A 56,525-nucleotide genomic window follows, 5' to 3' on the forward strand; every position below is an offset into this window, starting at 1 on the left:
CCCGCAGGGCATGACCAGGAGCACGTCCGGGCGGGCGGCCCGGACCGCCTCCCATTCCGTCGGCCGGGTGTGCTCCCCGGGGGCGGCGATCAGTGCCTCACCGCCCGCGCACGCGATCTGCTCCGGCACCCAGTGCCCGGCCGGCCAGAGCGGATCGAGCCATTCGATCGCCACCACCCGGGGGCGCCGCCGTCCGGCGGTCCGCGCCCGTACGGCCTCCAGCCGCGCGGCGAGGGCCGCCCGCCGCTCCCGCGCGTGCTCCGCCACGCCGAGCAGCTCACCGACCGTGACCAGGCAGTCCAGTACGTCGCCCAGCGTGCGCGGCTCCAGACTCAGCACGCGGGGCCCGCCGTCTAGGACGCGCACCGCCCGGCTCACGCCGGCGTAGGACACCGCGCAGACGTCGCACAGGTCCTGGGTCAGGACCACATCGGGAGCGAGCGCGCCGAGGGCCTCGGTGTCGAGGGTGTAGAGCGAGGAGCCGCGGTGCGCGGCGCCGCCCACCGCGTCGGAGATCTCCCGGCTGGTCAGGGTGTCCGCCGAGAACTCGGCCGAGGTCACCACGGGCACGCCGGCCACCGCCCGCGGCGGCCAGTCGCACTCGTGGGTACGGCCCGCCAGATCGGCGGCCAGGCCGAGCTCCGCCACGATGTCGGTCGCCGCGGGCAGCAGGGAGACGATGCGCATCCTCCGACCCTAGGCCGTCTCTTCCGGATCTTGCCGGGCCCGCGACGCCCGGCACCGCACCTGGCCGCGTTGTCGGGGCACCCGAGTACGTCCAGTACACGGGCGCCCCTCCGCCTTGCCAGGCTTCCCCTCGGCGCTGGCGGGCCTGGGGAGGCCCCATGGCACCGGACGCCGCGGGCTCGGCCGACAAGATCCGAAAGAGACGGCCCAAGCCGTCGGGGGCCGGGCGGTTGGGTGGCCGTGTCCTCGGGGGAGGCCGCAGCGCCCCGGCTGACGGCTGTCCCCGGGAGCCGCCCGCGCGACGTGTCAGGAACCGCGGCGCCAGGGGATTTCGGCCCACACCTGCTTGCCGCCGCTGAGCGGCACCGAGCCCCAGGCCGTCGCCGTCGCCTCGACGATGAGCAGCCCGCGACCGCCCGTCGACTCCCAGCTCACCCAGACCGGTTTGACGGGGCTGCGCGGCGACCCGTCGTTCACGGCGATCCGCAGCCGGTCCGCCGAGAGGGTCAGATCCATCCCCACCTCGCCCTGGGTGTGCGCGATGGCGTTGGTGACCAGCTCGGACACGATCAACAGGGCTTCGTCGAGTTCCTCCACCACTCCCCAGGAGCGCAGGGTGCGGGCGGTGAAGCGGCGCGCGTGCAGGACCGCGTTGGGTACCCGCCACACCGTCCAGTGGCTCCGCATCGGCCGGTCCCCCTGGCCGTCGTAGCGCAGCAACAGCAACGCCACATCGTCGTCGCGACGGCCCACGCCGACGACCAGCTCGTCGGCGACCCCTCCGACATCGTCCGGGTCGGCCGCCGCGAGCACGTCGCACACCCGCCGTACGCCCTCCTCCAGGCGCAGTCGGGAGGACTCGACCAGGCCGTCCGTCAGCAGCACCAGCAGGGTGCCGGGGATCAGCCCCGCCTCTGTCATGGGGAACTCCGCTTCCGCGAGCACGCCCAGCGGGGGGCCGCCCTCGACCACCATCTCCTCGGCGACGCCGTCGGGATGACGCAGGATCGGCGGCAGATGGCCGGCCCGGACGACCCTGGCGATGCCCTCCTCCATGTCCAGGTCCACGTACCCGCAGGTGGCGAACAGATCCGTCTCCATACCGGCCAGCAGACGGTTGGCCCGCGCGACCACCACATCGGGCGGGTGGCCCTCCACCGCGTAGGCCCTGACCGCCGTACGCATCTGGCCCATGATGGTGGCGGCGCCCGCGCTGTGCCCCTGGACGTCCCCGATGACGAAGGCCACATGACCGTCACGGAGCGGAATGACGTCGTACCAGTCCCCGCCGACCTCGAGTCCGGCGGTCGCGGGGAGGTAGCGGGCGACGGCGACCCCGCCCGGCAGCTCGGGGAGCTTGCGCGGCAGCAGACTGCGCTGGAGCATGGTGGCGAGTTCGTGGCCCGCGTCCAGGGCGTGGGCGCGCACCAGCGCCTGTCCCACCAGTCCCGCGGTCGCGGTCAGCAGCGACCGCTCCTCCGGTCCGAACCGGTGCTCCGCGTCCCAGCCCACCAGACACACCCCGACCATCCGGCCGTCGGCGGGCAGCGGCAGCACCGCGAGACCACCGGGCCCGACGCCCAGCAGGCCGGGCTCCAGGGCCGCCCCCGGCGGCCACAGACTCAAGTGCCCCCCGCGCAGCGCGCTCTGCAGGGTGGGCAGGTCGCTGAGCGCCACGTCGGGCCACTCGGACCGCCACTCCGAGCGCCAGACCTCGGGCCAGGCGTCGGGCTCCGGAGGATCGAGGGCGGTGACGATGAGCCGTTCGGGCTCCAGTTCGCCGACCGCGACCCGGGAGGCGCCGAGCGGTTCGCGCAGGGCGGCGACCACCAGCCGGCTGACCTCCCGGATGGTCGCCGCTCCCGCCAGGGTGGCCGACAGCCGCTGTACGAGGGAGACCTCGTCGGCGCTGGGGCGCAGATAGGTGGCATCGGCGACCACGCCCAGGACGCGCCCCGGCGTACCGTCCGCGTCCACCTCCACGCGGCAGCGCAGTCCCAGCCAGCGCAGCTCGCCGTTCGGGCGGCGGATACGGAACGCCAGCTGCTGTCCGGCGGCGGCAAGCCGGTTCGGCTCCACGATCGCCATCAGTGCGGGCATGTCGTCGGGGACGGCGCAGGCGAGCACGGTCTCCACCTGCCCGTCGAACTGCCCGGGAGACAGACCCAGCAGTTCCAGCACGTGCGCGTCGGCCTCCATACGGCCGGTGCTCAGCTCCAGGATGAAGGCGCCGCCCTGGTCGGGCACCAGCGACTGACCCAGATGGGCCTGCGGGGACTTGCGTCCGGCGAAGCGTCCGGCGACCGATTCGAGTCCCGTGGCCACCTGGTCGGCGTAGAGCTCCAGGAGGCTGCGGTCGTCGGCGCTGAAGCCGTCCCCGGCCTGCCCGGCGACGATCAGACAGCCGAGCTCCTGGTCGTCGTACCCCAGCGGAAGCGCGCCCAGCGAGATCCTGGCGGGCGAGTTGGGTGCGCCGTCCCGCACCCGGGTGGGGAAGTGGTGGGGGTCCTCCTCGATGAACGTGGCGAGTTCCTTGGGAGCCAGCCACAGCGGGCGGCCCGAGCGGAAGGCATTGGCGGCGGGCGAGTGGCCGGCCACGGCGAGGATCGCCGGCAGCCCGTAGAGGACGCCGCGGTTTCCGGTCAGCTCGGCGAGGTGGAGTTCCCTGCCCTGGTCGGCGACCACGTAGACAGCGGCGAGCTCGGCCCCGCAGAACGAGAAGCGATGACTGTTCACTGTCCGTATCGCCTCCTCCCGGGGGCATCGCGCCGACCGCCCTCCCCCCATGCTGTCGCCTCCCGGACCGTCCGGGCGACTCCAGGGGTGCTACGCCGGACCTCCGGCCGACCGTTGCCCCTCGTCCAGGCTCCGGTCCACGACGACGACCGCCACATCGTCGGCCAGGCGGTCATCGGTGTGGCGGAGCAGTGCCTGGTGCAGGCCCTCCAGGAACTCCTTCCGGCTGTGGTCGCGCATGGTCACCATTGCCTCGGCCAGGTCGAAGAAGGCCTTGTCCGGGGCGCGGGCCTCGATGACGCCGTCGGTGTACAGCAGCAGCCGGTCCCCCGGTGCGAACGGATAGCGGTCCGCCCGCCGGGGAGGACCGCTGACGAACTCCACCAGACCGAGCGGCGGCAGGGGGGCGGTGGGTGTCAGTGGCCGGACCACGCCGTCGCACAGCAGCAGCGGGGGAGGGTGGCCCCGGTTGATCACGTCGATGTGCGGGCCGTCCGGGATCTGGGCCACGAGCGCGGTGACGAACCCCTCCAGGACGGCCTCCGCACCACCGGCGCCCGAGACGGCGGCGTCCCGCAGCAGGGCCGCCTCGCAGCGGTCGACGACCTCCATCAGGTCGTCCTCGTAGTGCACGGCCTCCCTGAAGGCGCCCAGCACGATCGCGGCGGCCCGTACGGCCGGGAGTCCCTTGCCCCGGACATCCCCGACGATCATCCGGACCCCGTACCGGGTCTGCACCACGTCGTACAGATCGCCGCCGATCTGGGCGCCCGTCTCGGCCGCCAGGTACATGCTGGCCGCCCGTACGGGACCCAGCAGGGTCGGCACCGGCCGCAGCAGGACGTCCTGGGCGGCGGTGGCGATCCGCTGGACCTGGTTCAGCTCGTTCTCCGTGCGCGTGCGCGCGGAGCGGCTCGTCATGAAACTCGCCACCGAGACCAGGAACAGGGCGAGGAAGTTGGTGTAGACCTGCTGGCTCCCCCAGGCGCCGTTGTAGCTCGCGGTGGCCACGCTGACACCGACGGCCACCCCCGCCGCCGCGAGCGTCCCCTTGGGGCCCATCGTCACGGCCGCCAGAGCGGGCGTCGCGACCAACAGGGGGCCGGTGTAGAGGACGTGCAGGGGCGTGAACTCGACGAGCAGCACCAGCAGGGCGATCGCGAAGGGCACACACTCCGCCAAGACGAACAGGACCTGGTGGTGGCCGTCGGCTCGCGGTCCAGAAGGCGAGCGCAAGGGCGCTCTCATGAGTACAGACTGCCTCGCCCGCACCCGTGGCCGCCACTCCGGTCGACCGCGAGCAGCGCGGTGGGCGAGGCTGCGCCCGTACACCCGCGCCGGTCGAGTTCGCGCGCTCGTCGTTCACGGTCCGTCACTCCATGGCCCTGGATGTCGGGTCCTGGGTACGCCGCGTCGTGTCCGCCGCCGAACGGACCGAACGGACCGAACGGACCGAACGGACCGAACAGGCCGAGCGGGTCACGGCAGGTCCCGGCGGCGCCGCAGGACACCTGCCCCGGTCAGGACCGCCACGGCGGCGAGGAACGCGGCCGACAAGCCGTAGACCATCGGCGTACCCACGTCGAGCCGCTCCGGCGTGACGGCGCGGGCGGCCCGGGCGGCGACGGTGCGCGGCGTCGCGGGCGGCGCCGGGGGGTCGAGCGACCCGACCGGATCCACCCGTCCCGCAGCGGCGAATCCCCAGTCCAGCAGGGAGCGCGCTTCCTCGTACACGGCGTTCGCGCCGCCCCACTGGGGGTTCATCACCGTCGCCAGCAGGGTGCGGCCGTCCCGACGGGCGGCCGCGATCAGCGTGAAGCCCGCCTGGGAGGTGTAGCCGTTCTTGACCCCGATGATCCCCGGGTACCGGCCCAGCCCGTCCTGACCGGTCACCAGCCGGTTGGTGTTCTCGATCCCGTACGTCCAGGTGGGACTGCCGTCGGTGGTGGTGCCGCCGGGGAAGCGGGCGTCGGCGGTCGCCGCGTACTCGGCGAAGGCCGGGTCGGCAAGGCCCGTACGGCCGAAGACGGCGAGGTCGTAGGCCGAGGAGGCCTGGCCGTCCGCGTCGAATCCGTCCGGGGAGACGACGGTGGTGTCCCGTGCGCCCAGGGCGCGCGCCTTGGCCTGCATCTGCGCCGAGGTGACGTCCCAGCCGCCGTTCATCTCGGCCAGCACGTGCACGGCGTCGTTGCCCGAGCTGAGGAAGACGCCCCGCCACAGGTCGGCCACCCGGTAGGTGTGGTCCGCGGACAGACCCACCGTGCTGCTCCCCTCCGGCACCTCGTCCAGCTCGGCCTCGGTGACCGTGTGCCGGCCCGAGCCGGGCAGGTGGGGCAGTGCGGTGAGGGCGAACAGGGTCTTGAGGGTGCTGGCCGGTGGCAGCCGGCGGTGTGCGTCGTGGGCCGCGAGCACCGCACCCGTACCGGCGTCCGCCACCAGCCACGACAGGGCGGACACGTCGTCCGGCAGCGCGGGCGCCCCCTGCCGCGCCCGTACGTGGGTTCCGGCCCGGTGCAGCAGCGAGGCGTCGACGGCCGGGGCGGGCCGCGGCGGCAGCGGCTCGGCCCGCGCGGCGCCGGCCGCCGCCGGTACGAGGAGGACCGATGCGCCGATGGCGAGAGCCGCGGCGCCCGCGCCGGTTCTGCGCCCAGAGGATCTGATGCTCATTCATCCAGCGTAGAAATGCATCGGGCCGCGCGCACCGAGGCGTACGCCGACCGGCGGTAGGCCGGAGCCCGGACGCGGATCCGCCCTACGCGCGGAAGGCCTTCCGCAGGAGCTCGCCGAACCCGGCGGGGTGCGTCGTCAGGCCGGTGTGCCCGCCGGGGAAGTGCAGGAGTTCCGTGCCGAGGCGCTCGGCCAGGAAGGCGGCCGGACGGTAGGGCAGTTCGCCGCGGGAATCCTGGCCGCAGGCCAGCGTGAGCCGGTCCGCCAGCGTCTCCAGCCGGCCGATGTCCGGGACGTAGGACATGAAGCCGGGCACGATGCGGCCGACGAAGTACGGCAGGTCGGCCATCGTCCGCTCGGCCCGCGCCGCAGCCTGGGACGGAAGCCCGACCTCGGCCCCCGGCCCGGCGGTGTCCCCGTCCTTGCGCAGCCCGGCGGCGAACACGGCCATCGCCGGCATGAGCCCCTCGGTGCGCAACGTCTCCTGCACCCGTGCGACGAGCAGCCGGTGGTCGGGGGCGTCCGGCAGGACCTCCACCACCGGTGGTTCGTGCGCCACGACGCGTACGAGGCGTTCGGCACGGGCGGTGAGCAGATGCAGGGCGACGATCGCGCCCGAGCTGGTGCCGAACACCCGGGCGGGCGCACCGGGCGACAGCAGGTCCAGGATCCGTGCCGCGTCATCGGCGTGCTCGGCCACGTGCTGCTCGGCGTCGGGGTCGTCCAGTGTGCTGCGGGACATGCCGCGCGGGTCGTAGGTCGCGACGGTGTACTCGGCGGCCAGGTCGTCGGCGATGCCGTCGAAGGAGGCGGCGCCGCCCGTCCCGCCGGGTACCAGCAGCAGGAGCGGGCCCCGGCCGCGCACCTCGTAGTGCAGGGTCGCGCCGTTCACGCGCAGGCTGCCGATGTCCGGGCCGGTCATGAGGGGTCTCCTTCTCGGGTCTGGGGCCAGTGCTCCAGGAGGGTGTGGAGGGCGTCGAGGGTGCGGATCCAGGAGAGCTGCGGTGAACGCTCGTGCGCGAACCCGCCCGCCGCCTCCAGGGCGACGAACCCGTGGAACGTGCTGCGCAGCAACCGGACCGCGTCGGTCAGGTCGGGCTCCGTCAGCGCGTAGCCGCGCAGCATGCCGTAGGTCAGCTCGACCGCCCGGCGCGGCCCGGGCGCCCGTGCGGCCAGCTCGGGGTCGATGCGGATCGGGGTCTGGGTCGCCGTGTAGCGGCCCGGATGCTCGAGGGCGTACTCCCGCCAGGCGTCGGCGAACGCGACCAGCGCGTCCTTGCCCGCCCGCCCGGCCGTGGCCTGCGCGATGCGGAGGGTCTTCTCGTCCGCCGCCAGCAGCGCGATCCGGCCGCGCAGATCCTCCAGGTTGCGCACGTGCGCGTAGAGGCTCGCGTCCTTCACCCCGAGCCGCCGCGCCACCTGCGACATGGTGACCCGGTCGAGCCCGACCTCGTCCGCCAGCTCGGCGCCCGCGACCGTCACCCGCTCGGCCGTCAGCCCGGCCCGTGCCATGCGCCCTCCATTCCTAGGGGTCTTAGTTTTAACCTAGGACTCCTAGGCTGCAAAAGCGAGGCGTTTTCCCATGCGGCCGAGAGTAGGTCCCACCACCGACAGGCTCAGGACACGAGGGTCTGCTCCGCCAGCTCGGTCAGCCGCACCGTGCAGAGGCCACCGCGCTCGGTCTTCACGTCCGTCACCTCGAGCTGCGTACCCGGCGCGAGGATGAACTCCTCCTCGCCGGTGAAGGCGGAGAAGCTGCGGATCCCGACCGCCCGGACCGGGGTCACCTCGAAGAGCGTCCGCTTGCCCCGCCCGCCGAGGAACGCCCGTGCCACGCCCGCCTCCGAGGTGCACGAGGACACGCCCCACCAGGTCACGGTCCGCCCCAGCGGGTACTGCGCGCGCAGGTCCAGTGCGACGCCGCGCCACAACGGCGCCGTGCGGGCGGGCAGTTCCGCCACGGCGGAGAACAGCAGCCGCAGGTACGGGAGGTACGGCACGAGCCGGGCGCGGTCCGGGGAGCGCAGGACGGCGTTGATCTCCCGGTAGAACGCGGACTCGCAGGTGTAGAGGTGGAGGGCGGCGATCGCGTCGGCGGACAGGCCGCCGGCCGCTCCGTCCGCCCGCCCCATGCCGAACGCGTGGGACAGCTTGACGTGCCGGTCCAGGCCGGACAGCACCTCGACGACCGGACCGACGGCGTCCTGGAAGTCCATCAGGGGGGTGTCGAACACGCCGCTGATCGCGGGGAGGACGAGCCCCTCGTCCTTCACGCTCGCGAGGCGGTCGAGGTACAGCTGGTGCAGTTCCATGGTGGACGCGATGAAGGCGCCCATGCGTTCGGCGACGTCGCCGCCCGCGCCGCCGGCCTTCGGCCCCGCCGTGTTCCACCCCTTGCTCGGCAGCCAGTCGATCTGATCGGCGCCCAGCGACGCGAGTGCGTCGTTCACCATGGCGAAGTGGTCGCCGTCGCAGAAGATGTCGCCCTGTGCGGCGGGGTTGGGGTGGTCGATGTGCCGCACCTCGACCTCGGGGTACTTCTCCTGGAGCCGCAGGACGACCTTCTTCAGGGAGCGGGCGTGCGCCCCCCACCACGAAGACGACGCCGCGGTCCTCCTCGTCGGCGTTCTGCTTGGCCTTGAGGATCTCCTCGACGATCCGCTCGGCGACCGGACGCCAGAACGCGGTGTGCCGGTCGACGGCCGCCGATCCGGCGCTGCCCGCGGTGAGTGCCGCGTTCAGCAGCAGCACCCCCTGCGTGAGCATCGCCTGGAACCATTCCGGCGGCTGGACGGTGTCCCGCTCCTTCAACAGGGCCCGGACGTCGGCGATGGGGGTCTTCTTGGGAATCCCGTACTTCCACATCGCCGCCGCCTTGATGATGCAGCGGATGCTGACCACCCTGCCGAACTGGCTGTCCGTCCAGTCGTGGAAGGTGTTGTCGAACATGGCTATGCCGGTGGCGCTCTCCGGCCGCGGGTAGGGGTTCTGACCGAAGACGACCACCTTCCACTTGTGCGGCGGGTTGGGCTTGAGCGCCTGGAAGGTCAGTTCGCGGACGGGGACGGTCTCCGGGCTGCGGCCCGCGCCGATGAACGCAGCGGCGTCCGGCTGCGCTTCGATGACGGGCTTCAGCAGCGGAAGCCACGGCTCACCGCCGCCCTCGAACAGTTCGGCGAGGCCCAGCGGGTCGTCCGCGTGGGGCTGGGCCGGGGATGCTGCGTCGCTCATGGGAGGCACTCCGAGTGGTCGGACCGTGCCGACGGGCACGATGAGGACACGGGTGAGAGGCCCGTGCGGGTGTCAGGAACCAGGTGTCGGACGTCGGCTCCGGGCCGGCGGAAGCGGCCGGAACGGCCCGCACGCGTACCGGAGTACGCGCGGGCGGGCGGTCGGCGCTCGTCCGAGACGTCGGCCCTGGAAGCGTGGCCGACGGAAATCTGGCGGCAGGCTAACACCGGCCCAGGGGGCGCGCAATCGTGACGGCCCGTCATCGCCCGCGTCCGTCGGCGGCGTTGTCAGTGGTCCCCGGTAGCGTCCCTGAGCAGTGCAGGAACCCTTTCCCGATCGGAGTAGATCATGAGTGTGGACCGAGTGCCGTCGCCGCTCCGGGTGGTGCTGACCGACGTCAACGCGGAGGTGGTCCAGGCGTGGCGGGCCGCGTTCGCCGACACTCCCGGAGTCGAGATCCGCCGGGGTTCGATCCTCGACGAGGCGGTCGACGCCTGGGTCACGCCGACCAACTCCAGGGGCCGGATGGACGGCGGGGTCGACGCGGTCATCAAGCGGCACCTGGGAGCGGGCATCCAGCTGCGCGTGCAGCGCGCGATCCGCGCGCAGTTCGCGGGCAGCCTCCCGGTGGGGAGCGCGGTGTGCGTCGCGTCGGGGGCGGTCGTGCCGAAGTTCCTGATATCGACGCCGACGATGGAGCAGTCCTCGCAGAACGTGCGCGAGACCCTGAACGTCGCCCTGGCGTCCGCGGCCGCGTTCCAGGCGGTCCACCTGCAGAACGCCGAAGCGCCGGGCAGCATCCGGTCGGTGGCGCTGGTCGGCATGGGCGCCCGGACCGGCCGGGTGCCCGCCCGGGTGTGTGCCAACCTGATGTGGACGGGCTACACGCTGTTCCACGACTTCCGCTTCGACGACTACGACGACCTGCGCAGCACGGTCGTCGCGCAACTCGACGACATCGACGGCGGGCCCGCCGGGGAGCGGGTGCGCATCACGCCCCCGCAGCGGCGCACGGCCGGCCGCCGCTGACCGGCCGTGCGCCGCCCGCGGGCCGGTCGGGCCGGCCGGGGCGGGTCAGACGATGTCCTCGGCGATCTCCGCCTGCTCGCGCGCGTTGCCGTAGGCCGACGGGGTGCCGTACGAGCGGCGGGCGACGTACCACCAGACGCTGGCCAGGACCAGGACCACGGCCAGGGCGATCACGGCGTAGTTCATCGAGTCGATGGTCACGGGGGACTTCTGGGGCAGGCAGAAGAGGACGGTGACGAGCGCCACCCACAGGACGGCGATCCAGCCGATCGGCTTGCTCCAGCGGCCCAGGTTCCAGGGGCCCGGCTCGAAGCGGTTGCCGGCGCGCAGGCGCAGGTAGATCGGGATGGCATAGGCCGGGGTGATGCCGATGACGTTGATGGCGGTCACGGCCCCGTAGGCGGTGGCGGAGTACAGGGAGGGGAGGGCCAGTACGCCCGCGACCACGACGGACAGCCAGACGGCCGGCACCGGCGTCTGGGTCCGGCCGCTGACCTTGCGCCACAGGGCGGAGCCGGGGAGCGCGTTGTCCCGGCTGAACGCGAAGACCATCCGGCTCGCGGCCGCGACCTCGGCGTTGCCGCAGAAGAGCTGCGCGACGATGACGACGAGGAGCAGGGCGGTGGCGCCGCCGGAGCCCAGCGCGTCGATGAAGATCTGGGCGGGCGGGACGCCGGTGGCGCTGTTCTGGACGGCCGCGTAGTCCTGGATGGCGAAGGTGAGGCCGGCGAGCAGGGCGAAACCGGCGATCCAGGAGACCCAGATGGCCCGGACGATGCCCTTGGCTGCGGATACGGAGGCGTTGCTGGTCTCTTCCGAGAGGTGCGCGGAGGCGTCGTAGCCGGAGAAGGTGTACTGGGCGAGCAGCAGGCCGACAGCCGCCACGTAGAACGGGTTGGCCCAGCCGGTGTCGTTGACGAACTCGGTGAAGACGAACGAAGCCGACCGGTGGTTGTCGGGGACGAAGGCCAGGGCGCCGACGATCACGGCGACGCCGCCCAGGTGCCACCAGACGCTGATGGAGTTGAGCACGCTGACGAGGCGGACCCCGAAGAGGTTGAGCGCGGCGTGCAGCAGCAGGATGCACAGGAAGATCAGGAAGGTCGAGCCGGGAGTGGGCACGAACCCGAAGCGGAGGTTGAGGAAGGCGCCGGTGAACAGGGCCGCGCCGTAGTCGATGCCGGCGATGGCGCCCAGCAGGCCGAGCAGGTTCAGCCAGCCCGTGTACCAGCCCCAGCGGCGTCCGCCGAGCCGGTCGGCCATGTAGTAGAGCGCACCGGAGGTGGGGTAGGCGCTGGTGACCTCGGCCAGGGCGAGACCCACGCAGAGCACGAAGAGGCCTACACCGACCCAGCCCCACAGCATCACGGCCGGGCCGCCGGAGCCCATGCCGAAGCCGTACAGCGTCATGCAGCCGGAGAGGACGGATATGACGGAGAAGCTGATGGCGAAATTGCCGAAGCCGCCCATCCGGCGCGCGAGGACGGGCTGGTAGCCGAGTTCCCTGAGACGCTGTTCCTCGTCCTGCTGGGGCGGAGCCTTGTGGGCCTGGCGGGCGGCCCAATCGGTTCTGGACACGGCGGTACCTCCGGGGGTCTGTGAAGCACGGGGACGGTGTTGCCTGGGGGTGCGGGTGCGGCCTGGGTGGTGCGGGTGGTGCGAGGGGTCGGCGCCGTGGGGGAGGGCGGCGGGGGTCAGCTCCGGCCGGCCAGGCTGCGGGACCTGGCCTGCAGGAACACCTCCTCGGCCAGGGCGCGGTCGGCCGGGTCGCGGGTCCGGTGGGCCCACGGCAGGGTGGTCCAGTACGGGCCGATCGTGTCGAAGACCCGGGCGGCCTCGTCGAACTGGAGGGCTCCCCACAGGGCATGGGCGAGCTGGTTCAGATCGAGCGGGGAGGCGCGCGGCAGGTCGGCGTGGTGGAACCAGGTGTCCAGGGCGTGCAGGGCGTCGCGGACGGCGTCCTCGGCGACCCAGTGCAGGTCGAGAGCCCGCTCCTGACCGCGTTCGCGCCGGTAGCGCTCGACCCGTACGTAGAGCGGCAGGACGTGCACGGGGGATCCAGGCGGGGCGGAACCGGCCGCCCAGTGGACGAAGTTGGCGGCCTCGGAGAGCGGTCCGGGCGCGCCCGCGTACACGAACTGGAGCATGCGGTGGTAGGCCTCGCGGTTGTGCGGGTCGCGCTTGTCGACCTCCGCGAGGATGCCCCAGGGGCCGGGAGGCAGCATGGGGACCGGTGGCGCGATCCGGTGCTCGGCCATCTGGCGCTGCTCGTCGAGGAGGGCGAGGGCGAGCAGGCAGACCCAGGGCACGGGGTCCGCGGGGCTGATGCGGGCGGCCTCCCGGCAGGTCGACCAGGCTTCCTGCCACAGCTCGCCGGTGCGGGGGTGCCCGGCCCGGTGGGCGCGAACGGCCCGTTCGACGCAGACGCGCGTGTGCATCACGAGCGCGGCGACGCTGTGCGGTTGCTCGGCCCGCCAGGCCTGGACCACGTCGGAGCCGGCGGAGACGGCGGCGAGCACCTGGGTGCGCTGGGTCCACAGACCCCAGTTGTCCGTGCGTTCGAGTAAGCGCGCCATGGAGACCCAGCGGCCGGTGCGCAGGTCCTGGGCCGCGGCACGCAGCTCCTTGTCGTGGCCGGCCGGGTGGTAGACGGGCCGGAAATCGTTGCCCGCCATCACCTCGTCCCGGTCGACGGGCGGCGGCCCGGGCGGGCGCGTTCTGCGGTGGTCGTGATCATCAGTCCTCGGATCGCATGGAAGGTGGGTCCATCCGGCCGCGACTGCCGTGGTGCAGCCGTGCCCGGTGCCAGGGATGCGTGAACCATGCGAGAACTGTTCGTCGAACCCCCGCCGTTGACCCACGGTCGATGTCGCTGCCCGTTGATCGGCGATCACTATATGGCGATCAGGAGCATACGCATCCAGATCCTTGTTCGAACGTAAGTATCAAGCCACGATCACCATATGAGGATGCGTCAGTGGCGCGCCCGCGGCCTCTGACCGATCTTGACGGGCGACGTCGGCCGGGGCAGGCTTCCGACGGACGTTCGATCAAGGCGACACCAGGGACGGAGTGGTGATGACGGGCCCGGTGCTCGCTGTCGATCAAGGCACCTCGGGGACCAAGGCGCTGGTCGTCTGTCCGGTACGCGGGGTCATCGGATCCGGGTCCGCCCCCGTACGCCCCCGCTACCTGCCGGGCGGCCGGGTCGAGGTCGACCCCGGCGAACTGCTGGACTCGGTCGTCGACGCCGGACGCGCCGCGCTGGCGGCGGCGGGCGAGCCCGTGGTGGCGGTGGGCCTCGCCAACCAGGGCGAGACCGTGCTCGCCTGGGATCCGGCGACCGGCGAACCGCTGACCGACGCGATCGTCTGGCAGGACCGGCGCGCCGAACAGCTCTGCACCGAACTGGCCGCGCACGCCCCCGCCTTGCGGGAGACGACCGGTCTGCCGCTCGACCCGTACTTCGCCGCCCCCAAGATGGCCTGGATACGCCGCCACCTGACCCGGCGCGGTGTCGTGACGACCAGCGACGTCTGGCTCGTGCACCGCCTCACCGGCGCGTTCGTCACCGACGCGGCGACCGCCGGCCGCACCCAGCTGCTCGACCTCGACACCACCCGCTGGTCGGAGGCGGCACTCGACACCTTCGGCCTCACGGGTGAGCGGCTGCCGGAGGTCGTCGACGCGGACACCCTCGTCGGCACCACCACCGCGTTCGGTCCCGAGCTGCCGCTGACAGGACTGCTCGTGGACCAGCAAGCCGCGCTGCTCGCCCAGAGCGTCACCGAGCCCGGCACCGCCAAGTGCACCTACGGCACCGGCGCGTTCCTCCTCGCGCAGACCGGCCGGCGCCCCCTGCGCAGCACCTCCGGACTGGTCGGCTGCGTGGCGTGGCGGCTCGCCGGCCGGACCAGCTACTGCCTGGACGGGCAGGTGTACACGGCCGCCTCCGCCGTGCGCTGGCTCACCGATCTCGGCGTGATCTCCGGCGCCGCCGACCTCGACACCGTGGGCGGGCGCGTCCCCGACGCCGGCGGCGTCACCTTCGTCCCCGCGCTCGCCGGGCTCGCCGCCCCGTGGTGGCGGGGCGACCTGCGGGGCTCGGTCACCGGTCTGGGCCTCGACACCACCGCAGGACATCTGGTGCGCGCCCTGTGCGACGGCGTCGCCGCCCAGGTGGCGGAGCTCGCGGACGCGGCCGCCGCCGACCTGGGCGCCCCGCTCGCCGCCCTGCGCGTCGACGGCGGGCTGACCCGGTCCGCGCTGCTCATGCAGGCCCAGGCCGACCTCCTCGGGATCCCCGTGGAAGTGTCGGCGCTGCCGGACGTCACCGCGCTCGGCGTCGGCGCCGTCGCCCGGCTCGGGTTCGATCCCTCGCTCACCGTCGCCGAGGCCGTCCCGGAGTGGAAGCCGTCCGCCGTCTACGAGCCGCGGGCCGACGCCGCCGAGGCGGCGGAGCGGCGCGCACGCTTCCGCGCGGCCGTCTCGGCCCTGCTCGGCGACGCACCGGCATGACCACCACCACCGGCGGCGCCGTCACCACCGGCGGCGCCCTGCCCGGCGGGGAGTACGACGTGACGGTCGTCGGCGCCGGCGTCGTGGGCACGGCGATCGCGCGCGAACTGGCCCGGCTCCCGCTGCGGATCGCCCTGGTCGACGCGTCCGACGACGTCGGCGACGGCACCTCGAAGGCCAACACCGCCATCCTGCACACCGGCTTCGACGCGGTGCCCGGCTCCCTGGAGTCCCGGCTCGTCCGGGAGGGCCACCGGCTGCTCTCCGCGTACGCCGCCGAGAGCGGCATCCCGGTGGAGCCGCTCGGGGCGCTCCTCGTCGCCTGGGACGAGGAGCAGCTGGCCGCCCTGCCGGGGCTCGCGGAGAAGGCCGTACGCAACGGCTACCGCGCGGCCCGGATCATCGCGGCCGAGGAGGTGCGGGCCCGCGAGCCGGAGCTCGGACCCGGGGTGCTGGGTGCGCTCGACGTGCCGGGGGAGTCCCTCGTCTGCCCCTGGACGACCACGCTCGCGTACGCCACGCAGGCCGTGCGTGCGGGCGTCGACCTCCACCTCAACTGCCGCGTGCGGAAAGTCGTTTCGGGCGAGACGCATACCCTGGCCACGACCCGGGGCCCGCTGCGCACCCGGCACCTGGTCAACGCGGCCGGTCTGTACGCCGACGAGATCGACCGGCTCCTCGGCCACGCGGACTTCGCCGTGACGCCCCGGCGCGGCCAGCTGATCGTCTTCGACGAGCTCGCCCGCACCCTGGTACGGCACATCCTGCTGCCGGTACCGGGCGCCCTCGGCAAGGGGGTGCTGGTGTCGCCGACGGTGTACGGGAACGTGATGCTCGGGCCGACCGCCGAAGACCTCGACGACAAGACGGACACCGGATCGACCGCCGAGGGGCTCGCGCTGCTGCGGGAGAAGGGCCGACGGATCCTGCCGGCCCTCCTGGAGGAGGAGGTCACCGCCGTGTACGCCGGCCTGCGGGCCGCCACCGGCGACGACGACTACGCGATCCGGGCCCACCCCGCTCAGCGCTACGTCACCGTGGGCGGGATCCGTTCGACGGGACTGACGGCCTCGATGGCGATCGCCGCCCACGTCGTGGAACTGCTCGCCGACGGCGGCCTGCCGGTGACCGGGGCCCGGGAACCGGCACCGGTACGGATGCCGAACCTGGGCGAGGCGTTCCTCCGGCCTTACCGCGACGCGGAGTTGATCGCGAAGGACCCGGAGTACGGCCGGATCGTCTGCCACTGCGAGCGCGTGACGCGCGGGGAGATCCGCGACGCGCTGGCCTCGACCGTCCCGCCCGGTTCGCCGGACGGCCTGCGGCGCCGTACCCGCGCACGGGCCGGCCGCTGCCAGGGCTTCCACTGCGGGGCCGCCGTCCGTGCGCTGTTCGAGGAGGCCCGCGGGTGAGCCGCGACCGCACGGTCGACGTCCTGGTCGTCGGCGCCGGTCCCGCCGGGCTGGCCCTGGCCGCCCGCCTCGCGCGCGCGGGCGCCGGCCACGTCGAGGTCCTGGAGCGCGAGCAGGACGCGGGCGGAGTGCCGCGCCACTGCCACCACGGCGGATTCGGGGGGCCCGTACATCCCTGGCTCACCGGACCGGCGTACGCGCTGCGGGCCGTGCGGGCGGCGACGGCGGCCGGGGCGAAGCTCCGTACCGGTGTCAGCGCCACCGGCTGGGCCGGCCCGTTGACCCTGGAGACCACGAGCTCGGCGGGCCTGGAGCGGATCACCGCCCGGGCGGTCGTCCTCGCCACGGGCGCGCGCGAGCGCCCGCGCAGCGCCCGGCTGGTGCCGGGCTCCCGGCCGGCGGGCGTGCTGACCACCGGGGAACTGCAGCAGTCGGTCCACCTGTACGGCCAGCACATCGGCCGACGGGCCGTCGTGGTGGGCGCCGAGCCGGTGGCCCGCCACGCCGTACGCACCCTGCGCCGGGCGGGAGCGGAGGTGGTGGCCGTCGTCACGGAGCGCGCCCGCGCCGCCGCCGTACCGGGAGTCCCGCTGCTCACGGCCACGACGGTGGCCGAACTGCGCGGCCGGGGCCGCCTGTCGGGCGTGGCCGTGCGCCACGAGGACGGCCGCTGCGGGGTCCTCGCGTGCGACACGGTGGTCTTCACCGGCGACTGGATCCCCGACCACGAGCTGGCGCGCCGCGGCGGCATCGCCCTGGACCCGGGCACGCGCGGGCCTTGCGTGGACGCGTCCTTCCGTACGTCGGTGCCGGGGGTCTTCGCGGTCGGCAACGCCCTGCACGGCGTCGAACGCGCCGCCACCGCGGCCGCGGAGGGGGACGCCGCCGCGGCCGCGGTCCTGGCCCGCCTCTCGGGTGCGCCGTGGCCGGAGCCCGGTCCGCCGCTGCTCGTCCGGGCCCCGCTGCTGTGGGTGGCGCCGAACCGGCTCACGGACGTCGGGGGACGGCCGCTGCTGCTGCGGTCGGGGGAGCCGCTGACCGCCCCGGTGTTGACGGCCGCCCAGGACGGCCTGCTGCTGTGGCGACGGCGGTTCCCGGTCCGGATGTCGCCGTCACGATCGCTGAGGCTGCCGCCGGGATGGACGGACCGGGTCGACCCGTCGGGCGGTCCGGTCGTGCTGGGCATCGGCTGACGGCCACGCTCCCCGAGCCCGGAGAGCAGCGCCGGGCGCGCCACTGACTACTTTCCGTGAATGAGCGGATACTCTGTGTCACGATCTGCGTCGCTCACAACGTCACCTACGGGGTCACGCCCCGTCAGGAGGTACCGACGTGCCGTTTTCCGTGCCCGGACTGGCCGACGACCTGACCCCCGATCTCCTGGACCGCTGGAACAAGGAGATCGACCGCCAGTTCAGGACCCTGGAGCCCGATCTGGGGAGCAAGTTCTTCACCCTGGAACCCGACGATCCGGCCGCCGAGCGGGTGGCCGTCACCTGGTTCGGCAATCCGGCCGAGCCGGAGTTCTGCTTCGACGCCGCCACGGCCCGCGCGCTGTCCGACTGGGGCGTACGCGGCCGCCGCGCCCTGCACAACGAATACTGCGAGTACGCGGTCATCAGCGCGGCCGACACCGAGGGACGGATGCGCCCCAAGCGGGTGCAGGTCACCACCGAGCTCCCCGAGTACTACCTGATGCTCGCCGAGCACGCCCCGGCCCGCCTGCGGGAGATCCTCACCGGGACGCTCGGCACCGAACCGCGCTGGCAGGAACTCTACGGACCGGCCGTCGCGGACCCGCAGGCGCTCTCCCCGGCCCAGCGCCGCGTGGCCTTCGCCCGCCACCTGACCGGCCACGGACAGCACCGCGACCTGATCGACGCCGGTGTCCCGGCCGACCCGGCGGGCTCGCTCAACGCGGTCAACGCCCTGTTCATGGCCCACCCCATCAACGGGCTGGACGACCTGATCTACATCGTGATGTTCGGCGCCCAGCCCTATGCCCGCCGGAACTCCGCGGGCGGCTTCGAACCCGCCGGCCGGGACCAGATCTTCCGACAGCAGCCCGGGCTCGAAGCCCTGTCCTGCCGCCATGCCGACCCGGCCGCCGCCCTGGCCGCGGCGGACGCCGCCTTCCACGGCCGGACCGTGTCCTTCGCCGATCCGCTGGGCATGTACATCCAGCAGTTCACCTCCGAGGTCTTCCTCTTCGAGGGCGGCCCCGTCCCGGAACCGTGGATCCGGCTGGGGCGCGGCCGGCAGGGGCTGGTCCAGCGGCTGGAGTTCGGCCCGCCGGACGACGCCCCGCACTTCCTCGACGAGATCACCGTGGTGGAGGGCGACGCGGAGGAGCCCCTGACCGGTGGCTACCAGGTCGTCCGCCAGGTACAGGTGGGCCCGGTGGTCGCGCTCGGCGCACCGGCACCCGTACCGCCCGGTGACTTCGTGGTCCTCGCCGACTCCACCGGGGCCATCCGCTGCCGGGACGCGAGCGTGTGCACCGACACCGTCGGGCCGCTGAAGGAAGCCTTCGACGCCGAGACCCTGCGGCCCGCACCCGTGGGCAGCCGCCCCCGGGGCGGGAGATGAGCGTCCTCCAGGACGGGATCTACCACGGGCCCGGCCGGCGCCCGCCCGGCCATCTGGCGCTCGTGTTCCTGAGGGCCGACCCGGAGGCCGGCGCCGCCGCCGTCGACGGCGCGCTGCGCGAGGTCACCGCGATGCTGCGCGGCCTCGCCGACGGCGTCGTGCCGGAGCTGCCGGGCCACCCGGTGCCGAGCGCCGGCCTGGAATTCCTGCTCGGCCTCGGCCCGAAGGCGTTCGACATCGCCGGCGCGAAACTCCCGTGCCCGGCCGTACTCGGCCCGCGCCTGCGGTTCCGCTCGCCCCGCCCCACCGGAGGCGGGCCGCTGCTGGTCGGCGGGGGCCTGTCCTACGCGCCGGACGTCGTCCGCAACGACGCCACGGAGGAGTTCTGCCTGCAGCTCACCGCGGACACCCAGCTCGCGGTCTCGCGTGCCGTGGTGGAACTGTGGAAGCTGCTGCGCGGCGCGCGCACCGGCGACACGCGGACGGCCACGCTGGAGATCGCGGGCATCCACACCGGATTCCAGCGCGACGACCGGCGCAGCTGGATCGGCTTCCACGACGGCGTGTCCAACCTGGGCAGCGCCGACCGGGAACGGGTCATCAGCATCGGGGCGGAAGACGCCGGCTCGGACCCCTGGACGATCGGCGGTACGTGCCTGGTCTTCGCCCGCCTCACCGTCGACCTCGACCAGTGGCACGTCCTGCCGCGCGCGCAGCAGGAGTTCCTCGTCGGCCGGGACAAGCTCACCGGAGCCCCGCTCACCGGCCGCGACACCGAAGGGCGGCCCGTACCGGCCGAGGGCTGCCCGGTGGCCGGGACCACCGAGGTGACGCAGCCGGGCAACGAGGAGTTCCTGGAGCCACGGCCCACCGCCGATCCGGTGCTGCTCACCGCCCATGTGCGGCGGGCCAATCTGACCGCCACCGCCGACCCCGACCAGAGCGGCTCGCTGCGGGTGTTCCGGCAGGGGTACGAGTTCTTCGAACCGGTCGCGGCCGCCCCGGGCTTCCGGGCCGGACTGAACTTCATCGGCTTCCAGGACAGCCCCGAACGGGTGCTGCGCATCCTCACCCAGCGCGGCTGGCTGGGCGGCGTCAACTTCGGCGGGCAGCCCGGTCCGGACGGACCGGCCGGGCGGCTGCTGGCGGTACGGGCGGCCGGTACGTACCTGGTTCCGCCCGTACGGGACGGGGCCCCCTATCCGGGGGCCGAGGCATTCGGCTGAACGGCCGCCCCCGCTGCCCGGATTCCCCGGACCCCTCGGATCCCGGGCCCCTGGAAGGAAACGGAGACTCACAGTGATCGAACGGATCTGGCTCCATCCACCGCTCGCCTTCGCCCGGCTGGGCCCGTCCCCCGTGCCCTGTGACAACTACCGCTGGGGCATGAGCGACCTGACGCCGCGCGGCACCGGAAAGACCGTCGTCGAGCCCAGGCCCTCCCTCGACGTCGCCGAGGACGGGACCCTGACGGAGCGGGAGCCGGAGGGGGACCGCGTCCTGTTCAAGGACGCCGACGGCTTCCGTCCGCTCTGCCCCTTCTTCGAGGTGCACGGTGCGTGGACGGTCGACGGCGAGCGGCACACCGGCCCGCTCACCGCCGAGGTGCTGGCGGCCGCCGGAACGGAACTCGCCGACGTGCGCTGGCAGGTGGAGGTCGCCAACCTGAAGGCGCACCACTGCACCCTCTCACCGGGTGACCGGATCGAGGCCGCCGTGGAGCTGGCCGGTGACGACCACCTGCGCAGGCCGCTGCAGGGGCGCTCGCCGCAGGGAGCCGACCGGCCGCTGGTCCCGGAGGGGCGGCACGTACCGCTCGGGTCCGTCCAGGTGACCAGACCCGACGACCGGTTCCCCGAACTCCGGCTGCGATTCACCCCCGCCACCGGAGCGGTGTACGGCCCCACGGACCTTCCGGAGCGCTCCCGGCGGTTCGTCCTGCCCGACGCGCGCCTGTTCCTCTCCCCGGACGCGCGCTGGTGCGAGTTCACCGGCGAGGGAGATCCGCGGACGGTTCCCGGGGGGCTGTTCGCGGGTTCGCGGGAGGAGGACGGGGAGAAGAGCCTCGGCCTGGTCGACGACGTGTGCGACGGGCTGGTCACCGTCACCCTGCCGGGCGGCCTGTCGGCCCGCGCGCGCATCGTCGTCACCCCGCCCGATTTCGCGCCCGACCGCAGACCCTTCACTTCGCTGGCCGACGGCCTGGCGGACCGCGTCAAGCGCGGCGAGGTCCGCGACCCCGCCTACGTCGCCGAGCACCCGCAACTGACCGCGCTGGAAGTGCGCGACCTGTTCGAACGGGTGCTGGAGGCCATGGACGCCGTCAACGTCGACGCGCAGAACGATCGGGCGACGCTGGAGAACGAGAGCACGGCCGAGGACCTCGGCCTGCCCACCGGCCCGGCCCGGGCCCGGACCTTCAGCCCGCCGGAACCCCTGCTGGGGGTGATCCTCGCGCTCACCGAGCGCGGCCGCCGCCGGCACCGCCGCTTCGTCGCGCTGGAGGCCCTGGAGGACATGTTCCGCGAACAGCCCGGCCTCATCGAACGGGTCATCAGGGAGCCGGGGTCCGAGGACGTCTGGTACGACCGCCGGATGCCGGTCGCGGTACGGGGATCCGACGCCTTCCCCATGCACCTGACCCGCCGCCAGTACGACCTCCTGGTGGCCTGGGTCGGTTCGCTGCGCGAACGGGTCGAGGAGGGGACATGAGCGTCCTGCTGCAGATCGGCAGGAGGCCGCCGGAACGCGAACCGCGGCCCGCCTCCGGAGCCGCCCCGGGCCCGCTCGGCCTCGACGCCGAGACCAGGGTGTTCCGCAGCGCCCACGGAGCCCACCTGTTCGTCGCCGACGGCAGCCGGATCTACGACCTCCCGGAAGAGGCCGCGGACCGCCTGGAGCGGTGGACGGCCGCCGCCCACGACCCGGCCCAGGACGCCGACCTCGCCGCCGGACTGGGTCTGCCGCTCTGGGGCGGGGCGGGCATGCCGGCCCCGCGGATCGACGGCACCCCGGCCGCCGTACCGCCGCTGTCCTCCCTCTCGCTCAACGTGATGCAGGCCTGCAACCTCAGCTGCGGCCACTGCTACGCCGACGAGGGCCGGTTCGGCGGCTCCGCCCGGGCCATGCCCCGCGAGACCGCGTTCGCCGCAGTGGACCGGCTCCTCGCCGAGGCCGCCCCGGACGCGGCGGTGGTGGTCGGGTTCATGGGCGGCGAGCCACTGCTCGCCCGCGACCTGGTGCACGAGGTCGTCGCGTACGCGACCCGGGCCGGAGCCGCCACCGGGCACGCCGTCCGCTTCGCGCTCACCACCAACCTCACCACGGTCCGGCCCGCGGACGCGGAACTGTTCGCCGCCCACCCCTTCACCGTGGCCGTCAGCCTCGACGGCGACCGGGCCGGCCACGACGCACTGCGCCGGGCCCCGGGCGGGGGCAGCGCGTACGAACGGCTGCGGGCCGGGCTGGAGGTGCTGGAGCGGCACGGAAGGCCGCGCCACCTCTCGGCCCGGGTGAGCGTGACCCCGTACACCGGACGGCTGCTCGACATCCTGGAGCACGGCATCGGCCTCGGCTTCGACGAGGTCGGCTTCGCCGCGGTGGTGAGCGCCCCGGACCCCGCCTACGAGATCGGCACCGACACCTTCACCGGATTCCTCCAACAGATGGTCGAGTGCGGGGAAGCGGCGCTGCGCGAGCTGGCGGCGGGCCGCCCGTACCCCTTCGGCAACTTCCAGACGGCGATGTACGAACTGCACACCGGCGGCCATCGCCCGTACCCCTGCGGCGCCGGCGCCGGATACCTCAGCGCCTCCGCCGAGGGCGGCCTCTACGCCTGCCACCGGCTGGTCGACGATCCGGCCTTCGCCATGGGCTCGCTGGCCCAGGGACCCGACCAAGGCGCCAGAGCGGCCCATCTGGCGGCCCGCCACGTGGACCGGGCCGAGCCCTGCCGGTCCTGCTGGGCCCGCTACCTGTGCGGCGGCGGCTGCTACCACGAGGTCACCCGGCGCGGCCGGCCCGGCTGCGACTACATCCGCGGCTGGCTGGCCTTCTGCCTGCGCGCCTACGTCGAACTCTCCCAGGCCGCACCGGAGTTCTTCCGGAATCCGACCGCATCCGACCTCCCGGGCGATCCGGCCGCCCTGGCCCGCTGACCCGCGCCCCGCCCCATCCGGCCGAAGGAGCCGCCATGAACGCCCCCACTCCCGGAAGCGTCGACCTCCCCGTACCCGAGGGGAAGATCTTCCCCCGCAATCTCACGGCACGGGCCGACCACGTGGTCCGCGGCAACCCGTCCGGCTCCCGCCCGGAGAGCGGCGTCGACAACTGCTTCCCCGGCCTGGAATTCGACCAGCGCAACCTGGAGAAGGCGTTCTTCCCCGGCCTGACGGTCGACTTCCACCACGCGAGCGGATCGCGGGTGCTGGCCGTCACCGGCGGTGCCGCCGCCGCCCAGGGCATCACCGACGCCGACCTGGACACGGGAACGCCGCAGGACCCGCAGCCGCTCTACCTGTGGGCCGTCTGCGGGCGCACCACGGTGGACCAGGAGGAGGCGGACGCGCCGGTGTTCCACGCGACCGAGCGCACCGGGCTGGAACTGTGGCGCCGGGTGCACGACCTGCTCCCGGGCCGGGTGGCCGTCGTCCTCGGCCGCACCCCGGGCAGCACCTCCCCGGGTGCGTTCTGGGTACCGGACGGCGGCCTCAACGCCTGGCGGACGCAGGGCCGGACCGAGGTGTCGCGCGACGCGGACGGTGTACTGGAATGGGCCGTCCTGTTCGCCGACCGGGCCCGCTACCTCGATTCGGACGGGGTCATCGACCCCGACGTGTACCAGGCCGGCGACCTCACCCGAAGCCTCTGCGCGCCCTGGCAGTACGACTTCCGCGAATGCGGCTGCTACTACTGGGCCGCCTCCAAGCCGGACATCTCCACCAGCTCCGACGGCGTGCACCGCAACCTCAACTTCCAGCGCCGCGACCGCACCACCAACCCGCCCGAGCCCGACATCCCCACCATCCGGGGCCGCGCCGCCAAGGAGTTCGACCACCCCGCCCTGATCGCGAACTGGAACGTGCTGCCCGTCGTCCTCAACGGCCGCGAGGACGACGGCATGGAACTGCCGGACTGGTCCGGACTCCGGCCGATGACGCGCGCCCAGGTGATCCAGGAGCTGGAACGGCTCGCCGGCGTCGAGCACGCGCTGTGCCTCGAGTACCTCTACGCGCACTACTCCCTCGACGCCCCGCCCGTCTTCGACCCGGCCGTGCACGACCCGGCCACGCCCGAGGGAGCGCGGGCCCGGAAGATCTACGCGGCCGCCGCGGAGGTGTTCTCCGTCGCGGTGGACGAGATGCGCCACCTGAGATGGGTCAACGAAATCCTCGGCACACTCGGCCGGCCACCGCGGCTCGAACCGCCCCGGCACGACACCGTCATCCAGCCCCGGACGGGCCGGTGCTTCGATCCGCAGCCCCTCACACCCGGACAACTGGACCTGTTCATCGCCGTGGAGCGCCCCAGCGCGGTGAGCGCCGACCCGCAGGGCATCGACGGGATGTACGTCAAGCTGCACGAGACCATCGTCCACCGCCCGGAGCTCTTCCCGGAGGCGGACCGGCTGGCGCACCTCATCAAGCTCATCATCGACGAGGGCGACGACCACTACCACCGCTTCACCGCGGTCAAGAACCATCTCGCGGAGCTTTCCCCCGACGAGTACCTCCGGCCGCTGCGCACCGATCCGGGTACTGCGCTGGACGTCCAGCTGGTCGAACTGTCGGCGCTGAACTACACCATGCTGCTGGGCGCCCTGGAGTCCACGCTGGAACGGGGCGACACCTCGGGCGGGGTGCTGATCGAGCAGGCCCGCCGGACGATGTCCAACCTCCACGAACTCAACCACCTCCTCGCGTCACGCGGTGTCGCTCCCCGCTTCACCAAGCTCCCCGCGGCGCCCGCCCCCGCCGGCGAGCAGCCGATCGCGTCCGCAGCCGCTTCCACGTCCGCTCCGGCTCCCGCGCCCGGCCCGGAACCCGGCGACGGCCGGGCCGCCCTGGCCGCCGCGCGGGCTTCCGGCGCGGTGCGGCAGAGCATCAACGCCCTCGCCGTCGACGGGGTACGCGAGATGATGACCCGCCATCAGGCCGACACCGACGCGCTGATCGCCGCCTTCGGCTCGCGATGAGCCGAGCCGACGTCACGATCGCCGGCTCCGGGCTGGCCGAGGTCACCTGCGCCTGGCTCCTCGCCGCGCGGGGCCACCGGGTCCGGCTCCGGCCGCGCCCGGACCAGGGCCGGCGCCCGCTCCTGCTGGGCGAATCCACCCTGGCCCTGCTCCGGTCCCTGTGGGGCATCGGCGGGCCGGCCGAACTGGGCCTCGTCACCCATCGACTGACCCACCGGCGGGCCCGCTGGGGCGCCGGTCCGGCCGCCCCGCCCGTCGGCGCGCCGGCCGTGGTGGTGGACGGGGCCCGGCTCGCCGCCCGGCTGCTCGACCGCCTCGCCGCACACCATCCGGACACCGTTGCCGAAGAGTCCGGGAGGGGCGGCGTACCCCAGTGGACGGTCACGGCCGCCTCCCACCCCGACGACCGGTGGACAGCCGGCCGCCGCCGGCTGCTGGCCGGCGAAGCGGCCCTCGCACCCGGCCAGGACGACACCACTGCCCGCCTCGCCTGCACCGAACTCGCCTGGCTCCACCTCACTCCGCTGGGTGACGGCAACGCCCTGCTGCAGGCCATGATCCCGGGTCCCGCATCCCACCCCGAGAACCTGCTGGGCCGCCTGCTCGCCGCCTCCGCCCTGGCCCCCCGACTCCTGCGGGCACCCGCCGCCGCCGTCTCGCTGCCGGCCGCCCCCCGCCTCCACCGCACCCCGGCGACCGCCCCGACCACGCACACCCCCGGGCGGCTCCTCGTCGGCGCGGGCGCCATCCGCTACGACCCGCTCAGCGGCACCGGCACGGCCCAGGCGCTCCGTACGGCCGTCCTGGCCACGGCGGTCGTCCACGCAGCGGCCACCGGAACGCCCCCGGAGGCCCTGTGCGCCCACTACGCGCGCCGCCTGCGCACGGCCTTCCGCGCCCACCTGGACACGTGCGCCCGGCTCTATCCCCAGGCCTTCCCGTCCCGCGCGTGGCAGCACGAGATCGACGCCTGCCGCTGAGCGGGAGGGGAGCGTGCGGCGCCGGGTTCCGCCCAATGCCCGGCGCGCCCGGCGATCCACCCCTTACCCTGCACTGGTCCGGCACGGTCGGTGAAAGGTGGGGCGGGGGCCTTGCGGATTCTCTGCGTACACGGAATGGCGCAGCAACTGCGTGGTGAGCAGGACCTGCTCGCCGAGTGGCTGCCCGCCCTCAGGGACGGCCTGACCCGCGCCGGGGCCGCGGGGGCGGCCGCGGACGGCGATGTCGGCATGGCCTTCTACGGCGACCTCTTCCGCCCGCCGGGCGAGCTGCTCGCGGTCGGGGAGCCCGCCTACCGCGCCGGTGACGTGGCAGAGGGGTTCGAGAGCGAGCTGCTCGCGGCCTGGTGGGAGGCCGCCGCCTCGGCCGACCCCGCCGTGGTCCCTCCCGGCGCCGACACCCTCGCCCGCACCCCCCGCACGGCCCAGGCTGCGCTCCGCGCCCTGAGCGCCTCGCCCTTCATGACCGGGATCGCCCTGCGGTCGATGGTGGGCGACCTGAAGCAGGTCCGCGCCTATCTGCTGGATCCCGCCACGCGTCTGAAGGCCCGTCGGCGCGTCTCGGACCTGCTGACCGAGGAGGTCCAGGTGGTGGTGGCGCATTCGCTCGGCTCGGTGGTCGCCTACGAGGCCCTGTGCGCCTCCCGACACCGCCATCGGGTGCGCGCGTTCGTGACCGTGGGCTCGCCGCTGGGGATCCGCAGCCTCATCTTCGACCGCCTGCGTCCACCGCCCGGGACGGACGGTACGGGCGTCTGGCCGGGCGACGACAGCCTCACCTGGACGAACGTGGCCGACGCCGCCGATGTCGTCGCGCTGGAGAAGGACCTGCGGCCGGCGTTCGGGCCGCGGGTCCGCAACATCCGTACGCACAACGGTGCACGCGCACACGACATCCGCCCCTATCTGACCGAGAGGTGTACGGGCGAGGCCGTGGCGGCCGGCCTCGAGTGACCGCCTGACGGGTGTTCGGACCCCCGCCGACAGCTTCCGGTTGCGCCCCGGGGAGGTCGCGCGAAGCAGGGTCCGAGGCCTCACGGCGCCCCGTGGCCTGGATGCGCGCGGTCACCGGCGCGGGCCGCGTGGCGTTCCGCTTCGCCCCCGCCGATCGGTCCGGCCGGGCCTGCGTCGTCAACTGCCGTGCTCACCTGGAAGGTTCTCTCCGCGGGCGTCCGCTGGATCATCGACCAGAGGCCATGTCATGCCCGGGGAACGGGTCTTGTAGTTCTGCACGAAGAGTAGGTTTCAGCCAGGGGGCGTTTTCATGTCTTCCGTCCCTGCCTGACTCCCCCCGGTTGCCTGTGTACTCCTTCACACACGATGCAGCGAAGCGGGGGAGAGGGAGCCTTGAGCGAGACGTCGTCCGTCCGGCCGCTCGCCATGGCCCGACTCGATCCGGGCGTCACCGTCACCGCGGAACTCGCCATCCGCACCGTGCCCCTGCTGTCCCCGATGGGCGGGACACCAGGGAAATCCCCCACCGTCTCCCAAGGAGTGACCGTGACCGCGCACACCCAAGAAGTGAACATCCAGGACCTCGAGCGCACCTGGCTGGACGAGGCGATCAGACTGGCCACGAACAGCGTGGCGAACGGCGGCGGGCCGTTCGGCGCCCTGGTCGCCAAGGGCGGCGAGATCGTCGCGATCGGGAACAACCGGGTCACCTCCACCCTGGACCCGACCGCCCACGCCGAGGTGAGCGCGATGCGGGCCGCCTGCCAGGAGCTGGACACCTTCTCACTCGAAGGCTGTGTCCTGGTGACCTCGTGCGAACCGTGTCCGATGTGCCTCTCCTCGGCGCTGTGGGCGCGCGTCGACCGGATCGTCTTCGCCGCCGACCGGGACGACGCCGCGGTGGCCGGTTTCGACGACCGCAAGTTCTACGACCTGTTCGAGAAGCAGCCCGCGTCGAAGTGGCCGCTGGCGATCGAGCGCCTGGACCTGCCCAACCGGACGGCGCCGTTCGACGCGTGGGTGGCCAAGACCGACCGCATCGACTACTGACGCGGACACCCCGCGAACCGGGCGCCGGATCGACAGCGTCGTCCGCCGCTCGGTCCACCGTGCGTCGGCGAGCCGGGGTTGCGGCCGTCGAGTTCCGCGGTGACGGTGCAAGATGAGGCCGACCGACCTGTCGTCATGACCGGGACCGAGGTGGGTTCTCATGCCCCGCAGCACCGCCGATGACGCCGGGCGGCGATACGGCCGACGCCCGCGACGCATCGGCACCTGGCCGGCCGTGGCGGCCGCGGTGGCCGTCCTCGGCGCCGCCAACGTGGCCCTGAACCGCTGGACGGGCCTGTGGGGCCTGGTGACGGCCGTCGTGGTCAGCGGCCTGCTGCTCGGTGTGCTGAGCTGGGCCGGCGGCACCCTCGCGGACGCGGGTCTGGCCCGGGACACGCTGGCCCGCGGCGCCCGCTGGGCGGCGGTCCTGATCGGCCTGGTCGGCGTCGTCTACCTGGCCGGGGCGCTGATCCCGGCCACCAGGGGGCTGTTCGAGGACCGGCGGTACGAGGCGATGGACGGCGGCGAGGTACTGCTCCGCGTGTTCGTACTGGTCCCCGTCGGCACGGTCCTGGTGGAGGAGGTCGCCTTCCGCGGCGTGCTCTACGGCCTCGTGTACCGCGTCCGCGGGGCGCTCTGGGCGACCGCCGTGTCGAGTCTGCTGTTCGGCCTGTGGCACGTGCTGCCGTCGCTGCACCTGGCCACCGCGAAACCGGCCGTGAACTCGGTCGTCGGCGACTCCGGGCTCGGGGCGGTGCTGGCGGTGCTGGGCGCCGTGCTGTTCACGACGGCGGCCGGTGTCCTGTTCTGCGAACTGCGCCGCCGCAGCGGCAGCCTGCTGGCTCCCATGGGCCTGCACTGGGCGGTCAACGCGTTCGGCTACGCCGTCGGGTACCTGCTGCGCTGACCGGGGCGGGGTGGGCTCAGTGCTGCGGCGAGACGATGCCCTTCAGCTCGTTCAGGTCCTGCGCGGTGAATCCTTCGGGCCGCATGATGTCCTTCCAGGCGTCGACGTACGCGGCCTTGTACGTGTGGCCGTGGCCGTCCGGAACGCCGGTCGAGAACGGCAGGTCGGCGGTGACCTGCCAGAAGGTCACGAACGGAATCCAGACCATGGCTTCGAGCACGTCCGAGCCGGGCCGCTCCCCGATCCAGTCGGGCTCGGTGAGGGCCAGGTTCGGGCTCCACCAGACGATCGGATCGGACGGGTGCATCAGGTAGAGCACCCGCGGGCCGTCCCACGGCCGGTCGGCCGGCGGCGTCCCGGTGGCCGGGTCGTCGGTGAAGCGGACGGTCCGCCCCTCCCGGTAGACGGGTTCGATCTCGTGGCTGCCCGCGTCGCGGTGGTCGCTGAACTCGCGGAACAGCGTGTTGAAGTTGGGCGGGCCGGCGAACACGGTGCCCGCGGTGCGGTTGCGCAGGTCGGCCTCCCCGCTGAAGGCCGTCTCACCGCCGAACGACCCCAGGCTCTCACCCGCCACGAACAGGCGCGGGCGCCGGTCCTGGGGCAGCTTGGACCATTTGTCGTAGACCGCGTCGAAGAGATCACGGCCGGCCGCGCGCGCCTTGGACTGGTCCACCAGGTACGACATCCACGACGGCAGGTACGAGTACTGGATCGCCACGGTGGCCGCGTCGCCGTTGCCCAGGTACTCGAACGAGTCCACAGCCGCGGGATCCACCCAACCGCTGCCCGTGGTGGTCATCACGAGCAGGTTCTCGCGCGTGAAGCCGCCCGCCCGTTCGAGGTCCGCGACCGCCCGGGCCGCCCGGGTCTCCGTGTCGTCGGAGGTCTCCAGCCCGGCGTAGGCGCGGATGGGCTCCTGCGCCGTGCGGTGGGTGAACGCGCCGATCTCCTGGGCCGACGGTCCTCCGTCGGCGAACGCCCGGCCCTCCCTGCCCAGCGAGTCCCACGGCACCAGCGAGCCGGGCCCGCCCGAACGCAGCGCCGACGTGGGCTGGTGCACGCCTTCCGGGGTCTCCGTGTCACGCAGCGAGAAGGCCTCGTTGGACGCGTTCACGAAGCCGTTCAGCAGCAGCCCGGAGAACGCGGCCCACGCCAGGCCCGCCACCAGGATCCAGCCGACCACCCGCGCGGCGCGCCTGCCGATCCAGCGCCCGAGCAGGTCGGCGGCCCGGTGGTACAGGGCCCGGAGTCCCCGCCCGGCCAGGAGCAGGAGCAGGAAGACGAGGACCGCGACGAACGGGCAGGCGACGGTGAACAGGACGTTGTAGTCGGTGACCCCCATGAGCAGCCGGATCTGGTGCTGCCAGTACTGGCCGAGCCCGAACGCGACGCCGAAGAGCACCACCGCGCCGACGATCAGGACGAGCCACGACCGGCGCGCGGGGCTGCGTGCCTCCCGGTCGGCGAAGGCGCGCCACACGTACGCCGCGACCACGCCCAGCCCGTAGCCGATGGCCGCGCTGATACCGCAGATCAGGCCCTGGAGTACGCCGCCGCGGGGGAGCAGTGACGGGGTGAAGGACAGACAGGCCAGCAGGAGCGCGCCCCAGCAGCCGGGCAGCGTCAGGCGGGGCAGCAGACGGTGTTTGCGTGCCGGCTCGTCCTGCGCGGGAGGTACCTGCGGGTCCTGGTTCATGGCGTCCTCCACGGCCATGGTGCCCCGGCTCCGCCGGTCGTGCCATCCGGGGCTCGGGCCGTCATTCCGGGCCCGTGGGCGTGTCGGGGCCCGGCGCGGTCCACTGCGCTCCGGTGCGCAGTCGGAAGGCCGCCACCGCGGCCTCCACGGTGGGGAAGAAGTGCCGGGGGTCGATGGTCCGGGTGAGTTCGTACCGCTCGATCTTCCGCCGCACCGGGTCCTTGAGTTCGGCGAACACCAGGTGCACGCCGTCCGCGTTGAGCGCCTCGTCGAGCTCCTCCAGGATGTCGGCGGCGGTGGTGTCCACGTCCGTCATGGGCTCCGCCGCGACCACGATCCAGCTCGGCCGCGGATCCGCGGCGGCCAGCCGCCTGACCTCGTCCCGGAAGGTCTTGGCGTTGGCGAAGAAGAGCGGGGCGTCGAACCGGTAGATCACCAGGCCCGGCAGTTGCTCGGCCGCGGGGTAGGAGCGGATGTCGTGGTAGCCCTCCAGGCCCCGCACCCGCCCCAGCACGGTGTCGTACGGCCACCAGGCCCGTCGGAAGACGTTGAGTACGGACAGGCCCACGGCGATGGCGATGCCGGGCAGCACGCCGAGCAGGGCCACGCCGGCGAAGGCCGCGAAGCAGAGCAGGAACTCGGCCCGCCGCTGCCGCCACAGCCGTACGGCTCCCGGTACGTCGGCCAGGGACAGCGACGCGGTGATGACCACGGCCGCGAGGGCCGGCTGGGGGAGGTTGCGGAACAGCCCCGGAGCCAGCACGAGCATGAGGACGATCAGCGCCGCCCCGACGACCCCGGTGAGCTGGGTCCGGGCCCCCGCGCGCTCCGCCACAGCCGTCCGGGACCCGCTGGTGCTGACGGGGAAGCCCTGGAAGAGTGCGGCCGCCAGGTTGGCCGCACCGACGCCGGCCATCTCCTGGTTGCCGCGGACCTCCTGGCCCGTGCGGGCCGCGAAGGCGGACGCGTTGGAGATCGTGTCGGCCAGCGACACCAGGGCGATGCCCAGCGCACCGCCGAGCAGTGGCGCGAGGTCGGAGGGCCGCACATCGGGGAGCGTGAACGGCGGGAAACCCTCCGGCAGTACGCCGACCAGGCCGACGCCGTGCTCGTCCAGGTCGAAGACGGTGGCGGCGGCGATCGCCAGGACCACCATCACGAGTACCGCGGGAACCTTCGGCAGGAAGCGCTGCAGGATCAGGATCAGCGCGATTCCGCCGAGGCCCACGGCCGCGGCGGCCGGTACCGTCGCCCCGTCGGCGATCATCCGCACGAGGCCGGCACACTCGCCGATCAGGTTGTCCGCATCGACCTTGAAGCCGAGCAGCTTGGGGAGCTGGCCGATGAGAATGGTCAGGGCCAGGCCGTTCATGTAGCCGATCATCGTCGGTTTGGAGATCAGGTCGGCGATGAAGCCGAGCTTCGCCACCGAGGCCAGGATCATGATGGCCGCCACCATGACCGCGAGCATCGACGCGAGTGCGACGGCCCGGTCGGGGTCCCCGTCGGCCGCCACCAGGGGCAGGACGGTGGCGGCGATCATCGGACCCAGCGAGGAGTCCGGGCCCAGCACCAGGATCCGGGAGGGCCCGAACACCGCGTACCCGAGCAGGCAGAGGATCGTCGTGTACAGGCCGGTGATGGCCGGCAGGCCCGCCAGCTCGGCGTAGGCCATGCCCTGCGGCACCAGCAGCGTGGTCAGGACGACTCCCGCGACCAGGTCCTTGGGCAGCCACGCGCGCCGGTAGGTCGACACCGCGCGGATCCCGGGCACCGACCGGAAGCGGGAGAGCACCCCGCGGCCGTCGTGCCGGGTGGTCACGGACCCGCCTTCCTCACGCGGCCCTGGACCGGCGGGCCACGAGCTTGCCCAGCTCCCATACGAGCAGGAGCACGACCGCGGCCAGCAGCGCCCAGCCGAACTGCCGCGCGTTGATGTCGGTCGTCCCGAGGACGCGCTGGAAGCCGTCCGTCTGGGTCACCAGGACGGAGAGCACGAACTGCGCGAGGGCGACCCAGTTCATCTGCTTGCTGTCGAACGTGGAGGTCGTCAGCACGGAATCCGTTTCGCTGCGGCATTCGAACGCCGCCACGATCAGGCACAGGGAGAAGGCCGTGAACGCGATCGACCGGCCGATCTCGACGTTGGCGAAGTGGCTCTCGCCGAGCGTGATCAGTCCGAGCAGGAGGATGGTGATCGCCAGCCCGCCGAGCCCGACCGTGACCAGCACGGGACGGGTGAGCACCGATTCTCCGCGCGGACGCGGCCGGCGCCTCATGAGTCCGGCGCTCTCCCGGTCGAAGCCGAGGGCGAAGCCGAAGGAGGCGTTGACGACGAAGTGGATCCACAGCACCTGCGGCGGCGTGAACGGTTCACCGGCGGCGATGTTGAAGACGGTCGCCCCGAGGAACGTCAGCACGAACGTGACCAGCAGGAGCAGAACGAACCGGATGTACTTGGTGAGGTTGTCGTAGATCGTCCGGCCCTGCTCGACGGCGTAGACGATGGTGGCGAAGTTGTCGTCGGAGAGGATCATGCGGCCGGCGTTCTTGGCCACGTCCGTGCCGCTGCCCATGGCGATACCGATGTCGGCGGCCTTGATGGCGGGAGCGTCGTTGACGCCGTCCCCGGTCATCGCCACGACCTCGCCCTTCTTCTTCAGCGTGTTCGCGAGCAGCACCTTGTGCTCCGGGGCGACCCGCCCGACCACACCGATCCCCTCGATGCGGGCGAGCTGCTCCTCCTCGCTCATGGCGGCGAATTCGGAGCCGAGCACGGCCTCGCCCGGGATCCCGATCTGCCGGGCGATCGCCGCCCCGGTCGTGACGTCGTCCCCGGTCACCAGGCGGACCCGGATGTGCGCCGCCTGCGCGTCGGCCACCGCGGCCTTGGCCTCCTCACGGGGCGGGTCGACCATGCCGACGAGACTGGTCATCCGCAGCTCGGTGACGTACGCGAGCAGGTCGCCCTCCGGATCGAAGCCGTCCGGGTCGAGGTCACGCACGGCCGCGGCCATCACCCGCCGCCCCTCACCGCCCATCCGCTCGCTCTGCTCCTCGGCCCGGCGGAGCAGATCGGCGTCCCACGGGACCGCCTCGCCCGCCGCGAGGGCGGTGGTGGCCCGCGCCATCACCGCGGGGGCCGCTCCCTTGACGAAGCAGCGCACGACCTGCCGCCCGGAGGCGTCGACCGCCGAGTGGAAGGTGGCCATCAGCTTGTACTCGGGGTCGAACGGCAGGGTGGCGAGCCGGGGGAGGGCGTCCCTGGTGGCGTCGGTGTCCAGGCCGGCCTTGTGGGCGAGCACCAGCAGCGCCCCCTCGGTCGGATCGCCCACCACCGCCCCGCCCACCAGCTTGGCGTCACTGGCCACCACGTACGGCAGGATCGCGTCCTCGATCCCCGCGGCCGACCCGGCGGCGTGGTGGACCTTCCCCTCGAGTCCGTAGCCCGTGCCCGACACGGTGTACCGGTCGGTGGGGCTCAGCACTTCGACGGCGGTCATCTGGTTCATCGTCAGGGTGCCGGTCTTGTCCGAGTTGATCGCCGAGGTGAACGCCAGCGTCTCCACCGACGGCAGCTCCTTGACGATGGCGCTGCGCTTGGCCAGGTTCAGGCTCCCGACGGACAGGATCGCCTGGGTCACGGTCGGCAGAGCCTCGGGGATGGCCGCGATGGCCAGCGAGACCGCGCTGACGAACAGCACGTCCCAGGCCTGGTCCCGCTGGCGCCCCAGGGCGAACATCACGATCATGGTGAGGCCCGCCGCGCCGGTGATCCACAGGGTCAGCCGGTCGAGCTCCTTGGTCAGCGGCGGTACTTCCTTCTCGGTGGCCGACAGCATTCCGGAGATCTTGCCGAGCTCGGTGTCCGCGCCGGTCGCGGTGACGATCATGAGGCCGCTGCCGTGGGTGACCGGGGTGTTCATGAACGCCGTATTGGTCTGGTCGCCGGGCGACAGCCCAGTGCCCTGCAGCGGGCCGGTCTCCTTCGCGGCGGGAACGCTCTCACCGGTCAGCGCCGACTCGTCGATCTGCAGGGCGCTGGCCTCGATGAGACGTCCGTCCGCCGGCACCTGGTCCCCGGCGGAGATGAGCACGACATCACCGTCGACCAGATGTTCGGCGGGGATTTCGGCCTCCCTGCCGTCCCGGCGCACCCGGGCCGTCGCCTTCATCATCGACTTCAGCGCGTTCATGGCGCTCTCGGCCTTGCCCTCCTGGCGCAGGCCCACGACCGCGTTCAGCAGCGTCAGTACGATCAGCAGGATCGCGGTGGTCCACTCCTGGATGACCAGCGAGACGATCGCCGCGGCCACCAGGACGATCTGCATGTAACTGCGGTACTGGGCGAGGAACCGGTGCCAGGCCGGCGTCCGCTGCTCTTCCGGCAGTGCGTTCGGGCCGTGCGCGGCCAAGAGTTCCGCGGCCCGCGCCGCGGACAGGCCGGCCGCGGGATCGACGCCGAACGCCGCCACGACCTCCTCGGGGGAGCGCGCGTACCAGCCGTCCCCGGCAGCCCGCGGCTGTTCCGCCACGGAATCCGACCGCACCGTCATGGTTGTGCCTCCGATCCGGGGCCGCGGACGCGTCCGGGCCGGCCGCGCGCCGTCCGAGGGCCGCTAGCCACGCTTCTTCTTCGGCTTGCTCTTCGGCTTGCCGTGCCGGGCGGCGTACGGATCGGCCGGGGCGCCGGCCGGAGCCTCCCGCTCCAGGCTCCGCTTCGTGACGAGGAGATCCTTGCGGGCCTCCTCGCCCACGTCGGGGTACTGCGGATCGATGTCCATCAGGGTGTGCGCGAGGACCGCCGCCGCGCAGATCCGCGCGAACCACTTCCGGTCCGCCGGCACGACGTACCACGGCGCCCACTTCGTGCTCGTGGCCGACAGCATCTCGGAGAACGCGTGCTGGTACTCGTCCCACCGGCGCCGCTCCCGGACGTCGGCCGCGGAGAACTTCCAGTTCTTCTCCGGCAGGTCGATCCGCTTCAGGAAGCGGGTCCGCTGCTCCTCCTTGGACAGGTTCAGGAAGATCTTCACCACCTTGAACCCGTTGTCCGTGAGGTAGCGCTCCCAGCGGTTGATCTCCCGGTAGCGCCGGTCCCAGATGTCCGGCCCGAGCACGTGCTCCGGCAGCTTCTGCCGGAGGAGGATCTCGGGGTGGACGCGCACTACGAGGACCTCCTCGTAGTGCGACCGGTTGAAGATGGCGATCTCGCCGCGCTCGGGCAGCCGCCGGGCGTAGCGCCACAGATAGTCGTGGTCGAGTTCCTCGGAGGAGGGCACCTTGAAGCTGCTGACCCGTACGCCCTGGGGATTGACGCCGCTCATCACGTGGCGGATGGTCCCGTCCTTGCCCCCGGCGTCGAGCGCCTGGAGGGCGAGCACCACGCCGTACGTGTCCTGGGCGGCGAGCCGCTCCTGGTACTCGGCGAGCAGCGACACCCCGGTCCGCAGGAGTTCGGCCCCCTCCCGCTTCTTCATGCCGGCCTTGTAGCGGGGATCGAAGTCCCGTTCCAGACGCACCTTCGACCCCGGTCGCACCCGGAGCGGCTCGATGAAGTCCGCGATGCGTTCGGCTCTCTCGTCGGACATCAGCGCTCGCGCCTCCCCGCCACGTCCGGGGTGCTCCTGGCGGCGGCGAGCGCCTTCCGAGCCCTGCGTTCGGCCAGGATCGGGACGTATTTCCTGACCCTGGCCTGCCCGAACGAGTCGTACGCGGCCGTGACCGCCGCCTCGACGGTGTCCGCGTCGACCGAGGGGTAGGCGGCCTTCAGCCGGGCCACGGTGGTCCGGACGGAAGCGAGTTCCTCCGGAGTGGGTGACCACCCCCGTGTTTCCTCCGGCGCGTGCGCCCCGGGATCATCCAGGGCGGGGGAGTCCTCGGTCCGTTCCGCGCCCTGGAGCGTTGCAGGTGCCATATCCCACGACCTTCGGACCGTCGATCCGCGCATGCCGACATCGGGTGAGCCTGAGGGTGTCTCATGGCGATTCTCTGTCAAACCGGACAAGATCGCCCACCGGGTGCGCGGAAGGCGCTCCCTAGCAGCCGCCCGGGCCCTCGGCGGCGGCGTCGCACTCCGCGCCGAAGCCGCGGGCGAGCTCCGTGCACAAGGTGGCTTCGACCTTGCCCAGCAGCCGGGCCAGTTCGGCGCGTTCGGCGGTGTCCAGGCCGTCCAGGGTCTGGCGTTCCAGTTCGCCCCATGCCCGGCGGACCTCGACCAGGAGTCCGCGACTGGCGTCCGTCGCCTCGACCAGGGAGGCCCGCCGGTCCGCCGGGTCCGGGCTGCGCCGCACATGGCCGGAGAGCTCCAGGCGCTGGAGCATCTTGGTCACCGTCGAGGGGTCGAGGCCGACCGCCTTGATCAGCTCGGACTGGCGCACCGCCCCGCTGTCCCAGAGGTGCATCATCAGGAACTCCTGCCCCGGGTGCAGGCCCAGGTCCCGCAGGACCCGGCCCGCCGCGATCCGGTGGAGCCGGGAGACCCGGCTGATCGCATGGCTCACCGGCCCGTCCAGCACCGCACTCGGCACCGCCGCGCACTGCGTGGCGGAGCGCGGCTCCTGTACGGATTCGGCGGTCATGGACGTGCTCCTCCTGGTCGGTCCGGCAGATCTCCGGATGGATTCTACCGTCCGCCCACATTTTATCTTGGTCGGCCAAGTAATGGGGTACGCTGCATCCCGCGGCCAATCATTGGCCGACCAACTATCCTTGTGAGGCAGAAATGACCAGCGCCTTCGAACCGGTCCACGTAGCCGGCGCAACCCTCTCCAACCGGATCGCCCTCGCCCCGATGACCCGTAGCCGTGCAGGTCAGGGCGGCATCGCGACCGGTCTCGTCGCCGAGTACTACACCCAGCGCGCATCCGCCGGTCTGATCATCACCGAGGGGATCCAGCCCTCCGTCGTCGGACAGGGCTACCCCTTCACCCCCGGCCTGCACAGCGCCGAGCAGGTCGCGGCCTGGCGCGAGGTCACCGACTCCGTGCACGCGGCGGGCGGCCGGATCTTCGCCCAGCTGATGCACTCCGGCCGCATCGGCCACCCGAGCCTGTTGCCCGACGGCCTCGTCCCCGTCGCCCCGTCGGCGGTGGCCGCCCAGGGGCAGCTCTTCACCGGCGACGGCATGAAGGACTTCGTCACCCCGCACGAGCTGACCGGGGCCGAGGTGCGGCAGACCGTCGCCGACTACGCGCAGGCCGCCCGCAACGCGGTCGAGGCCGGCTTCGACGGGGTGGAGCTGCACGGGGCCAACGGATACCTGATCCACCAGTTCCTGGCCCCCGGCTCCAACCTGCGCACCGACGAGTGGGGCGGGCCGGTGGAGAACCGGATCCGCTTCGCGGTGGAGGTGGTCAAGGCGGTGGCCGCCGCGATCGGCGCCGAGCGCACCGCACTGCGCGTCTCGCCCGGCAACACGTACAACGACATCTCCGAGCCCGACCCGCAGCCCGTCTACGAGGCCCTGGTCAAGGAGATCGACGGACTCGGCCTGGCCTACCTCCACGTCCTGGAGCACGCCCCCGAGGCCCGGGAGGCCACCCTCACCCTGCGCAAGCAGTTCTCCGGTCCGTTCGTGCTGAACCCGGCGACCGAGGGCCCCACCGATCACCGCGCCCTCGCGCTGATCGAGGACGGCGTGGCCGACCTCCTCGCCTTCGGAGCCCTCTTCCTGGCCAACCCGGACCTGCCGGACCGCCTGCGCACCGAAGGCCCGTACAACACCCCCGACCCCGCCACCTTCTTCGGCGGCGACGCACGCGGCTATACGGACTACCCGACCCGCTGAGCCGTCGGGCTCCGGCAGTATGGCCCCGTGGATCCCCTACCCCGATGCCGTGACAACGCCGCAGCCCCCGACCTCCGACGGACCCGGCTGGTGGCGGCCGGGGCCGCGGTGGTGACCGTGGGCGCGGGGCTGGGGTTGCGGGCCGTCACGGCGGGGAGCGCGGCGAAGTACGGGGGAGACGCCCTGTACACCGTCCTGCTGCTGACCCTCGTCGTGCTGGTCGCGCCCCGGCTGACACCCCTGCGGGCGGCCGGGACCGCGCTGGCCGCCAGTTGGGCCGTCGAGTTCCTCCAGCTGACCGCCGTACCCGCGGAGCTCTCCCGGCACAGCACCGCGGCCCACCTGGTCCTCGGTTCCACCTTCAACGCACCCGACCTGTTCTGGTACGCGGTCGGCGCGGCGGCGGCCTGGCTCCTCCACACCGCGCTCGCGCCGTCCGCACCGGCCGAGGGGAGGCCGTCCTGATGGCATCGGACTCGATCTACCGCAGCGCGGCGGGCCGGGACCTCGTCCGGCGCTGGTGCGGCGAACAGCTCGACGGGTGGGACGTACCGCAGGAGCGGACCGTGGTGGGCGCAGCCGGAGCGCAGACCCATGTCGTGTCCGCCGGTACCGGCGGCCTCACCGGGCTGCGCCTGCCCCCTGGCCTGCTGGCCGCCTCCGCCGCACGGTTCCTGCGGCCCGCCCCGAGGAGCAGCGCCAGGCTCCTGCGGGCCGTGCTCGCCCCGGCCACGAGCCCAGGGAACGGCTGGTGGAGTGGATGACGCTGGTGGCCCGGCACTCCCGCTCCGGCGGGGCGCCCGGCAGGGCGGCCCTGCCGGCGAAGCCGGTGACCCGCACGGTCTTCACCGGCGAGCACGACGTGTTCCTCCCGCCGAAGCGGCTCGGCGCGGCGGTGACCCGCACGCTGGGCGTCGAACTGCGGGTGCTGCCGGGGGCCGGACACCTCGTGGTGGAGGAGGCGCCCGACCGGCCGGCCGCCCCGGTCGACGGCGGTACGCGGTGACGCCCTGACGCCGTCGCTCGACCTCGACGGGGCAGAATCGGCGGACGGTTCCGCCGCCCGGTCAGGGGGACCGGCGAGCGCTGTTCAGCCGGGCGGCCTGGCGCGTCAGGTGATCGCGCTCGGCCAGGTTGGGCGCCTTCCGGGCCGCCTCGGCGTACAGCCGCGCCGCCGTCACCACGTCGCCGTCGCGCTCGTGGAGGTACGCCGCCACCGCGGTGTGCCGGGGCAGCGTGTCGTCCAGCGCCGCGAGCGCCGCCAGTCCGGCGCGCGGCCCGTCGGCCTCACCGACGGCCACCGCGCGGTTGAGCCGTACGACGGGGCTGTCCGTCAGGAGCGCGAGCTCGTCGTACCACTCGACGATCTGCACCCAGTCGGTCTGCCCGGCCGTGGGCGCGTCGGCGTGGAGCGCCGCGATGGCCGCCTGGGCCTGGAACTCGCCCAGCCGGTCGCGGGCGAGGGCCGCCTGCAGGATCCGCACGCCCTCGGCGATCGCCCCGGTGTCCCACCGGCCGCGGTCCTGCTCGGCGAGCGGCACCAGACTGCCGTCGGGCGCGGTCCGGGTGGCGCGCCGGGCGTGGTGGATCAGCATGAGGGCGAGCAGCCCGGACACCTCGGGGTGGTCGACCCGGGCCGCGAGCTGCCGGGTGAGCCGGATGGCCTCGGCGGCGAGGTCGACGTCGCCGGAGTAGCCCTCGTTGAAGACCAGGTAGAGGACGCGCAGCACCGTCGCGACGTCGCCGGGCCGGTCGAACCGTACGCCGGATACGGTGCGCTTGGCCCGGCTGATGCGCTGCGCCATGGTCGCCTCGGGCACCAGGTAGGCCTGGGCGATCTGACGCGTGGTGAGCCCGCCGACGGCGCGCAGCGTGAGCGCCACCGCGGACGACGGCGTCAGCGACGGATGGGCGCACAGGAAGTACAGCTGGAGCGTGTCGTCCACCGCGGGCGCCGGCCCGGGCGGCGGCTCCTCGTCCAGGAGGTCCTCACGCCGACGGCGGGCGGTGTCCGACCGGGTCGCGTCGAGGAACCGGCGCCAGGCGACGGTGACCAGCCAGCCCTTCGCGTCCCGCGGAGGCTCGGCGGGCCAGGTCCGGACCGCCTCGACCAGCGCTTCCTGGACGGCGTCCTCGGCCGCCGCGAAGTCGGCTCCGCGGCGGACGAGGATCCCGAGCACGCTCGGTGTGAGGCCCCTGAGCAGGGTCTCGTCCATCGGTGGGGTCATTCCGTGATGGTGGGATGCGCGCCCAGGAACGGACGCAGTTCGAGCCACTCGTGGATCGGCTTCCCGCCCGCCCCGGGGGCGGCCGACAGCTCTCCGGCCAGTTCGAGGGCGCGCTCATAGCTGTCGACGTCGATCACCATCCAGCCGGCGATCAGGTCCTTGGTCTCCGCGAACGGGCCGTCGGTGACCGGCGGACGTCCCTCCCCGTCGTACCGGACGAAGGTCCCCTCGGGGGCGAGCGCCTGACCGTCGACGAACTCGCCGGTCTTTTCGAGACGGGCCGCGAAGTCGTTCATGTACTGGATGTGCGCCGAGATCTCCTCGGGCGTCCACCGGTCCATGGGCACGTCGTTGACCGCTGCCGGGGCGCCGCGGTAGTGCTTGAGCAGCAGGTACTTGGCCATGGTGGTTCTCCTCGGTGCTGGTGCGACCCATTGTGGTCGCGTTCACCCCTGGGACGGAGCCGGTCATGTCTTCTCGACATCCCCTCCGAGGTTTTTTTGACACGTGTGGACGAGCCCTTGGCGGGCCACCGTGTCAGGGACCCGTACGGATCTGCGCTCCCGGCGTCAGAAAGGCGTCAGCGAAGTGGCCGTGCACCCCGCTGTCGCCGCTCTCATGAAGGGTGCGAGAGGCGACAGCGGCAGGAGAGGCGGGCAGCGGTGCGAGGACGAGTGGTGGCGGGCACGTGCGGATCCCTGGGAAGCCTGACGGCATTGCACCGGGCAGCCGCCGAGGCCCGTACGCGGGACGCGGAGCTGTGGGTCGTACTGGCCTGGCAACCACCGCTCGGCGCGCCGGCCTCCCGGACCTCCGTCGGCGGAACGCCCCTGCTCGCCGACTGCCGCGACGCGGCGGCCGGGCGGCTGCGGGAGGTGCTCGGCACCGCCTTCGGACAGGGCCCGCCCGGTGTCGCACTGGCCGCGCTGACCGTCCGTGCCACCCCGGGCGCGGCCCTGGTGGACACCGTCCGCGACCCCGGTGACCTGCTCGTCGTCGGTACGGGCTCGCGCGGGCGCCTGCTGCGCGCGCTGCGCCCGTCCGTGGCGCGGTACTGCCTGGCCCGCGCCCCCTGCCCGGTTCTCGCGGTGCCGCCCAGCCCGCTCCAGGCCGACCTGGACGCCGTGCACCGGCGCATCGTGTGGCGGCGGCCGCTGGACGCCGGGGACCTGGCGGGATGAGGGCCGGGACCCGGCGGTACCTCGGCCCCGGGCCGCCGGGCCCGGGCTCCGCGCGCGCGAGGGCCCGCCGGGTCAGTCCTTGCTCGCAGACTGCCAGCTCATGCCCCAGCCGTACTCGATGTCCGCCGCCTGCTGTTTGAAGACGCCGGGCGCCGGCAGGAGGTACTTCGCCTCCCGCCGGACGATCAGCTCCCCGCCCACGTTCTCGATCAGTGCGATCGCCGCCACCGGTGACGGGACGGTGCATTCGTCCAGGCGCACCTCGATCGGCGGACCGACGGGCGGATGGAGCGTGGCGACCCCTTGGAGCCCCGCGAAACTGGTGGCCCCGGCGTAGATGACCACGAACACCAGGAGGCGCTCGATCTCGGCCGCGTGGTCGAGGTTGATCATGAGGTTCTCGCCGGCCTCGCTGGCACCGGTCCGGTCGTCGTGGTCCAGCTGGATGTACGGCGGCTGGTGGAACGAGCCGAACTGGTTGTCGATGGGGTGGACGATCCCCTTCGTCCCGTTCCGCAGCTCCCACAGGCAGGAGAGGTCGAGATCGACGTCCTCCAGCCGGACGGCGTCCTTCCCCTTCCGCATCCAGCCGCGCGGCGGCACGGCGGCGCTCCACGTGAGATTGACCCGCATGCCCCCTGAGGTGGCCCCCTGCTTGGTCAGCGACACCGCGGGGGCCGCCTTCGTCAAGGTGATCTTCGACAGCCGTACCGGCACGGGAACCGGCGGGGGTGGGGCGGGGCTCGGAACCGGGGCGGGCACCGGGACCGGGGCCGGGGCGGGATCGTCGACCGTGATCCCGAAGTCGGTGGCGAGCCCGGCCAGACCGGAGGCGTATCCCTGGCCCACCGCCCGGAACTTCCACGCACCGGCCCGCCGGTACAGCTCCCCGAGCACGAACGCGGTCTCCGTCGTGGCGTCCGTGGCGTCGAACCGCGCGGTCTCGGCGCCGCTGCGCGCGTCCAGTACGCGTACGAAGAGGCCGGACACCCGACCGAACGTGCCGTCCGTGGAAGCCGCGACCACCACGGTCCCGATCTCCTCCTCCACCCCGGACAGCGTCACCCCGATCGTCTCGAGCACGCCCGTGCCGTCCTGGCGCCGTCCCTCGTGGCGCACGGCGCCACTGGGGTGCACGGGTTGGTTGTAGAACACGAAGTCGTCGTCCGACCGCACCTTGCCCGCCGTCGTCAGCAGCAGGGCCGACACGTCCACGTCAGGCGCTCCGGGACCCCCTTGCCACCCCAGCTCCACCCGGACCGTGGCGCTCGGCACCGGTACGTTGGCACCCTTCCGCATGGACATGCGCTCCCCCTTCCGCAACGGGTCTCCCACTCCCGCAGCGTACGAGGATGTGGCCCGTTCCCCTCCCCGAAGGCGGCGATTGCCTCGGCACCGGGGGAAGTCGTGGGGTCCCGGCATGATGGGGCGGTGATCACCATTCATCTGAAGTACGAGATCGACGCCGACAAGCTCGCGGAATTCGAGGAGTACGGGCGGCGCTGGGTCCGGCTGGTCAACCGGTTCGGGGGCACCCACCACGGCTACTTCCTGCCCAGCGAGGGCGACAGCGACATCGCCTACGCCCTCTTCTCCTTCCCCGGCTTCGCCGCGTACGAGCAGTACCGCAAGGACAGCATGTCCGATCCGGAGTGCCAGGCCGCCTTCGACCTGGCCCGCGAGACCCGCTGCATCAAGCGGTACGAGCGCCGTTTCCTGCGGCCGCTCGACACCTCCGGCCACTGAGGCGTCCGGTCCGGCGTTCCCGTGTGGCGGCGGGAGTGCGCCGGACCGGACCGGCCCGCGAGGGTCAGGTCACCCTTCGCGGTCCATGACGCGGCGGGCCGCCTCGGCCTCCGCCGCGGGTGGTGACAGTTCGTCGAGCGTGTCGAGTTCGTCGTCCGAGGCCAGCTCCCGCTCCCAGGCCGCCGCGAGCCGCTCCTGCTCCTGCGGCGGTCTGCCGGCGACGGCCTCCTGCTGCTGCGGCCCCAGAGCCGCGAGGAAACGCCCGACCGCGTCCGTCGGCATGCCGTACTCCTTGTCGCCGTGGGGGAGGGCAGCGGCGATCGTGATGCCGTGCCTGGCCCAGGATGGCGAACCGCTCCGGGGCGGACGGCCCGACACGGCGGTCCGCCACCCGAATGCCGCGCCGGGACCGGTGCGCCGCGCGGCTGCGCGTCACGAGGGCGTGGCGCTCGTCGCGCGCGCCGCACGCTTCTCCTCCGGGACCGGCTCCCGCTCGCGCCCCGTGGGATGCTCCGGCCGGAGGCCGACGGCCAGGACGACCGCGCCGATCAGCGTGAACCCGGCCGTCCAGAGCGCCCCGACGTGCATGGCGTGCAGGAAGGCGCTGTCGGCGGCCGCGGCGAGCCGGGTGTCGTGCGTGGCCGCCGCCACGTGCCGGGCGAGTTCGGCCGAGACCCGCGCCGGTTCCCGTACCGGATCCGGGAGGCCGGCCAGCGAGCCGTCGATCGAACGCCGGTAGACGATCGAGGTGATCGTGCCGCCGGCCGCGATGCCCAGCACGCTGCCGGTCTGGCGCAGGGTGCTGTTGACCGCGCTGCCCGCGCCGGACCGCTCCAGGGGCAGGGAACCCAGTACCGCACCCGTGACGGGAGCGATCACCATGCCGATCGCGGTGCCCTGGACCAGCACGGCCACCGCGTACCAGGCGATCGGGGTGGTCGCCCCGAACAGGGCGAAGGAGCCCATCGCCACGGCCGCGACCGTCAGCGCGATCGAGCAGACGAGCCGGACGGAGGTCCGCCGGGCCAGCCGGACGGCGACCGGGGCGCCGACGACCACGCCGAGGGCTCCCGGGAGTGCGAGGAGCGAGGCGTCCAGCGCCGAGTAGCCGCGGACGCCCTGCAGGTAGAAGGCGAGGTAGAAGGACGCTGCCGTCATGGCCAGGAAGACGGTCATCAGGGTGAGGTTCCCGGCGGCGAAGCGGCGCTGCGCCAGCAGCCGGGGGTCGAAGCTGGGATGGGCGATCCGCAGCTCGACGACGACGAACGCGGCGATCAGCGCGATGCCGACGAGGGTGGATCCCCAGACGCGCGGCTCGGCGAAGGAGGCGTCCTGGCCGGCGCGGATCAGGCCGTACGCGAGGACGCCCAGGCCGCCGGTCGACAGCAGCAGCCCGGCCGGGTCGAGGCGGCGGACCTGCGGGCTGCGGGAGTTGGGCACGTACCGGGCGATGAAGCCGAGGCCGAGGACGACGACGGGCACGTTGACGAGGAACACCGACCCCCACCAGAACCGCGCGAGCAACACCCCGGCGAGGATCGGCCCCGCGGCGAGGCCGACGCCGGCGAAGGACGACAGCGTGCCGAAGGCGGCCGGGCGCTGCGCGGGCTCGAACGTCCAGCTGACCACCGCCATGGTGGCCGGGACGAGGAGCGCGGCGCCGGCGCCCATCACGGCGCGGGCGGCGATGAGCTGGCCGGGCGTGGTGGCGTAGGCGGCGAGGGCGGAGGCGACGCCGAAGAGGGCCATGCCCGTCAGCAGGACGTTGCGGTGGCCGAACCGGTCACCGAGCGCGCCTCCGGTGAACATCAGGCCGGCGAAGGCCAGCGTGTAGGCGCCGGTGGCCCATTGGAGCTCGCCCGGGGTGGCGCCTAACCCCCGGACGGGGTCGGAGAGCGTCTCGAAGGCGGTGGTCAGGATGGTGCCGTCGAGCCAGATGAGGAGCTGGGCGAAGACGAGGACGCCGAGGATGAGCCGCTGACGGGCCGGTGGTGGGGTGGACACCACCGGTGACATGGGTGGGGACAGGGGTGAGGACATGCGTGACTGCCTTCGGATCAGGGAGCGTTGGGTTCCGGGGGCGCGCATCGCGGAGCACGAGGCGGTGGCGCGCCGCCCAAGAATCGTCAGGTACCTGACGGTTCTCCCATCGTGGCAAACTCGTAAAGTACCTGTCAATCATGAATGCGGAGGTCGTCCGATGGGCGAGCAGAGTCACCGTCGTGTGCTGAGCTTCGTGGTGCGCCACGCCTGGCTCAGCATGCGGGCGGCGATCGGGGTCGAGCTGGAGGAATTCGGGCTCACCGTGCCGCAGTTCGCGACCTTGATGATCGTGGGGCAGTCCCCGGGCATCTCGGTGGCCCAGCTGGCCCGCCTGGTCGGGAGCTCCCGCCAGGCCGCCAACGAGATGCTCGCGGCGCTGGAACGCGACGGCCTGATCCTCCGGGCCCCGCACGCCACCGACCGCAGGACCCACCAGTTGAGCCTCACGGAGCTCGGACACGCGCGCTACGAGGAGGCGCTCCCGGCCGTCCAGCGGCGCGAGGCCGAACTGGAGGAGGGGCTGACGCCGGAGCAGTGCGAGGCGGCGTTCGCCTGGATGTCGGCCATGTCGAACGCCCGGCAGGGGGCCGTGAGGAACTGACCCGGCCCCTCGGCCCCCGACCGCCGACCCCCGACCCCGGACCGCCTGGCCGCCGGGGCGGGGGCGCGGCTCGGCGAGGGGTCGGGGCTCGGCAGGGGTGTCGATCGGCTCAGGGCGTGGACTTCCAGCCCTGCCCGTGGAGCCGCTCGAACCCGTCCAGGAGGAGGTCCAGCGCGAACTCGAACTCGAACTGGTCGTCGCACCCCTGCCCGACGACCGACCGCCGGTCGTGCGCCACCGCCCGCGCCAGTTCGGTGACGTGGGGATACCGCCGGGCCATCACCTCGTACGCGGCGGCCTGCGCCCGCTCGTCCTGCGGTGCGGTGTCCGCCGGGTCGTCGAACAGCTCCTCGGTGAAGCCCAGCACCCGGCTGCCGAGGGCGTGCATCGCGTGGTGGGTGAGGTCGGTCGAGAAGCCGCCGGCCCGGAAGGTTCCGATCACCGAGTCGAGGTAGGCGAGCACCGCCGGCGTCGGGCTGGTGCGCGACCGGATGACCTGAGCCGCCCAGGTGTGCGCGAGGAGGGCGCCGCGCGCCCCGAGGATCCGCCCGCGGACCGCGCTCTTCCAGTCGGAACCGGGCACTTGGCCCGCGATGCCCGCGACGACGACTTCCACCATGCCGTCCAGGAGCTCCTCCTTGTTGGCGACGTGCTTGTACAGCGCCATCGGCACGACGCCCAGCTCCTGGGCCAATTTGCGCATGCTCAGCGCCTCGATCCCGGCGTCGTCGGCGAAGGCTACGGCGGCGCGCAGCACCCGGTCCCGGCTCAGGGGGGTCCGGCGTGGTTCCTGCGGCTGCTGGGGCATGGGGGCTTCTCCCTCGATCCGGTCCCGGGGTGGTGCGGGCGGCGTCCGTCCCGCCTTGACGAGTGTACGGCGTACACCTAGGGTGAGCGCCAAGCGTCAGGTGTACGCCGTACACCAATGAGGGAGGGGCTGTTCCGTATGGGATCGACCAGGAGGACCGCGATCGTCGCGGGTGTGCTGTTCCTCGTCACCGAGGTCGCCGCGATCGGCGGGCTCGCGCTCTACCGTCCCGTTCTGCACGACACCGGCTACGTCCTCGGATCGGGCGCCGACACCCAGGTGTTCCTGGGGGCGCTGTGCGAGTTCGTGCTCGCGCTGGCCGTCACGGGCACGGGGGCCGCGCTGTACCCGGTCCTGCGGAAGCGCAACGAAGGGGCGGCCATCGGCTACGTCTGCGGGCGCCTGCTGGAGGCCGCCGTCATCGTCGTCGGCATCATCAACGTGCTGTCGGTGGTGACGCTGAGGAGGCAGGCGGAGGGTGCGGCGAGCGCCGACGGATCGTCCCTGGTCACGGCCGGGCAGGCCCTGGTGGCCTTCCACGACTGGACGTTCCTGTTCGGGCCGAACTTCGTCCTCGGGGCCAACACCCTGGTGCTGGCCGGTCTGATGTACACCTCGCGGCTCATACCGCGGTGGATCGCCGTTCTGGGCCTGGTCGGCGGGACGATGATCTGCGCCTCGGCGACCGCCGTGCTGTTCGGTGTCTACGAGCAGGTCTCGGCGGCGGGGTCGCTCGCGGCGCTTCCCGTGTTCGCCTGGGAGGTGACGCTGGCCGTCCGGCTGCTCGCCAAGGGCTTCGACGCGGGAGCCGACGCCGCGTGACGGTACGCGTCGGCTCCCGCCCGTCGCCGTCCCTCACGGCATCCGGTCCACGTTCCACATCGGCAGGCCCCGGAAGAACTCCACGGCCTCCGCACGCCAGTACGGTTCCCAGGACGCGGCCTCGGCGGCGGCGGCCTCCGCGTGCCGCCGGATCTCCGCCTTGAGCCGCCGGTCCACGCCGGCGGCGCGGGCGATCTCCCTGATCCGGCCCAGGGTTTCGTCCGGGCAGCCGGGATCACCGAGCGCGGCTTCGACGAGGGCCGCGTCGGCCCCGGTCGCGGCGGCCAGGACCGCGCGGACGGCGTAGGTGCGGCGGCCCGAGCGGATGTCGGCCCCGGTGGACTTCACCTCGGCCGCCGGGTCGTCGCCGGACGGGCCGAACAGGTCGATGAAGTCGTCGCGCATCTGCTCGGAAATGCCCACCAGCCGCGAGTACCGGTGCAGTCGGGCGCGGTGCGGCGCCGGATCCCCGCCCGCGGCCAGCAGGCCCATCGTCAGCGGCGCGAGGATCGAGTACCGCGCGCTCTTGAAGTCGGTGACGGTGTGCAGGAACTCCTCGTCGGGCAGGGTGTGGGAGTCCCGCTCCAGGTCGGCGATCTGCCCGGCCACGGTCTCCGCCGCGGTGCGCGTGTGCACGCCGAGCAGGGCCTGGCGGAGCTCGGCGGGAACCTCGGCCTCCAGCAGTACCTGGGTGGACAGGAACGCGGCGAGGTCCCCGGCGAGCATCGCGAGCCCGAGGGCGGTGGCGTCCTGGCCGGGGAACTCCCGGCGGTAGGCGTAGTACGTCGACGGGCCGCCGCGGCGCAGGGGCGCGTCGTCGATGATGTCGTCGTGGACGAGGCCGTGCGTCTGGAGCAGTTCGATGCTCAGCGCGGCCTCGGCGAGCCCCGGTATCTCGTCGGTGGTGACCAGCCGGGCCGCCTCGTACAGCAGGACGACCCGCAGCCGCTTGCCGCCGCGCATCGAGAACTCCCGCAGGAGCTCCAGGCAGCGGGGGACGTACCGGCTGGGCGCCGGGACGTCGAAACGCCCGCCGAGGCTGTCGAAGTACTGCTCGAACCGGGCGTCGAAGCGGATCCGGTGACCGGCGACGCGTTCCAGGGTGGTGGCCGTGACGTTGACGTGCATGAAGATCAGTATCGATCACGGCCCCGCCCGCCCGAACGGGTTCAGCCGCCTGAGGGTGCGGCGGAGAGGCAGGCCCGCAGTTCGGCTTCGCCGGCGTTTCCGCCCGTGCACATGATCGCCACCCGCTGCCCGGCAAGGCCGTCGCGTGCGGCGAGGAGCCCGGCCAGCGATGCGGCGGCCGCCGCCTCGGCCACCGTTCGGGCATCACGCATGAGCAGCCACTGGGCCCACCGGATGTCGTCGTCGCCGACCAGCCGGAAGTCCGCGAGGTGCTCGCGGATCAGACGCTGGGTCAGCTCGAAGCCCGACCCGGTGGCCAGACCCTCCGCCGTCGTGGTGTTCGGACGCTCCACGCAGCGGCCCGAGCGCCAGGAGTCGTGCGCGGCGGGCGAGTGGCGGGACTGCACCGCGATGACGCGGCAGCGCGGACTGATCGCCGCCGCCACCAGGCACGCGGCGGCCGCGCCGCTGCCACCACCGACCGGCACGACGATCGCGTCGAGCTCCGGTTCCTGCTCGAAGACCTCCAGGTACGCGGTGGCCACGCCAGCGATCAGGTCCGGTTCGTTCGCCGCGCTGACCAAGCGCATCCCGCGCCGGGGTGCGAGCTGCTCGGCGTGGCGGCGGGCCTCCTCGAAGTCCGCCCCGTATTCGACCAGTTCGGCGCCGAGGCGCCGCACGGCCGCGGCCTTCAGCGGATTCGGGTTCTGCGGCATGACGATGGTGCAGGGGACGTGGAAGAGGGCCGCGGCATAGGCGAGGGACTGCGCGTGGTTGCCGGTGGAGTACGACAGGACACCCCGTGCACGCTCGGCCGGGTCCATCGCGGCCAGCAGGGTGACGCCCCCTCGGACCTTGAGGGCGCCGGTCGGCTGCAGGTTCTCGTGCTTGACCAGCACACGGACCCCGGCGCCGACGGAGGCGTCGAGGGCGGGATGGGAGAGCAGCGGGGTCGGGGACAGGTGCGCGCTCTGCAGACGACGCGCGCGAAGGACGTCGGAGATCGTCGGTGTGGGCATGCCCTCATGCTGCGCAGGAGCCAATCCATAGGACAAATGTCAGTTTCCGATGAATTCATCGATACCATCGATGAATGTTCGACGAGAACCGACTCCGGGTGTTCGCCGCCATCGCACGTGAGGGTTCGGTGACGGCTGCCGCCGCGGCGCTGCACTACGCGCAGCCGTCGGTCAGCCACCACCTCGCCAGACTCGAAGCCGAAGCCGGTGTGCCGCTCGTTCAGCGGGCAGGCCGCGGCATCCGGCTGACCGAGGCCGGCCGACTGCTCGCCGATCGCGCGGAGGAGATCCTCGGCCGGATCGATTCGGCCCGGACCGAACTCGCCGCCCACGCCGGGCTCAGCGCCGGACGGGTGCGCCTCGCGGCGTTCCCGTCCGCGCTCGCCACGCTCGTACCCGCGGTGGCCGCCGCCTTCGGCGCCGAACACCCGGACATCGAACTGGCTCTGACCGAAGCGGAGCCTCCCGAGGCCCTGGCGGCCCTGCGGCGCGGCGAGGCCGACGTCGCCTTCACCTTCCACCACGGTGACAGCCCACCCGGTGGTCGCGAGGGCCACACCGTGACGTCGATCCTGCACGAGCCGGTCTACATCGTCAGCCGGGCCGGCGCCTCGTGGCCCGGTCCGCGCACCGACCTCGAGACCTACCGCGGACAGCGGTGGATCGCCGGCTGCGAGCGGTGCCGCACACACCTCCTGTCGGCGTGCGGAAAGCGCGGCTTCACTCCTGCCATCGCCTTCGAGACCGACGACTACGTCGCGGCCCAGGCCCTCGTGGCCGCCGGCCTCGGCGTCAGCACGCTGCCGGGCCTCGCCCTGCGCGCCCATCTCCACCCCGGCGTGCGGATCGACCGCCTACCGGGCGACCACCGCGTCGTCGACGCCGTCGCCTACGGCGCACCACCGCTCCCGGCCCCGATCGAAGCCTTCCTGAAGGTGGTCAAGGAGACCGCCGTCGAGCCCGTGCAATGGCCCTGACGGGCCTGACCTGTGCGAACGGCGTCCGCGAGGACCTTCCGCCCACGGCCTCAGTCCCACCAGAACGTCCAGTGGGCATTCCCCAGCAGAGCCTGCTCCGCGTAGAGCAGGATGCTCTCGTACCCCTGCAAGACGTTGTCCGGGCAGAACGCGAAGTGTTCCGCGGCGACCGCGAGGGCTTCATCCGGTGACTGCGGTGGAACCGCCACGGACACGTCCAGCCGCGCGTGCGACAGAGCGACCACCCGGGCTCCGAAGCGATCCTCCCAGGAACGAAGAACGGCACACAGTCGCGCCACGTCGCTTTCGTAGTGGACCGGCCCCGACCAGCCGATCGCCGCAGGGAGGTCCGCGGACCGGCCCACCGGGACCAGCGCGAGCCGAGGGCTTTCGAGCCAGGGCCCGATCAATCCGTCGGCGACGTCCCCCGCAGTCGCGTCCGGATCCGCCGGCGCCCCTCCCGCCGACGCAAGTCCGGGCCAGCGACGGGTGAACGGGGCGATGGCCTCGGCAGCGTCCTCTTCATCCTGATCCTCCTCGGCGTCCGATACCGCCGACTCCCAAAGGTCCCGGAGAACGTCCTCGGCATGGTGATCGCCCGGGTCCGACACCATGCCGGGATCCAGCCCGCCGCCCCACCACTCCCCGATGCCTGACTCGTCCTGGAGGAGGACGGGCCTCAGTCCCACCGCATCCCCGACCGGCTGGCAGCGAGCCCAGGCACCGGGCATCGCGGCCCCGTCGGCCATCCAGAGCAACGGCTCGCGCCAAGGACCGTCGCCGGTCTCGCTCACCAGCGAGCCCGCCGGCAGGCTGAGGCCCAGCGTTCCGCCCGTCGGGTCGGCCGACAGCGCCACCAGCGGCTTGGAATGTGTCGTCATGCGTGGGAAGGTAACGGCCCCCACCGACAACGCAGGGTCAGCCCACCGCGTGACCGCCCCCGGGCGCGATCCGACCACTCCGTGGCCACGGAAACCGAGGTGGGAGAGCTGTTGCACCAGCGCGGCTGACGCACGGCATTCACGGTCGCTGAAAGCGTGAACGCGTGGGCGCCCGGCCCCGATCTGTGGTGGTGGCGCCCCACCCCCGCATCCTCACGGGAGACCTCGGGCGTTCACTCCGCTCGGCCGGCGCCGTCGGCACCGACCTGGAGACGCGAGGGTAAATGCGTCGACAGCGCGCCTCGGTACCCGGCAAAGTGGCCGCCCGTGACGAGCAGTGAGCTGTGGACCCGTGCGACCGCCGACCGCTACGACGCCGAGGAGTCCGAGACGTCCTCGGCCGCCTTCCTCGGACCGACTCTCGACTTCCTCGCCGAGCTCGCGGGAGACGGCCGGGCACTGGAGTTCGCCATCGGGACCGGACGGGTGGGCGTTCCGCTCCGGGAACGCGGCGTGCCGGTCGTGGGCATCGAACTGTCCGAGCACATGGCGGCGGTGCTGCGGCGCAAGACCGACGAGGACACGCTCCCGGTGGTCATCGGTGACATGGCCACCACCGTCGTTCCCGGCGAGTTCACCCTGGTCTATCTCGTCTACAACACCATCACGAACCTGCTCACGCAGGACGAGCAGGTCGAGTGCTTCCGCAACGCCGCACGTCATCTGGAGCCCGGCGGCCGATTCGTCATCGAACTGGGCGTGCCGCCGCTGCGGTTCCTGCCGCCCGGCCAGGTCGCGGTGCCGTTCGACGTCTCCGAGCAGCATCTCGGCTTCGACACCTTCGACCTCGTCGAGCAGATCCTCGTCTCGCACCACTTCACCCGCGACGGCGACGGCGGCCGCTACCGCCGCGACAACTCCCGGCACCGCTATGCCTGGCCGGCAGAGCTCGACCTGATGGCACGGCTGGCCGGGCTCGAGAGGGAACGCCGCGTCGCGGACTGGGACGGTTCGCCGTTCACCCAGGACTCCGCGAAGCACATCTCGGTGTGGCGCAAGCCAACCTGAGGCCGGCCACCGGACCGTCGATCGTCCCCTGCTGGTGGCGCTCCTGGACTCGGCGGCCGCGTTCACCGGGAGCCCTGGGATCTCAGGGCTCCCGCGTGAGCGGCTGTGCGTGGCGTCAGCGTGCGAACTTTTCGATGGCCGCCGGGGTGACGGGGGTGAAGAAGTTGACGAGGTTGCCGTCGGGGTCGCGGAACAGCAGCGACCGGTTGCCCCAGGGCATCGTGGTGGGCTCGGTGACGAAGTCGGTGACGAAGCCGGTCAGGTTCTGGTGAACGCGGTCCACGTCGTCGACGAGGAACTCGGTGATCACGCTGTGGTTGTCCGCCGGGCGGGCAGAGTCCGGGGCGAACAGCGGGACGGTGCGGGTGCCGGCGATCGCGAGGGTGGCGCCCGCGGTCCGGAGTTCGGCGAAGTCCTCTGTGGCCCACGTCGCCCGCGCCCCTGTGGCTCGCTCGTAGAAGTCGACGAGGCGTGCGACGTCGCCGGTGATGATGCGGATCGAGACGAAGTCCATGGGAATCTCCTTGGCTGTGCTGGAGGCTTGCTCGTCGCAGGCTAGGAGAAATAGTGGACAGAATCGGTCCTGTATTCGCGTTAGGCTGCCGACATGCCTCGACCAACCGGCCGCGTGCTGACACTCCTGGAGCTGCTGCAGTCGGGCGGCACCCGGACGGTGGCCGAACTCGCCGACCGGCTCGGCGTCGAAGGGCGCACCGTGCGCCGGTACGTGGACCAACTGATCGACCTCAACGTGCCCGTGGAATCGGTGCGCGGCCGCTACGGCGGGTACCGGCTGGCTCCCGGGTACCGGTTGCCTCCGCTCATGCTCAGCGACGACGAGGCGCTGGCCGTGGCGCTCGGCCTGGTCGCGGGCCGCCGCGCAGGGTTGACGACGGCGGAGCGCACGGCAAGCGAGACGGCGTCGGCGAAGATCCGGCGGGTGCTGCCCAAGCACATCGCCCGTCGGCTCGACACACTCCTGGAAGCTCTCGCCTTCACGGATCAGCCCGGCGAGTTCGACACCCCGGACGCCGGGGTCCTGCTCACGATCGCCGATGCGGTGCGCCACTGCCGACCGGTCTCGATCCGCTACACCGACCGTGACGGACGGCGCAGCGAACGCACGCTGCACGCGTACGGGATCGTCGCGCATGCGGGCCGGTGGTACGTCACCGGCAAGGACGCCCGGATCGGCAAGGACCGAACCTTCCGGCTCGATCGCATCGCGGACGCGCGGACCCTGCCCGGCTCATTCGAAGCGCCAGTGGGTCCCGGTCCGGAACAGCGCGTGTTGTCAGGGTTCGCCACGGCCGAGTACCAGCATGAGGTGACCTTGCGGATCCACGGGACGGTTGAGCAGATCCGCGCCCGCCTTCCGGCCAGCGTCGCGAGCCTGGAGGAGCACGAGTCCGCGGCCGGCGAGGACCGCGCGACCGAGCGCTGGCTGCGCGTCGAGCTGCGGGCGGAGCGGCTCGACTGGCTCCCCCCGGTACTCGCCTCACTCGACCGGCCGTTCGTCATCGAGCGCCCCGATGAACTCCGCGACCTCGTCATCGCGCTCGCCGACCGCCTCACGTCCTACGCCGCCGATCCTGACCGCGAGAAACCAATGTCATGAGACGGCACACCTGATCATCTCGTGGCCGCCCCAGACATCGCTCCAACAGGTCCGCTTGTCCGTCTCCGCCGCCGGCACCCTCATGTGGCTCGACACGTGATCGACAAGACGCTGCCTAGATGTTGCAGCCGGGTCCGTTGGTGGGGTTGGTGCAGGTGTTCTGGCCGGGTCCGCCGTTGTTGGTGTTGGTCCCGGTGTTGCCGTTGAGCGTGTCGTTTCCGTTGTTGCCGCTGATGGCGTCGTTTCCGTTGCCGCCGAGGAGGGTGTCGTCGTTGTCGTTGCCGTTGATCACGTCGTTGCCGTCAGCGCCCTCGATGCGGTCGTCGCCGGTTCCGCCGGTGAGCATGTCGTCTCCGGTTCCGCCGCAGATGAGGTCGTTGCCGCCCGCTCCGTTGACGATGTCATTCCCACCGAGGCTGAAGATCACATCATTGCCGTTGGTTCCGGTGATGATGTCGCTACCGCTGGTTCCGGTGATCGTCGCAGTCGCGTTTGCGCAGATGAGCGGGTTGACGGTCTGGGTGAGTGGGGTGCTGGTGGAGGCGGTGTGCGTGGTGTCGCCGCCGTAGACGGCGGTGATGGTGTGCGACCCGACGGTCAGGGTGCTGGTGGTGTACGTGGCGATGCCTGCCCCGTTGAGGGTGCCGGTCCCGATGGTGGTGGTGCCGTCCTTGAACGCCACGGTGCCGGTGGGGGTGACCGCGCCGTCCGTGACGGTGGCGGTGAACGTTACGTTCTGGCCGATGGTGGAGGGGTTGGGGCTGGAGGCGAGTGCGGTGGTGGTGGCGGGAACGGTGTAGCGGATGATGATCTGCGCGTCCGTCGTTGCCACGGCGACGCTCGGGCTGGTGGCCTGGGGGATGACGAAGGTGGAGCCCGCCCCGCCCCCACCACCTCCGGCGAAGGCGGCGCCGAGGCTCCCCGCACCGCCGCCACCTCCGCCGGCCAGACCTCCCCCTCCTCCGCCGCCGGTTCCGCTTCGGCAATCCCCTGGGGCAGAAGTTGCGTTGCCTCCGCTCCCGCCCGTGCCCGCCACGCCGGGTTCCCCGCCTGCGATGGCGGTGCATGCCGTGTCTCCCGCGGCGCCGCCTTGACCGGGCACCGTCACGAGACCGCCCTGGCCCCCGCCACCGCCCGCAGCAAGCCCGTTGCTGCTGCCACTGGCACCCGCAGCTCCATTCTGCGCCGCACTTCCTCCGGAACCGCCCAATGCGGCAAGGCTGCCGCTTCCTCCGCCTCCGCCACCGCCACCGGCAATGATGAGAGCCTCCGTGCCGCGGTAGATGTCTGAAGCGCCGCCTCCTCCACCACCACGGCGGGTCCCGTTGGCGGCGGTCCCTGAGGCTCCGCCGCCGTTGAACCCGCCGGCAGCCGGTTCCGGGACGTTGTCACATCTCGTCCCTCCAGTGCCACCCACTCGGAGAGTGAGGGTTTCTCCAGGAGTGGCGGCCAGTGAGCCCGAGGCTGTGGCACCACGACCGCCCGGAACCGTGCCCTGGATGCTGCAGCTGTTTCCGCCGGTGCCTCCTACGGCCGTGACGTCCAGGGTGGTGATGCCCGCCGGGACGGTGAAGGTGTCGGGGCTGCCGGTGTAGGGGTAGGCGCACGCAACGGTATTGCCGGTGGTGGTGCAGGTGGGTGCGGCGTGGGCGGCGGTGGCGAGCCCGGGGATGAGGGCGAGGGAGCCGGTGAGAGTGATGGCGGCCATCAGGATGGGGAGGGCACACCGTCTGGAGGAGTCCGGGACGGATGCGACGGGGGTGGCTGCGTGACTGTTGCGGGGCACTGACGGGTCCTTTGCCGAGCCTGGGGGGTGGCTACCCGGCGTCGGGGCCGGGAGCGGTGACCGTGTCTGCCCCGTGCTCCTACGCAGGAGGGGGCCCAGCGGGCCAGCCCGCGTGCATCATCGCGCCGCGCCGGGTGGAGGGGACCTGCGCCACGCACCTTGT

At 72.7% G+C, this 56,525-nt stretch carries 51 protein-coding genes (1 of these 51 only partly in view); 25 read left to right on the plus strand and 26 right to left on the minus strand.

Annotated elements, in window-relative coordinates:
- The 7 genes from JYK04_RS37225 to JYK04_RS41655 all read right to left on the minus strand — a co-directional run.
- Positions 1-687, minus strand: partial view of a cobalamin-binding protein gene (locus JYK04_RS37225; protein WP_189745226.1) — the 5' portion only. Its footprint begins 234 nt before the window's first position; 687 of the gene's 921 nt are visible here — the first part of the coding sequence; its start codon is at positions 685-687; the stop codon falls past the left edge of the window.
- Positions 688-993: 306 nt separating this feature from the next.
- The gene (locus JYK04_RS37230; RefSeq protein WP_189745224.1) at positions 994-3,423 is read right to left on the minus strand and encodes a SpoIIE family protein phosphatase; all 2,430 of its coding nucleotides are present in this window, start codon (positions 3,421-3,423) and stop codon (positions 994-996) included.
- A 90-nt stretch (positions 3,424-3,513) separates the two neighbouring features.
- Positions 3,514-4,671, minus strand: a complete 1,158-nt coding sequence (locus JYK04_RS37235; RefSeq protein ID WP_189745222.1) for a PP2C family protein-serine/threonine phosphatase — start codon at positions 4,669-4,671, stop codon at positions 3,514-3,516.
- Positions 4,672-4,902: 231 nt separating this feature from the next.
- Complete coding sequence (locus JYK04_RS37240) at positions 4,903-6,090, minus strand: D-alanyl-D-alanine carboxypeptidase family protein (RefSeq protein WP_189745220.1); 1,188 nt, start codon at positions 6,088-6,090, stop codon at positions 4,903-4,905.
- An 85-nt stretch (positions 6,091-6,175) separates the two neighbouring features.
- Complete coding sequence (locus tag JYK04_RS37245; RefSeq protein WP_189745218.1) at positions 6,176-7,012, minus strand: alpha/beta fold hydrolase; 837 nt, start codon at positions 7,010-7,012, stop codon at positions 6,176-6,178.
- Positions 7,009-7,602 (minus strand): TetR/AcrR family transcriptional regulator, encoded by a 594-nt coding sequence (locus tag JYK04_RS37250; protein WP_189745216.1) that lies wholly within the window; start codon positions 7,600-7,602, stop codon positions 7,009-7,011. The genes JYK04_RS37245 and JYK04_RS37250 overlap by 4 nt, the downstream gene beginning before the upstream one ends.
- Before the next feature lie 104 nt (positions 7,603-7,706).
- Positions 7,707-8,612, minus strand: coding sequence for an ADP-ribosyltransferase domain-containing protein (locus tag JYK04_RS41655; RefSeq protein ID WP_229876735.1), 906 nt, complete (start codon positions 8,610-8,612; stop codon positions 7,707-7,709).
- A 116-nt stretch (positions 8,613-8,728) separates the two neighbouring features.
- On the opposite strand from JYK04_RS41655, the gene JYK04_RS41660 reads away from it, so the two are divergent.
- Together JYK04_RS41660 and JYK04_RS37260 are read left to right on the plus strand one after the other, a co-directional pair.
- A complete protein-coding gene (locus JYK04_RS41660) occupies positions 8,729-9,073 on the plus strand; it encodes a hypothetical protein (protein WP_229876734.1) in 345 nt (114 codons plus the stop codon).
- Between the two features lie 596 nt (positions 9,074-9,669).
- The gene (locus JYK04_RS37260; RefSeq protein ID WP_189745215.1) at positions 9,670-10,350 is read left to right on the plus strand and encodes a macro domain-containing protein; all 681 of its coding nucleotides are present in this window, start codon (positions 9,670-9,672) and stop codon (positions 10,348-10,350) included.
- A 45-nt stretch (positions 10,351-10,395) separates the two neighbouring features.
- Here the strand turns inward: JYK04_RS37260 and JYK04_RS37265 are convergent, their stop codons facing one another.
- Both JYK04_RS37265 and JYK04_RS37270 read right to left on the minus strand, forming a co-directional pair.
- Positions 10,396-11,820, minus strand: a complete 1,425-nt coding sequence (locus JYK04_RS37265; RefSeq protein ID WP_308431127.1) for an amino acid permease — start codon at positions 11,818-11,820, stop codon at positions 10,396-10,398.
- 224 nt (positions 11,821-12,044) lie between these two features.
- Positions 12,045-13,025 (minus strand): hypothetical protein, encoded by a 981-nt coding sequence (locus tag JYK04_RS37270; protein WP_189745211.1) that lies wholly within the window; start codon positions 13,023-13,025, stop codon positions 12,045-12,047.
- A gap of 403 nt (positions 13,026-13,428) precedes the next feature.
- Between JYK04_RS37270 and JYK04_RS37275 the strand changes: the two genes are divergently transcribed.
- From JYK04_RS37275 to JYK04_RS37330, 12 genes are all read left to right on the plus strand, one after another.
- On the plus strand, positions 13,429-14,868 hold the full coding sequence (locus JYK04_RS37275; protein WP_189745209.1) for an FGGY family carbohydrate kinase: 1,440 nt from the start codon (positions 13,429-13,431) through the stop codon (positions 14,866-14,868).
- On the plus strand, positions 14,865-16,280 hold the full coding sequence (locus tag JYK04_RS37280) for an FAD-dependent oxidoreductase (RefSeq protein WP_189745207.1): 1,416 nt from the start codon (positions 14,865-14,867) through the stop codon (positions 16,278-16,280). The genes JYK04_RS37275 and JYK04_RS37280 overlap by 4 nt, the downstream gene beginning before the upstream one ends.
- Entirely contained in the window at positions 16,277-17,473 is a 1,197-nt protein-coding gene (locus tag JYK04_RS37285) for an NAD(P)/FAD-dependent oxidoreductase (protein ID WP_189745205.1), read from the plus strand. Before JYK04_RS37280 ends, JYK04_RS37285 begins: the two co-directional genes overlap by 4 nt.
- 139 nt (positions 17,474-17,612) lie before the next feature.
- Entirely contained in the window at positions 17,613-18,869 is a 1,257-nt protein-coding gene (locus JYK04_RS37290; RefSeq protein WP_189745203.1) for a hypothetical protein, read from the plus strand.
- Positions 18,866-20,095, plus strand: coding sequence for a Dyp-type peroxidase (locus tag JYK04_RS37295; protein WP_189745201.1), 1,230 nt, complete (start codon positions 18,866-18,868; stop codon positions 20,093-20,095). The genes JYK04_RS37290 and JYK04_RS37295 overlap by 4 nt, the downstream gene beginning before the upstream one ends.
- Before the next feature lie 73 nt (positions 20,096-20,168).
- Complete coding sequence (locus JYK04_RS37300; protein WP_189745199.1) at positions 20,169-21,581, plus strand: hypothetical protein; 1,413 nt, start codon at positions 20,169-20,171, stop codon at positions 21,579-21,581.
- Positions 21,578-23,026, plus strand: coding sequence for a radical SAM/SPASM domain-containing protein (locus JYK04_RS37305; protein WP_189745197.1), 1,449 nt, complete (start codon positions 21,578-21,580; stop codon positions 23,024-23,026). Before JYK04_RS37300 ends, JYK04_RS37305 begins: the two co-directional genes overlap by 4 nt.
- A 35-nt stretch (positions 23,027-23,061) precedes the next feature.
- Positions 23,062-25,062, plus strand: a complete 2,001-nt coding sequence (locus JYK04_RS42045; protein ID WP_189745195.1) for a ferritin-like domain-containing protein — start codon at positions 23,062-23,064, stop codon at positions 25,060-25,062.
- On the plus strand, positions 25,059-26,042 hold the full coding sequence (locus JYK04_RS37315; RefSeq protein WP_189745193.1) for a hypothetical protein: 984 nt from the start codon (positions 25,059-25,061) through the stop codon (positions 26,040-26,042). The genes JYK04_RS42045 and JYK04_RS37315 overlap by 4 nt, the downstream gene beginning before the upstream one ends.
- 135 nt (positions 26,043-26,177) lie before the next feature.
- Positions 26,178-27,014 carry a lipase family protein gene (locus JYK04_RS37320; RefSeq protein WP_189745191.1) on the plus strand — a complete coding sequence of 279 codons (837 nt, stop codon included), beginning with the start codon at positions 26,178-26,180 and terminating at the stop codon, positions 27,012-27,014.
- Positions 27,015-27,554: 540 nt separating this feature from the next.
- On the plus strand, positions 27,555-28,064 hold the full coding sequence (locus JYK04_RS37325; protein ID WP_202185997.1) for a nucleoside deaminase: 510 nt from the start codon (positions 27,555-27,557) through the stop codon (positions 28,062-28,064).
- A gap of 160 nt (positions 28,065-28,224) precedes the next feature.
- On the plus strand, positions 28,225-28,971 hold the full coding sequence (locus tag JYK04_RS37330; RefSeq protein ID WP_189745189.1) for a CPBP family intramembrane glutamic endopeptidase: 747 nt from the start codon (positions 28,225-28,227) through the stop codon (positions 28,969-28,971).
- 16 nt (positions 28,972-28,987) lie between these two features.
- Here the strand turns inward: JYK04_RS37330 and JYK04_RS37335 are convergent, their stop codons facing one another.
- The 6 genes from JYK04_RS37335 to JYK04_RS37360 all read right to left on the minus strand — a co-directional run bounded on the left by JYK04_RS37335 (position 28,988) and on the right by JYK04_RS37360 (position 37,248).
- Positions 28,988-30,685, minus strand: coding sequence for an alpha/beta hydrolase (locus JYK04_RS37335; protein ID WP_189745187.1), 1,698 nt, complete (start codon positions 30,683-30,685; stop codon positions 28,988-28,990).
- Positions 30,686-30,728: 43 nt separating this feature from the next.
- Complete coding sequence (locus tag JYK04_RS37340) at positions 30,729-32,489, minus strand: SulP family inorganic anion transporter (RefSeq protein WP_189745184.1); 1,761 nt, start codon at positions 32,487-32,489, stop codon at positions 30,729-30,731.
- A gap of 13 nt (positions 32,490-32,502) precedes the next feature.
- Positions 32,503-35,223, minus strand: coding sequence for a cation-translocating P-type ATPase (locus JYK04_RS37345; RefSeq protein ID WP_189745182.1), 2,721 nt, complete (start codon positions 35,221-35,223; stop codon positions 32,503-32,505).
- A 63-nt stretch (positions 35,224-35,286) separates the two neighbouring features.
- Complete coding sequence (locus JYK04_RS37350) at positions 35,287-36,258, minus strand: polyphosphate kinase 2 family protein (protein ID WP_189745180.1); 972 nt, start codon at positions 36,256-36,258, stop codon at positions 35,287-35,289.
- On the minus strand, positions 36,258-36,584 hold the full coding sequence (locus tag JYK04_RS37355) for a three-helix bundle dimerization domain-containing protein (RefSeq protein ID WP_202185958.1): 327 nt from the start codon (positions 36,582-36,584) through the stop codon (positions 36,258-36,260). The genes JYK04_RS37350 and JYK04_RS37355 overlap by 1 nt, the downstream gene beginning before the upstream one ends.
- 121 nt (positions 36,585-36,705) lie before the next feature.
- Positions 36,706-37,248: a MarR family winged helix-turn-helix transcriptional regulator gene (locus JYK04_RS37360; RefSeq protein ID WP_189745178.1), complete on the minus strand. Its 543-nt coding sequence runs from the start codon at positions 37,246-37,248 to the stop codon at positions 36,706-36,708.
- A gap of 143 nt (positions 37,249-37,391) precedes the next feature.
- On the opposite strand from JYK04_RS37360, the gene JYK04_RS37365 reads away from it, so the two are divergent.
- From JYK04_RS37365 to JYK04_RS37380, 4 genes are read left to right on the plus strand one after another with little or no spacing between them, the layout of a single operon-like run.
- Positions 37,392-38,456, plus strand: coding sequence for an alkene reductase (locus JYK04_RS37365; protein WP_189745176.1), 1,065 nt, complete (start codon positions 37,392-37,394; stop codon positions 38,454-38,456).
- Positions 38,457-38,483: 27 nt separating this feature from the next.
- A complete protein-coding gene (locus tag JYK04_RS37370; protein WP_229876732.1) occupies positions 38,484-38,921 on the plus strand; it encodes a ribosomal maturation YjgA family protein in 438 nt (145 codons plus the stop codon).
- Positions 38,921-39,220: a hypothetical protein gene (locus JYK04_RS37375; RefSeq protein ID WP_202185959.1), complete on the plus strand. Its 300-nt coding sequence runs from the start codon at positions 38,921-38,923 to the stop codon at positions 39,218-39,220. The genes JYK04_RS37370 and JYK04_RS37375 overlap by 1 nt, the downstream gene beginning before the upstream one ends.
- Positions 39,208-39,462, plus strand: a complete 255-nt coding sequence (locus tag JYK04_RS37380; RefSeq protein WP_202185960.1) for an alpha/beta fold hydrolase — start codon at positions 39,208-39,210, stop codon at positions 39,460-39,462. Before JYK04_RS37375 ends, JYK04_RS37380 begins: the two co-directional genes overlap by 13 nt.
- A 61-nt stretch (positions 39,463-39,523) precedes the next feature.
- On the opposite strand, the gene JYK04_RS37385 is transcribed toward JYK04_RS37380, so the two are convergent.
- The gene (locus JYK04_RS37385; protein WP_189745426.1) at positions 39,524-40,672 is read right to left on the minus strand and encodes an RNA polymerase sigma factor; all 1,149 of its coding nucleotides are present in this window, start codon (positions 40,670-40,672) and stop codon (positions 39,524-39,526) included.
- A gap of 8 nt (positions 40,673-40,680) precedes the next feature.
- A complete protein-coding gene (locus JYK04_RS37390; RefSeq protein ID WP_189745174.1) occupies positions 40,681-41,088 on the minus strand; it encodes a YciI family protein in 408 nt (135 codons plus the stop codon).
- 312 nt (positions 41,089-41,400) lie between these two features.
- On the opposite strand from JYK04_RS37390, the gene JYK04_RS37395 reads away from it, so the two are divergent.
- Positions 41,401-41,865, plus strand: coding sequence for a universal stress protein (locus JYK04_RS37395; RefSeq protein WP_229876731.1), 465 nt, complete (start codon positions 41,401-41,403; stop codon positions 41,863-41,865).
- 72 nt (positions 41,866-41,937) lie between these two features.
- Here JYK04_RS37395 and JYK04_RS37400 read toward each other — a convergent pair whose 3' ends face one another.
- Entirely contained in the window at positions 41,938-43,170 is a 1,233-nt protein-coding gene (locus JYK04_RS37400) for a TerD family protein (protein WP_189745170.1), read from the minus strand.
- 126 nt (positions 43,171-43,296) lie between these two features.
- Here JYK04_RS37400 and JYK04_RS37405 point away from each other — a divergent pair, with 126 nt between their 5' ends.
- The gene (locus tag JYK04_RS37405; RefSeq protein WP_189745168.1) at positions 43,297-43,611 is read left to right on the plus strand and encodes an NIPSNAP family protein; all 315 of its coding nucleotides are present in this window, start codon (positions 43,297-43,299) and stop codon (positions 43,609-43,611) included.
- Between the two features lie 69 nt (positions 43,612-43,680).
- On the opposite strand, the gene JYK04_RS37410 is transcribed toward JYK04_RS37405, so the two are convergent.
- Positions 43,681-43,893, minus strand: a complete 213-nt coding sequence (locus JYK04_RS37410) for a hypothetical protein (RefSeq protein ID WP_189745166.1) — start codon at positions 43,891-43,893, stop codon at positions 43,681-43,683.
- Positions 43,894-44,043: 150 nt separating this feature from the next.
- On the minus strand, positions 44,044-45,651 hold the full coding sequence (locus JYK04_RS37415; protein ID WP_229876730.1) for an MFS transporter: 1,608 nt from the start codon (positions 45,649-45,651) through the stop codon (positions 44,044-44,046).
- A gap of 160 nt (positions 45,652-45,811) precedes the next feature.
- On the opposite strand from JYK04_RS37415, the gene JYK04_RS37420 reads away from it, so the two are divergent.
- On the plus strand, positions 45,812-46,255 hold the full coding sequence (locus JYK04_RS37420; RefSeq protein WP_189745165.1) for a MarR family winged helix-turn-helix transcriptional regulator: 444 nt from the start codon (positions 45,812-45,814) through the stop codon (positions 46,253-46,255).
- A gap of 109 nt (positions 46,256-46,364) precedes the next feature.
- Here the strand turns inward: JYK04_RS37420 and JYK04_RS37425 are convergent, their stop codons facing one another.
- Complete coding sequence (locus JYK04_RS37425; RefSeq protein ID WP_189745163.1) at positions 46,365-47,063, minus strand: TetR/AcrR family transcriptional regulator C-terminal domain-containing protein; 699 nt, start codon at positions 47,061-47,063, stop codon at positions 46,365-46,367.
- A 138-nt stretch (positions 47,064-47,201) separates the two neighbouring features.
- Between JYK04_RS37425 and JYK04_RS37430 the strand changes: the two genes are divergently transcribed.
- Entirely contained in the window at positions 47,202-47,885 is a 684-nt protein-coding gene (locus tag JYK04_RS37430; protein ID WP_189745161.1) for a DUF4386 domain-containing protein, read from the plus strand.
- 33 nt (positions 47,886-47,918) lie between these two features.
- Here JYK04_RS37430 and JYK04_RS37435 read toward each other — a convergent pair whose 3' ends face one another.
- Complete coding sequence (locus tag JYK04_RS37435; RefSeq protein ID WP_189745159.1) at positions 47,919-49,013, minus strand: polyprenyl synthetase family protein; 1,095 nt, start codon at positions 49,011-49,013, stop codon at positions 47,919-47,921.
- A gap of 41 nt (positions 49,014-49,054) precedes the next feature.
- Entirely contained in the window at positions 49,055-50,032 is a 978-nt protein-coding gene (locus JYK04_RS37440; RefSeq protein WP_189745156.1) for a threonine ammonia-lyase, read from the minus strand.
- A gap of 74 nt (positions 50,033-50,106) precedes the next feature.
- Here JYK04_RS37440 and JYK04_RS37445 point away from each other — a divergent pair, with 74 nt between their 5' ends.
- Positions 50,107-51,009 carry a LysR family transcriptional regulator gene (locus tag JYK04_RS37445; RefSeq protein WP_189745154.1) on the plus strand — a complete coding sequence of 301 codons (903 nt, stop codon included), beginning with the start codon at positions 50,107-50,109 and terminating at the stop codon, positions 51,007-51,009.
- Between the two features lie 50 nt (positions 51,010-51,059).
- Here the strand turns inward: JYK04_RS37445 and JYK04_RS37450 are convergent, their stop codons facing one another.
- The gene (locus tag JYK04_RS37450) at positions 51,060-51,890 is read right to left on the minus strand and encodes a DUF4253 domain-containing protein (protein ID WP_189745152.1); all 831 of its coding nucleotides are present in this window, start codon (positions 51,888-51,890) and stop codon (positions 51,060-51,062) included.
- 327 nt (positions 51,891-52,217) lie between these two features.
- On the opposite strand from JYK04_RS37450, the gene JYK04_RS37455 reads away from it, so the two are divergent.
- Complete coding sequence (locus tag JYK04_RS37455) at positions 52,218-52,958, plus strand: class I SAM-dependent DNA methyltransferase (protein WP_189745150.1); 741 nt, start codon at positions 52,218-52,220, stop codon at positions 52,956-52,958.
- Positions 52,959-53,073: 115 nt separating this feature from the next.
- On the opposite strand, the gene JYK04_RS37460 is transcribed toward JYK04_RS37455, so the two are convergent.
- Complete coding sequence (locus JYK04_RS37460) at positions 53,074-53,472, minus strand: VOC family protein (protein ID WP_189745148.1); 399 nt, start codon at positions 53,470-53,472, stop codon at positions 53,074-53,076.
- A 93-nt stretch (positions 53,473-53,565) separates the two neighbouring features.
- On the opposite strand from JYK04_RS37460, the gene JYK04_RS37465 reads away from it, so the two are divergent.
- Complete coding sequence (locus JYK04_RS37465; protein ID WP_189745142.1) at positions 53,566-54,576, plus strand: helix-turn-helix transcriptional regulator; 1,011 nt, start codon at positions 53,566-53,568, stop codon at positions 54,574-54,576.
- 115 nt (positions 54,577-54,691) lie between these two features.
- Here the strand turns inward: JYK04_RS37465 and JYK04_RS37470 are convergent, their stop codons facing one another.
- Positions 54,692-55,408, minus strand: coding sequence for a calcium-binding protein (locus JYK04_RS37470; RefSeq protein WP_189745140.1), 717 nt, complete (start codon positions 55,406-55,408; stop codon positions 54,692-54,694).
- Positions 55,409-56,525 lie beyond the last annotated feature (1,117 nt).

Source organism: Streptomyces nojiriensis, assembly GCF_017639205.1.
Classification (GTDB): Bacteria; Actinomycetota; Actinomycetes; order Streptomycetales; family Streptomycetaceae; genus Streptomyces; species Streptomyces nojiriensis.

Excerpts from the sequence above, each read along its gene's own strand:
- JYK04_RS37355 (WP_202185958.1), bottom strand. The coding sequence starts at position 36,584 with ATGGCACCTGCAACGCTCCAGGGCGCGGAACGGACCGAGGACTCCCCC.
- JYK04_RS37335 (WP_189745187.1), bottom strand. The coding sequence starts at position 30,685 with ATGGCCGTGGAGGACGCCATGAACCAGGACCCGCAGGTACCTCCCGCG.
- JYK04_RS37460 (WP_189745148.1), bottom strand. The coding sequence starts at position 53,472 with ATGGACTTCGTCTCGATCCGCATCATCACCGGCGACGTCGCACGCCTC.
- JYK04_RS37415 (WP_229876730.1), bottom strand. The coding sequence starts at position 45,651 with ATGTCCTCACCCCTGTCCCCACCCATGTCACCGGTGGTGTCCACCCCA.
- JYK04_RS37420 (WP_189745165.1), top strand. The coding sequence starts at position 45,812 with ATGGGCGAGCAGAGTCACCGTCGTGTGCTGAGCTTCGTGGTGCGCCAC.
- JYK04_RS37315 (WP_189745193.1), top strand. The coding sequence starts at position 25,059 with ATGAGCCGAGCCGACGTCACGATCGCCGGCTCCGGGCTGGCCGAGGTC.
- JYK04_RS37295 (WP_189745201.1), top strand. The coding sequence starts at position 18,866 with ATGAGCGTCCTCCAGGACGGGATCTACCACGGGCCCGGCCGGCGCCCG.
- JYK04_RS37450 (WP_189745152.1), bottom strand. The coding sequence starts at position 51,890 with ATGACGACACATTCCAAGCCGCTGGTGGCGCTGTCGGCCGACCCGACG.
- JYK04_RS37260 (WP_189745215.1), top strand. The coding sequence starts at position 9,670 with ATGAGTGTGGACCGAGTGCCGTCGCCGCTCCGGGTGGTGCTGACCGAC.
- JYK04_RS37390 (WP_189745174.1), bottom strand. The coding sequence starts at position 41,088 with ATGGCCAAGTACCTGCTGCTCAAGCACTACCGCGGCGCCCCGGCAGCG.
- JYK04_RS37235 (WP_189745222.1), bottom strand. The coding sequence starts at position 4,671 with ATGAGAGCGCCCTTGCGCTCGCCTTCTGGACCGCGAGCCGACGGCCAC.
- JYK04_RS37265 (WP_308431127.1), bottom strand. The coding sequence starts at position 11,820 with ATGGGCGGCTTCGGCAATTTCGCCATCAGCTTCTCCGTCATATCCGTC.
- JYK04_RS37250 (WP_189745216.1), bottom strand. The coding sequence starts at position 7,602 with ATGGCACGGGCCGGGCTGACGGCCGAGCGGGTGACGGTCGCGGGCGCC.
- JYK04_RS37385 (WP_189745426.1), bottom strand. The coding sequence starts at position 40,672 with ATGGACGAGACCCTGCTCAGGGGCCTCACACCGAGCGTGCTCGGGATC.
- JYK04_RS37280 (WP_189745207.1), top strand. The coding sequence starts at position 14,865 with ATGACCACCACCACCGGCGGCGCCGTCACCACCGGCGGCGCCCTGCCC.
- JYK04_RS37410 (WP_189745166.1), bottom strand. The coding sequence starts at position 43,893 with ATGCCGACGGACGCGGTCGGGCGTTTCCTCGCGGCTCTGGGGCCGCAG.
- JYK04_RS37345 (WP_189745182.1), bottom strand. The coding sequence starts at position 35,223 with ATGACGGTGCGGTCGGATTCCGTGGCGGAACAGCCGCGGGCTGCCGGG.
- JYK04_RS37445 (WP_189745154.1), top strand. The coding sequence starts at position 50,107 with ATGTTCGACGAGAACCGACTCCGGGTGTTCGCCGCCATCGCACGTGAG.
- JYK04_RS37305 (WP_189745197.1), top strand. The coding sequence starts at position 21,578 with ATGAGCGTCCTGCTGCAGATCGGCAGGAGGCCGCCGGAACGCGAACCG.
- JYK04_RS37320 (WP_189745191.1), top strand. The coding sequence starts at position 26,178 with ATGGCGCAGCAACTGCGTGGTGAGCAGGACCTGCTCGCCGAGTGGCTG.
- JYK04_RS37245 (WP_189745218.1), bottom strand. The coding sequence starts at position 7,012 with ATGACCGGCCCGGACATCGGCAGCCTGCGCGTGAACGGCGCGACCCTG.
- JYK04_RS37440 (WP_189745156.1), bottom strand. The coding sequence starts at position 50,032 with ATGCCCACACCGACGATCTCCGACGTCCTTCGCGCGCGTCGTCTGCAG.
- JYK04_RS37425 (WP_189745163.1), bottom strand. The coding sequence starts at position 47,063 with ATGCCCCAGCAGCCGCAGGAACCACGCCGGACCCCCCTGAGCCGGGAC.
- JYK04_RS37400 (WP_189745170.1), bottom strand. The coding sequence starts at position 43,170 with ATGTCCATGCGGAAGGGTGCCAACGTACCGGTGCCGAGCGCCACGGTC.
- JYK04_RS37330 (WP_189745189.1), top strand. The coding sequence starts at position 28,225 with ATGCCCCGCAGCACCGCCGATGACGCCGGGCGGCGATACGGCCGACGC.
- JYK04_RS37375 (WP_202185959.1), top strand. The coding sequence starts at position 38,921 with ATGGCATCGGACTCGATCTACCGCAGCGCGGCGGGCCGGGACCTCGTC.
- JYK04_RS37365 (WP_189745176.1), top strand. The coding sequence starts at position 37,392 with ATGACCAGCGCCTTCGAACCGGTCCACGTAGCCGGCGCAACCCTCTCC.
- JYK04_RS37275 (WP_189745209.1), top strand. The coding sequence starts at position 13,429 with ATGACGGGCCCGGTGCTCGCTGTCGATCAAGGCACCTCGGGGACCAAG.
- JYK04_RS37270 (WP_189745211.1), bottom strand. The coding sequence starts at position 13,025 with ATGGCGGGCAACGATTTCCGGCCCGTCTACCACCCGGCCGGCCACGAC.
- JYK04_RS37465 (WP_189745142.1), top strand. The coding sequence starts at position 53,566 with ATGCCTCGACCAACCGGCCGCGTGCTGACACTCCTGGAGCTGCTGCAG.
- JYK04_RS37350 (WP_189745180.1), bottom strand. The coding sequence starts at position 36,258 with ATGTCCGACGAGAGAGCCGAACGCATCGCGGACTTCATCGAGCCGCTC.
- JYK04_RS42045 (WP_189745195.1), top strand. The coding sequence starts at position 23,062 with ATGAACGCCCCCACTCCCGGAAGCGTCGACCTCCCCGTACCCGAGGGG.
- JYK04_RS37240 (WP_189745220.1), bottom strand. The coding sequence starts at position 6,090 with ATGAGCATCAGATCCTCTGGGCGCAGAACCGGCGCGGGCGCCGCGGCT.
- JYK04_RS37435 (WP_189745159.1), bottom strand. The coding sequence starts at position 49,013 with ATGCACGTCAACGTCACGGCCACCACCCTGGAACGCGTCGCCGGTCAC.
- JYK04_RS37430 (WP_189745161.1), top strand. The coding sequence starts at position 47,202 with ATGGGATCGACCAGGAGGACCGCGATCGTCGCGGGTGTGCTGTTCCTC.
- JYK04_RS37360 (WP_189745178.1), bottom strand. The coding sequence starts at position 37,248 with ATGACCGCCGAATCCGTACAGGAGCCGCGCTCCGCCACGCAGTGCGCG.